This window comes from Enterobacter chuandaensis, from assembly GCF_003594915.1.
In the GTDB taxonomy this organism is placed as follows: Bacteria; Pseudomonadota; Gammaproteobacteria; order Enterobacterales; family Enterobacteriaceae; genus Enterobacter; species Enterobacter chuandaensis.
This window is the reverse complement of record NZ_QZCS01000012.1, coordinates 1-57,671: the sequence shown is the minus strand read 5'-3', so window position 1 is coordinate 57,671 and position 57,671 is coordinate 1. Positions and strand designations below refer to the sequence as shown.

Annotated in this window: 50 protein-coding genes and 5 tRNA genes (1 of these 55 running past the window's edge); 28 read left to right on the top strand and 27 right to left on the bottom strand. The window is 56.0% G+C overall.

The genetic code is table 11. From position 1 onward, the window contains the following. Both D5066_RS17210 and D5066_RS17205 read right to left on the bottom strand, forming a co-directional pair. Nucleotides 1-1,600, bottom strand: the 5' portion of a protein-coding gene (locus D5066_RS17210) for a glycoside hydrolase family 127 protein (protein ID WP_119916623.1). The gene continues 350 nt to the left of window position 1, outside the view; 1,600 of the gene's 1,950 nt are visible here — the first part of the coding sequence; it begins with the start codon at nt 1,598-1,600; its stop codon lies beyond the left edge, outside the window. Between the two features lie 10 nt (nt 1,601-1,610). Beyond that, the gene (locus D5066_RS17205) at nt 1,611-3,011 is read right to left on the bottom strand and encodes an MFS transporter (protein ID WP_119916622.1); all 1,401 of its coding nucleotides are present in this window, start codon (nt 3,009-3,011) and stop codon (nt 1,611-1,613) included. Between the two features lie 225 nt (nt 3,012-3,236). Between D5066_RS17205 and D5066_RS17200 the strand changes: the two genes are divergently transcribed. After that, nucleotides 3,237-4,055: a helix-turn-helix domain-containing protein gene (locus tag D5066_RS17200; RefSeq protein WP_119916620.1), complete on the top strand. Its 819-nt coding sequence runs from the start codon at nt 3,237-3,239 to the stop codon at nt 4,053-4,055. Here D5066_RS17200 and araD read toward each other — a convergent pair whose 3' ends face one another. Genes araD through yiaK form a run of 8 tightly spaced genes read right to left on the bottom strand, consistent with a single transcriptional unit; the run spans nt 4,056 to nt 11,611 of the window. Next, on the bottom strand, nt 4,056-4,751 hold the full coding sequence (gene araD, locus D5066_RS17195; RefSeq protein WP_080329868.1) for an L-ribulose-5-phosphate 4-epimerase: 696 nt from the start codon (nt 4,749-4,751) through the stop codon (nt 4,056-4,058). It lies immediately after the preceding gene. Beyond that, nucleotides 4,745-5,605 carry an L-ribulose-5-phosphate 3-epimerase gene (locus tag D5066_RS17190; RefSeq protein ID WP_119916619.1) on the bottom strand — a complete coding sequence of 287 codons (861 nt, stop codon included), beginning with the start codon at nt 5,603-5,605 and terminating at the stop codon, nt 4,745-4,747. Before D5066_RS17190 ends, araD begins: the two co-directional genes overlap by 7 nt. Before the next feature lie 2 nt (nt 5,606-5,607). After that, nucleotides 5,608-6,261 (bottom strand): 3-keto-L-gulonate-6-phosphate decarboxylase UlaD, encoded by a 654-nt coding sequence (gene ulaD, locus D5066_RS17185; protein ID WP_119916618.1) that lies wholly within the window; start codon nt 6,259-6,261, stop codon nt 5,608-5,610. Beyond that, nucleotides 6,258-7,763, bottom strand: a complete 1,506-nt coding sequence (locus tag D5066_RS17180) for an FGGY-family carbohydrate kinase (protein ID WP_119916617.1) — start codon at nt 7,761-7,763, stop codon at nt 6,258-6,260. Before D5066_RS17180 ends, ulaD begins: the two co-directional genes overlap by 4 nt. A 56-nt stretch (nt 7,764-7,819) precedes the next feature. Beyond that, a complete protein-coding gene (locus D5066_RS17175; RefSeq protein ID WP_080329872.1) occupies nt 7,820-9,139 on the bottom strand; it encodes an MFS transporter in 1,320 nt (439 codons plus the stop codon). A gap of 42 nt (nt 9,140-9,181) precedes the next feature. Continuing rightward, the gene (locus D5066_RS17170; protein ID WP_119916616.1) at nt 9,182-10,108 is read right to left on the bottom strand and encodes a DUF4862 family protein; all 927 of its coding nucleotides are present in this window, start codon (nt 10,106-10,108) and stop codon (nt 9,182-9,184) included. A gap of 26 nt (nt 10,109-10,134) precedes the next feature. Then, nucleotides 10,135-10,602: a YhcH/YjgK/YiaL family protein gene (locus D5066_RS17165; RefSeq protein ID WP_119916615.1), complete on the bottom strand. Its 468-nt coding sequence runs from the start codon at nt 10,600-10,602 to the stop codon at nt 10,135-10,137. A gap of 10 nt (nt 10,603-10,612) precedes the next feature. Beyond that, nucleotides 10,613-11,611 (bottom strand): 3-dehydro-L-gulonate 2-dehydrogenase, encoded by a 999-nt coding sequence (gene yiaK, locus D5066_RS17160; protein WP_080329875.1) that lies wholly within the window; start codon nt 11,609-11,611, stop codon nt 10,613-10,615. A 225-nt stretch (nt 11,612-11,836) separates the two neighbouring features. On the opposite strand from yiaK, the gene yiaJ reads away from it, so the two are divergent. Then, nucleotides 11,837-12,655, top strand: a complete 819-nt coding sequence (gene yiaJ / locus D5066_RS17155) for an IclR family transcriptional regulator YiaJ (RefSeq protein ID WP_119916614.1) — start codon at nt 11,837-11,839, stop codon at nt 12,653-12,655. 4 nt (nt 12,656-12,659) lie between these two features. Here the strand turns inward: yiaJ and avtA are convergent, their stop codons facing one another. Next, nucleotides 12,660-13,916 carry a valine--pyruvate transaminase gene (gene avtA, locus D5066_RS17150; RefSeq protein ID WP_119916613.1) on the bottom strand — a complete coding sequence of 419 codons (1,257 nt, stop codon included), beginning with the start codon at nt 13,914-13,916 and terminating at the stop codon, nt 12,660-12,662. Between the two features lie 203 nt (nt 13,917-14,119). After that, a complete protein-coding gene (locus tag D5066_RS17145) occupies nt 14,120-16,150 on the bottom strand; it encodes an alpha-amylase (RefSeq protein ID WP_119916612.1) in 2,031 nt (676 codons plus the stop codon). Nucleotides 16,151-16,463: 313 nt separating this feature from the next. Here D5066_RS17145 and D5066_RS17135 point away from each other — a divergent pair, with 313 nt between their 5' ends. Beyond that, nucleotides 16,464-17,288 carry a protein bax gene (locus D5066_RS17135; protein WP_119916611.1) on the top strand — a complete coding sequence of 275 codons (825 nt, stop codon included), beginning with the start codon at nt 16,464-16,466 and terminating at the stop codon, nt 17,286-17,288. Nucleotides 17,289-17,327: 39 nt separating this feature from the next. On the opposite strand, the gene xylR is transcribed toward D5066_RS17135, so the two are convergent. The 4 genes from xylR to xylF all read right to left on the bottom strand — a co-directional run bounded on the left by xylR (nt 17,328) and on the right by xylF (nt 22,305). Then, the gene (gene xylR / locus D5066_RS17130; RefSeq protein WP_028015065.1) at nt 17,328-18,506 is read right to left on the bottom strand and encodes a D-xylose utilization transcriptional activator XylR; all 1,179 of its coding nucleotides are present in this window, start codon (nt 18,504-18,506) and stop codon (nt 17,328-17,330) included. Between the two features lie 33 nt (nt 18,507-18,539). Further along, nucleotides 18,540-19,721: a xylose ABC transporter permease XylH gene (gene xylH / locus D5066_RS17125; RefSeq protein ID WP_080329880.1), complete on the bottom strand. Its 1,182-nt coding sequence runs from the start codon at nt 19,719-19,721 to the stop codon at nt 18,540-18,542. Beyond that, nucleotides 19,699-21,240, bottom strand: a complete 1,542-nt coding sequence (locus tag D5066_RS17120) for a xylose ABC transporter ATP-binding protein (RefSeq protein ID WP_119916610.1) — start codon at nt 21,238-21,240, stop codon at nt 19,699-19,701. The genes xylH and D5066_RS17120 overlap by 23 nt, the downstream gene beginning before the upstream one ends. 72 nt (nt 21,241-21,312) lie before the next feature. Next, complete coding sequence (gene xylF / locus D5066_RS17115; protein WP_028015068.1) at nt 21,313-22,305, bottom strand: D-xylose ABC transporter substrate-binding protein; 993 nt, start codon at nt 22,303-22,305, stop codon at nt 21,313-21,315. Between the two features lie 371 nt (nt 22,306-22,676). On the opposite strand from xylF, the gene xylA reads away from it, so the two are divergent. The 4 genes from xylA to D5066_RS17090 all read left to right on the top strand — a co-directional run bounded on the left by xylA (nt 22,677) and on the right by D5066_RS17090 (nt 27,078). Further along, nucleotides 22,677-23,999, top strand: a complete 1,323-nt coding sequence (xylA, locus tag D5066_RS17105; protein WP_119916682.1) for a xylose isomerase — start codon at nt 22,677-22,679, stop codon at nt 23,997-23,999. A gap of 61 nt (nt 24,000-24,060) precedes the next feature. After that, a complete protein-coding gene (gene xylB, locus D5066_RS17100) occupies nt 24,061-25,515 on the top strand; it encodes a xylulokinase (RefSeq protein WP_119916609.1) in 1,455 nt (484 codons plus the stop codon). Between the two features lie 103 nt (nt 25,516-25,618). Beyond that, complete coding sequence (locus tag D5066_RS17095; RefSeq protein WP_119916608.1) at nt 25,619-26,158, top strand: isochorismatase family protein; 540 nt, start codon at nt 25,619-25,621, stop codon at nt 26,156-26,158. After that, nucleotides 26,158-27,078: a GlxA family transcriptional regulator gene (locus D5066_RS17090; RefSeq protein ID WP_119916607.1), complete on the top strand. Its 921-nt coding sequence runs from the start codon at nt 26,158-26,160 to the stop codon at nt 27,076-27,078. The genes D5066_RS17095 and D5066_RS17090 overlap by 1 nt, the downstream gene beginning before the upstream one ends. Here D5066_RS17090 and D5066_RS17085 read toward each other — a convergent pair. Beyond that, nucleotides 27,071-28,066, bottom strand: a complete 996-nt coding sequence (locus D5066_RS17085) for an acyltransferase (protein WP_119916606.1) — start codon at nt 28,064-28,066, stop codon at nt 27,071-27,073. The two genes, D5066_RS17090 and D5066_RS17085, sit on opposite strands and share 8 nt — an antisense overlap. 183 nt (nt 28,067-28,249) lie before the next feature. On the opposite strand from D5066_RS17085, the gene D5066_RS17080 reads away from it, so the two are divergent. From D5066_RS17080 to D5066_RS17065, 4 genes are all read left to right on the top strand, one after another. Beyond that, nucleotides 28,250-28,555: a YsaB family lipoprotein gene (locus D5066_RS17080; RefSeq protein ID WP_119916605.1), complete on the top strand. Its 306-nt coding sequence runs from the start codon at nt 28,250-28,252 to the stop codon at nt 28,553-28,555. Nucleotides 28,556-28,715: 160 nt separating this feature from the next. Continuing rightward, nucleotides 28,716-29,627: a glycine--tRNA ligase subunit alpha gene (gene glyQ / locus D5066_RS17075; RefSeq protein ID WP_003860141.1), complete on the top strand. Its 912-nt coding sequence runs from the start codon at nt 28,716-28,718 to the stop codon at nt 29,625-29,627. 9 nt (nt 29,628-29,636) lie between these two features. Next, a complete protein-coding gene (gene glyS / locus D5066_RS17070) occupies nt 29,637-31,706 on the top strand; it encodes a glycine--tRNA ligase subunit beta (protein ID WP_119916604.1) in 2,070 nt (689 codons plus the stop codon). 229 nt (nt 31,707-31,935) lie between these two features. Continuing rightward, complete coding sequence (locus D5066_RS17065; RefSeq protein ID WP_119916603.1) at nt 31,936-33,555, top strand: ABC-F family ATP-binding cassette domain-containing protein; 1,620 nt, start codon at nt 31,936-31,938, stop codon at nt 33,553-33,555. A gap of 38 nt (nt 33,556-33,593) precedes the next feature. On the opposite strand, the gene D5066_RS17060 is transcribed toward D5066_RS17065, so the two are convergent. Then, nucleotides 33,594-33,881 carry an HTH-type transcriptional regulator gene (locus D5066_RS17060; protein ID WP_080329887.1) on the bottom strand — a complete coding sequence of 96 codons (288 nt, stop codon included), beginning with the start codon at nt 33,879-33,881 and terminating at the stop codon, nt 33,594-33,596. Nucleotides 33,882-34,212: 331 nt separating this feature from the next. Here D5066_RS17060 and D5066_RS17055 point away from each other — a divergent pair, with 331 nt between their 5' ends. Together D5066_RS17055 and cspE are read left to right on the top strand one after the other, a co-directional pair. Beyond that, nucleotides 34,213-34,923 (top strand): DUF3053 domain-containing protein, encoded by a 711-nt coding sequence (locus tag D5066_RS17055; RefSeq protein ID WP_119916602.1) that lies wholly within the window; start codon nt 34,213-34,215, stop codon nt 34,921-34,923. A 246-nt stretch (nt 34,924-35,169) separates the two neighbouring features. Then, complete coding sequence (gene cspE, locus D5066_RS17050) at nt 35,170-35,382, top strand: transcription antiterminator/RNA stability regulator CspE (protein ID WP_003860775.1); 213 nt, start codon at nt 35,170-35,172, stop codon at nt 35,380-35,382. Between the two features lie 58 nt (nt 35,383-35,440). On the opposite strand, the gene ghrB is transcribed toward cspE, so the two are convergent. From ghrB to D5066_RS17020, 6 genes are all read right to left on the bottom strand, one after another. After that, nucleotides 35,441-36,415, bottom strand: a complete 975-nt coding sequence (gene ghrB, locus D5066_RS17045) for a glyoxylate/hydroxypyruvate reductase GhrB (protein WP_119916601.1) — start codon at nt 36,413-36,415, stop codon at nt 35,441-35,443. Between the two features lie 26 nt (nt 36,416-36,441). Further along, nucleotides 36,442-37,722, bottom strand: a complete 1,281-nt coding sequence (locus tag D5066_RS17040; protein ID WP_080329889.1) for an MFS transporter — start codon at nt 37,720-37,722, stop codon at nt 36,442-36,444. A gap of 118 nt (nt 37,723-37,840) precedes the next feature. Next, complete coding sequence (locus D5066_RS17035; RefSeq protein ID WP_080329890.1) at nt 37,841-38,779, bottom strand: sugar kinase; 939 nt, start codon at nt 38,777-38,779, stop codon at nt 37,841-37,843. A gap of 3 nt (nt 38,780-38,782) precedes the next feature. Then, the gene (locus D5066_RS17030; protein ID WP_119916600.1) at nt 38,783-39,532 is read right to left on the bottom strand and encodes a sugar phosphate isomerase/epimerase family protein; all 750 of its coding nucleotides are present in this window, start codon (nt 39,530-39,532) and stop codon (nt 38,783-38,785) included. Between the two features lie 103 nt (nt 39,533-39,635). After that, nucleotides 39,636-40,652, bottom strand: coding sequence for a LacI family DNA-binding transcriptional regulator (locus D5066_RS17025; protein ID WP_119916599.1), 1,017 nt, complete (start codon nt 40,650-40,652; stop codon nt 39,636-39,638). 162 nt (nt 40,653-40,814) lie between these two features. Continuing rightward, entirely contained in the window at nt 40,815-41,477 is a 663-nt protein-coding gene (locus D5066_RS17020) for an OmpA family lipoprotein (RefSeq protein WP_041911604.1), read from the bottom strand. A gap of 212 nt (nt 41,478-41,689) precedes the next feature. Between D5066_RS17020 and D5066_RS17015 the strand changes: the two genes are divergently transcribed. Beyond that, nucleotides 41,690-43,969 (top strand): molybdopterin guanine dinucleotide-containing S/N-oxide reductase, encoded by a 2,280-nt coding sequence (locus D5066_RS17015; protein ID WP_244288150.1) that lies wholly within the window; start codon nt 41,690-41,692, stop codon nt 43,967-43,969. Here the strand turns inward: D5066_RS17015 and D5066_RS17010 are convergent. Both D5066_RS17010 and tag read right to left on the bottom strand, forming a co-directional pair. Beyond that, the gene (locus tag D5066_RS17010; RefSeq protein ID WP_080329892.1) at nt 43,932-44,378 is read right to left on the bottom strand and encodes an N-acetyltransferase; all 447 of its coding nucleotides are present in this window, start codon (nt 44,376-44,378) and stop codon (nt 43,932-43,934) included. The genes D5066_RS17015 and D5066_RS17010 overlap by 38 nt on opposite strands. Beyond that, complete coding sequence (tag, locus tag D5066_RS17005; RefSeq protein WP_119916597.1) at nt 44,356-44,937, bottom strand: DNA-3-methyladenine glycosylase I; 582 nt, start codon at nt 44,935-44,937, stop codon at nt 44,356-44,358. The genes D5066_RS17010 and tag overlap by 23 nt, the downstream gene beginning before the upstream one ends. A gap of 162 nt (nt 44,938-45,099) precedes the next feature. Between tag and D5066_RS17000 the strand changes: the two genes are divergently transcribed. The 9 genes from D5066_RS17000 (at nt 45,100) to dppF (ending at nt 55,665) form a co-directional block, all read left to right on the top strand. After that, nucleotides 45,100-45,798, top strand: a complete 699-nt coding sequence (locus D5066_RS17000) for an autotransporter domain-containing protein (protein ID WP_080329894.1) — start codon at nt 45,100-45,102, stop codon at nt 45,796-45,798. 238 nt (nt 45,799-46,036) lie between these two features. Continuing rightward, complete coding sequence (locus tag D5066_RS16995; protein WP_080329895.1) at nt 46,037-47,239, top strand: L-lactate MFS transporter; 1,203 nt, start codon at nt 46,037-46,039, stop codon at nt 47,237-47,239. A gap of 238 nt (nt 47,240-47,477) precedes the next feature. Further along, nucleotides 47,478-49,172 (top strand): kdo(2)-lipid A phosphoethanolamine 7''-transferase, encoded by a 1,695-nt coding sequence (eptB, locus tag D5066_RS16990; RefSeq protein WP_119916596.1) that lies wholly within the window; start codon nt 47,478-47,480, stop codon nt 49,170-49,172. A 91-nt stretch (nt 49,173-49,263) separates the two neighbouring features. Further along, nucleotides 49,264-49,340, top strand: a tRNA-Pro gene (locus D5066_RS16985). Between the two features lie 620 nt (nt 49,341-49,960). Beyond that, on the top strand, nt 49,961-51,568 hold the full coding sequence (gene dppA, locus D5066_RS16975; protein ID WP_080329898.1) for a dipeptide ABC transporter periplasmic-binding protein DppA: 1,608 nt from the start codon (nt 49,961-49,963) through the stop codon (nt 51,566-51,568). Between the two features lie 161 nt (nt 51,569-51,729). Next, on the top strand, nt 51,730-52,749 hold the full coding sequence (dppB, locus tag D5066_RS16970; RefSeq protein ID WP_063437292.1) for a dipeptide ABC transporter permease DppB: 1,020 nt from the start codon (nt 51,730-51,732) through the stop codon (nt 52,747-52,749). 9 nt (nt 52,750-52,758) lie between these two features. Continuing rightward, nucleotides 52,759-53,661, top strand: a complete 903-nt coding sequence (dppC, locus tag D5066_RS16965; protein ID WP_119916594.1) for a dipeptide ABC transporter permease DppC — start codon at nt 52,759-52,761, stop codon at nt 53,659-53,661. Nucleotides 53,662-53,671: 10 nt separating this feature from the next. Further along, nucleotides 53,672-54,655, top strand: coding sequence for a dipeptide ABC transporter ATP-binding protein (gene dppD / locus D5066_RS16960; RefSeq protein ID WP_080329900.1), 984 nt, complete (start codon nt 53,672-53,674; stop codon nt 54,653-54,655). Beyond that, entirely contained in the window at nt 54,652-55,665 is a 1,014-nt protein-coding gene (gene dppF / locus D5066_RS16955) for a dipeptide ABC transporter ATP-binding subunit DppF (protein WP_080329901.1), read from the top strand. Before dppD ends, dppF begins: the two co-directional genes overlap by 4 nt. Before the next feature lie 42 nt (nt 55,666-55,707). Here dppF and coaA read toward each other — a convergent pair whose 3' ends face one another. Then, the gene (coaA, locus tag D5066_RS16950) at nt 55,708-56,658 is read right to left on the bottom strand and encodes a type I pantothenate kinase (protein WP_080329902.1); all 951 of its coding nucleotides are present in this window, start codon (nt 56,656-56,658) and stop codon (nt 55,708-55,710) included. A 317-nt stretch (nt 56,659-56,975) separates the two neighbouring features. Between coaA and D5066_RS16945 the strand changes: the two genes are divergently transcribed. From D5066_RS16945 to D5066_RS16925, 5 genes are all read left to right on the top strand, one after another. Next, nucleotides 56,976-57,051: transfer RNA gene (locus D5066_RS16945), tRNA-Thr, on the top strand. An 8-nt stretch (nt 57,052-57,059) separates the two neighbouring features. Continuing rightward, nucleotides 57,060-57,144 (top strand) — tRNA-Tyr (locus D5066_RS16940). Between the two features lie 117 nt (nt 57,145-57,261). Further along, nucleotides 57,262-57,336 (top strand) — tRNA-Gly (locus D5066_RS16935). Between the two features lie 6 nt (nt 57,337-57,342). After that, nucleotides 57,343-57,418 (top strand) — tRNA-Thr (locus D5066_RS16930). Between the two features lie 118 nt (nt 57,419-57,536). Continuing rightward, nucleotides 57,537-57,671 (top strand): GTP-binding protein (locus D5066_RS16925; RefSeq protein ID WP_009484166.1); only part of this gene is annotated, 135 nt, incomplete at its 3' end.

Genomic DNA, 57,671 nt, shown 5'->3' with positions numbered 1-57,671 from the left:
CCGGCATCGGTAGCGTCAGGATCAGCGTATCGCCTTCATGCCAGCTGCGGGTGAGGTAGAGATATCCGCGTGACACCTCACCGGTAATGGCTTCGCCATTCAGCGAAACGACAGGTTTCGCGCACCAGTCCGGCAGCCTGAGTGCCAGCGTGTGGGTGACCGGAACAGGCGAGGTGATTTCGATCTTCACCTGCTCCTGCCACGGATAGTTACCGCTAATGCGCAGCTGTAGGGCGTTATCGCCAACCGGAATGGCGACGTCGTTCCCCACGTACAGATTGATCAACAGTGCATCCGGGCGAACGGTATAAATATAGTGCCCCAGCGAGGTCAGCACGCGGGCAATATTCGGCGGGCAGCAGGCGCAGCCGAACCAGCGCTGACGCACCGGCTTCACGTGGTCATAAATATGGTTAAAGGCCAGCGTTTTCGGATGCACTTCCAGCGGATTCACATAAAAGAAATGCTTACCGTCCAGCGCCATCCCGCCCAGCACCGTGTTGTACAGCGCGCGCTCCATCACGTCGGCATAGTGGCCGTCTGCCTCCATCTCCAGCATCCGGCGGGCAAACATCATCAGGCCGATTGAGGCGCAGCTTTCGGCGTATACCGTATCGTTGGGCAGGTCGTAATCGCTGCTGAACGCCTCCCCGCTGCTCTGCGAGCCAATCCCACCGGTAATGTACAGCTGGCGCTGCGCCATGTTGTTCCACAGCCGCAGACAGTCCTGCCGTTTACCTTCGTCGTTGCTCAGACGCGCCAGATGCGCCATGCCCGCCATCAGGTAGACGAAACGCACGGCGTGGCCGATGGCCGTTTGCTGTTCGGCAAGCGGCTGATGGGCCTGGCTGTAGGCTTTGTCCTTGACCATCCACGCCGGGCCATAGGTGTTCCAGTATGACGTTTTGCCGCGCTTCTCATATTCAATGTCGTAGAAGTGAGGCTGTGCGCCGCGTTCCTCAATAAAGTATTTCACCAGATTGAGGTAGCGCGGCACCTGCGTGACGTCATAGAGCCGCATCAGCGCCAGCTCGATTTCCGGGTGGCCCGGGTAACCGTGCAGCCGTGTTTCGCCCGGGCCAAACACGCTGTCGATATGGTCCGCCAGCCTGCACACCACGTCCAGCAGGCGGCGTTTTCCGGTCCCCTGGAAATATGCCACGCCCGCTTCAATCATATGCCCGGCGCAGTATAGCTCGTGGCATTCGGCCAGATTCGTCCAGCGTTCCTCGGGGGCTTTTACCGTAAAGTAGGTGTTGAGGTAGCCATCTTCACACTGCGCTGCCGCGATCAGCTCGATCACCTCGTCGGCGGTTTTTTCCAGTTCGACATCCGGCTTCTGGCACAGCGACCACGCCACGGCTTCGAGCCATTTCGCCACGTCGCTGTCCTGAAACACCATCCCGTAGAATTCCCCCTGTTCCTGACCGGCCGCAATGCGGAAGTTGGCGATGGCGTGGCTGGGTTCGGCCTCCGCCACGCGGTCGTTAAGCGCATCCCACTGGTAAGGGATCACCACGTCACGGACCAGCCGTTGATATTGCCCAAGAAACGGGTCGTTGATTTTCAGCTGATGCAGGTCGGGTTCCATTATGGACATAGCATTCTCCTCAGGACGTTACGTGACGCTGGCGCAGGTCGGTGGCAATGCGCGACATCATTGGGTTGTTAAGCCTGCACCAGCGGATAGCGACCGCCAGCAGCAGGTGGAAAAGGGCAGGCAGCAGCGTCTCCATGGCGGTGATGCCCTGCAGTGAGGCTGGCGTCTGGTTGTCCGCGCCTGGCTGATAGGCCACGGCAATAAACACCAGGCTGATGATCCCGGCGCTGGACGCCCACGCAAGCTTGATGAAAAACAGGTTGAAGGCGAAGTTCATGCCCGACGAACGCACGCCGGTTTTCCACTCGCCGTAGTCATCGGCAAAGGCCATTAGCGAGAAGTGCAGAGGCAGGGTGAATCCCAGGATCACGCCGTTGCTTAAAATGACGATCAGCCAGAGCGTCTGGTGCGCCGGGCCACCCGGCAGGAACCACATGCCCACCGCAAGTGCCGCGAGCACCAGGTTGGTGTAGTAGTAGAGTTTGACGGTATCAATTCGGCGCGACAGCGGGTTGACGATCACCGCACCCAGAATGGCGGCAAAGGTCACCATCGTGAAAAACAGCGAAGTGTACGCCGTGCTGCCCTGAAGCACGTAGGTGATGAAATACATGTACCCGCCGCCGCGAATGTTGAAAACGTTGATCAGCAGAAACGACATCACCAGCATCAGCAGCAGCTGATCGTTTTTACGCAGGCCCGCCAGATGCTCGCGCAGGGTGAATTTACCCATCAGCGCCAGCGGAACGCGCTCGCGCACCCAGAAGAAGCAGCAGAGGAACATCACCACGGCGATGGCGCACAGCACGCCGACGCCGAGCTGATAACCCCGGGCGGCATTGCCCTGGCCCAGCTCTGCCACCAGCCACGGCAGGCCAACGGAGACCAGAAAGCCCGCCACGCCGCACAGCACAAAGCGCCAGGACTGGCAGGAGATGACCTCGTTGTGGCGGGTAGTCATGGTGTTGATCAGCGCGCAGTAGGGCACGTTGATGGCCGTATAACCCACGGACAACAGCAAATAGGTGCCGAACGCCCAGGCGATTTTCACGCCCATGCTGGCTTCCGGAACGGTGAAGGTCATTACGCCGATAATGCCTATCGGGACGGCGACCCACAGCTGCCAGGGACGAAAACGCCCCCAGCGGCTCTGCGTGCGGTCAGCAATCACGCCCATCACCGGATCGGAAATCGCATCGAACACGCGAAGGGCAATAAACAGCGTGCCCACCAGCGCGGGGGTGAGGCCAAATACATCGGTATAGAAAAAGGTCAGAAAGTTCATGATGAGGCAGGTAATCACCGTGCCGCCCGCATCACCCAGGCCATAGCCAATTTTTTCGCGGACGGACAACCGGTCATCTGTCGCCCCTTGTGTCACGTCTGATTCTGTAATCGGTGTGGAAGTCATGAAGTAACTCCTCGGAGATCGAATTTATTATCGTATTTATGCAAGGTACCTCTTTATTCTGCATCGAAAGGGAAGGCCAACAAGGGAAGGGAAAAGTATAAAAAGGTGACGATTCCGACCTGATGATAAAAATGTGATTCCGATCGGACAGATATTCGAATATTGATTAATAATCAATATATAAGTCGAATATTAACGGCAATAAAAGCGGAATGGTGAATATCCATGCTCGAATTATCCATAGCGCTTCCGATTAAGGTTCAAAATGGCGGGCTATTTATCTCCCGCGGAGTGGGCCGCCATCCTGCGCGAAAATTAACGTCGTGGGAGATTATTTTTGTCGAAAAAGGGACATTAACGATCCAGGAAGAAAATCATGTTTTTGACGTTAATGCGGGAGAGAGTTTGTTGCTCTGGCCGCAGCGACGGCATGTGGGCGTGGAGGATTTCCCGCCGGATCTGCGTTTTTACTGGCTGCATTTTGAGGTGGAGCCGCAAGATTCTACGTTACCCAACGCGGCTCCTCTGGCAATAGAACAACACTGCCGCGTAAGGGATGCGGAATATGTGATTGCGCTCTTTCGGCAATTTCTCAGCGAGCAGGAGAAATTACAGCGCAGCCTGGCGCTGGAGATGATTTTATTATTGATTTTACAGCAGGTGTCGAACTCTTCAGGGTATGAAGACAGCGCAGATCAGGCCGGTGCGGCGATGGCGTGGAAGGCAAAACAGCTTATTCGCACGCAGTTTCATTTACCGTTATCCACCTCGCAGCTGGCAAAAGCGTTGCACTGTAATGCGGATTACCTCGGGCGCGTCTTTCGCCGGACATTCCATTTAACCCTGACGGAGGCGATACATCGCCAGCGCGTCAGGGCGGCGGAAAAACTCCTGCTCAACGACGCTGCGTCATTAACCGAGGTAGCCGCGCGCTGCGGCTTTAACGACGTGGGGTATTTCCGGCAGATATTCTCGAAGCACACCGGGTTAACCCCCGCCGTCTGGAAACGGCGGTACTGTAAGGAGCATATTAACTCCGGTTGATTATTGCCCGTAATAGGCATTCGCCCCGTGTTTGCGCAGATAATGCTTGTCCAGCAGCGCCTGCTGCATAGCCGGTAACTGTGGTGCGAGCTGGCGTGAGAACAGGCCCATATAGGCGCACTCTTCCAGCACGACGGCATTGTGGACCGCATCGGCAGCGTCTTTGCCCCAGGCGAACGGGCCATGGGAGTGAACCAGTACCGCCGGGATCTGCATTGGGCTGAGATCGCGCTCCTCGAAGGTTTTAATGATCACTTCGCCCGTCTGGTATTCGTATTCCCCTGCAATTTCTGCCGTGGTCATCAGCCGCGTGCAGGGGATCGCCCCATAGAAATAGTCTGCATGCGTCGTGCCCCAGGCGGGTAAATCCTGGCCCGCCTGAGACCAGATGGTGGCGTGGCGGGAATGGGTATGTACAATGCCGCCAATCTCCGGGTAACGGCGATACAGTGCCAGATGGGTGGGTGTGTCAGAGGAGGGTTTTTTACTGCCTTCGACTACCTGTCCTGTGGCGATGTTCACCACCACCATATCCTCCGCCGTCATCACGTCGTACTCCACGCCGGACGGCTTGATCACCATCATGCCGCTTTCGCGATCTATTGCACTGACGTTGCCCCAGGTAAAGGTCACCAGCTGGTGGGCGGGCAGCGCCAGGTTTGCCGCCAGCACCTCGGCTTTGAGTTGTTCTAACATGTCATGCCTCCTTCCTGCATACGGGCTTCAATCCAGCGGCGTGCCTGAATGATCTCCAGCACCGGCTCTTTGGCTTTTTCGGTCCACATTTCAATCAGAAACGCGCCGCGATAGTTCAACTGATTCAACGTGTTAAACACGCCGACAAAATCGACGCAGCCATCGCCAAACGGCACGTCGCGGAACTGTCCGGGGCTTTGTGCGGTCACGGGCTGGGTATCTTTCAGATGGATCGCCGCGATGCGGTCGATGCCCAGCGTCAGCTCGGCGGTAACGTCGTTACCCCACGCGCTCAGGTTGCCAACGTCCGGGTAAACGCTGAACCAGGGTGATGCGAGCATGTCATCCCACTTCTTCCACTTGCTGATGGAATTCATGAATGCGGTATCCATGATCTCGACAGCCAGCATCACCTGTGCGGCGGCGGCCTGCTCGACGGCCCAGGCCAGTCCTTCGGCAAAGCGCTGCTGCGTGCCTTCATCGTGCTCTTCGTAATAGACGTCATAACCCGCAAGCTGAATAGTGCGAATGCCTAAGTCGCGCGCCAGCCTGATGGCTTTGGTCATGATCTCACGGGCGCGCTGGCGCGTCGTTTCGTCGCGGCTGCCAAACGGGAAGCGACGGTGGGCGGACAAACACATTGACGGGATCGCCACGCCCGTTTCGAGCATGGCTTCGACCAGGGATGCACGCTGCGTGGTGCTCCATTCAAGGCGCGATAAACGCTCGTCGGTTTCATCAACCGACATCTCAACGAAATCGAATCCGCAGCTCTTCGCCAGAACCAGGCGCTCCGGCCAGGAGAGATCTTTCGGCAGCGCTTTTTCATAAATACCTAACGGATTTTGACGCATGGTTACGCTCCCCAGATATCGCGGATTTGCGAATGGAATGCCTGTGCCACCTGCGGCGGATTGGCAGCGCCTGCCAGCGCGCGCCCGGCGATAAACGCTTTGACGTTGATTTGCTTAAACAGGGGGAGATCGGCAGGCGTGATGCCGCCGGTAATCGAAAGCTGTAAACCGATATCTGAGAGGGCTTTCATTCTGGCGAGATCCGCCTCGCCCCACTGCTGACCGCTGGCCTGCGCGTCTCTTCCGCGGTGGTATATCGCCTGTTTTACGCCGATACGATGCCATGCGCGCGCGTCGTCCAGCGTCCAGTTACCAAAGAGCTCTATCTGGATTTCTCCCCCGCAGCGCAGTGCCACCTCGTGGCCTCGCTCAACGGTCGCCAGCGGGGCGGCGCAGATGATGGTCATCCAGTTCGCGCCCGCGCCAAACGCCTGCTCTGCCAGCGTCTCCCCGGCATCGGCGACTTTCCAGTCCGCCACGATAATTTTCTCCGGGCACTGTTTGCGCAGCGCGCGGACGGCGCTTAGCCCTTCGGTCAGGCATAAAATGGTACCGGCTTCGACGATATCGACGTGATCCACAAGCAGGGCAACATCGCGCTGCGCGGCCTGAAGTGAGGTGTGATCGAGCGCCAGCTGCAGTAATGGTCGGCTCATAGGTCGTGCTCCTTAACCTGGGCGTGATAGCCCTGTAATGCTGAAATCAGTAACTGGTAGCGGTGATATTTGCGTTGATAGGCCGCATGGGCGTTCATGTCGGGTTCAATCACCCGGATGTCATGTTTAAGCGCGCGTTGCGCCGTGTGGAAATCGGGATAGATGCCTGTACCGACCAGTGCGGCCAGCGCTGCGCCGGAACAGCCAGTCTCTTCTACCTGGGGTAGTTGAATTGTCAGACCGCTGACGTCCGCAAGCATCTGCATCCATACGTCCGAATGGGCCGGGCCACCCGTGACGCGCAGTGCCTGCACCTGGGTAAAGCGCTCAAGCATACGGTTAAGATGGGTCATGTGGCTGAACACCACGCCTTCGTAAACCGCCTGTAGCAGGTGCGCGCGAGTGTGCAGCGCCTGCATGCCGTAGAAACCGCTGGTCATCTCCAGCCCGGCGTTGCTGCCGTAGAGGAACGGCAGGAAGAACAGATCGCTTCCGGCTTTTGGCAGGCCAGCGACGGCATGGTTGATTTCATCGAATGACATATCGCCCCACTGCGCGGTGAGCCACTCAAGGTTGCCGGAGGAGGTGGGGCTGGCTTCGTGAACGATGTACTGTTGCGGATGGACGTAGCGGCCATAGACGTAGGGGAACGGCTCGCTGTCGCGGATGCCGTGCGCAATCCCGCTGGTGACGGCCCAGGTGCCCATCACGGCATTCAGCGTATGTTCGTCGTGCAGCCCGGCGCAGATCGCGGTGGAAACCACATCAAACAGTCCACCAACGACGGGCGTGCCCGCCGCGAGACCGGTCAGGGCGGCTGCCTGAGCGGTGATTTCCCCGCAAATTTCTGCTGAACCGACAATCGGCGGCAGGGCGCCGTCAATTTCGCTGATACCGAGCCAGCGCGTAAGCTGTGAGTCGTATTTCCCGGTATTCATGTTGTAGAGGTTGGACTCGGAGATATTGCTCTCCTCGCAGCTTTTCACGCCGGTCAGACACCAGCGCAGATAGTCGTGCGCCATCATTACGCTGCCAATCTGCTGGTACCGCTGCGGTTCGTTCTCTTTGACCCAGCGCAGAAGCGAGGCCGGGTGCCCGGTCCACAGCGTCTGGCGCGTATGCGGATAGAGCTTTTCGGGAATGCCGTCCTGTTGCCAGCGTTGCACAATCTCCAGCGCCCGGCGGTCAGAAGAGAGCATGGCGTTGCCCAGGGGTCGATCCTGTTTATCGAGAAGAAACAGTCCCTTGCCCTGAGCAGAAATGCCGACGCCTTTGATCTGCTCTCCGTCTACGCCTGAACGTTTGAGCAGCGTGGCGACGGTAGCGTGGCAGTGCTCCCACAGTGACGGCATATCCCGCTCCGCATAGCCTGCGCGCGGGCTGAGCGTGGCAACCGAGCGACGTTCAATACACACTTCCTTTCCCTGGCGGTTGTATAACCCGGCTTTCAGATAAGTACCGCCACAATCGATACCCAGCCAGAAGGGCTCTTTTTCACTCATCTTTGACTCTCTCGTCTTGCTCCCTCTCCGTGTGGGAGAGGGCTGGGGTGAGGGCATCAGGCCGCACGCTTATGCGGATTCACCGTGGGATTGGGTTCTGCTCCGGCATCACATTTCGCTGGTAATAGCAGGGCCAGCAGCGCGGCCAGCGCCAGAGAAATCGCCAGGCAGTAAACCCCCGCGTCTTTGCTGTAAAGCGTAATCAGTACGCCTACCGCATAAGGGCCGCAGAATCCGCCAAGGTTGCCAAGCGCATTGATCACACCGCGCGCACCGCCTGCCATTTCGGCGCTGAACAGACGTGCAGGAATCGTCCAGAACACCCCAGCGGCGGACTGCAGGAAGAATCCGCAACCGACCAGCGCGGCATAGGCCAGCCAGGTGTTTGCTTTCAGCGCCACGGAGAGGAACATGCAAAGTGCGAAGCCAATCAGCGGCAGGGAGACAAACAGCTTGCGCTTGCCGGTGCGGTCAGAAAGCGTAGAGAACAGGAACATCCCCGCAATGGCACCGATGTAAGGCAGAATGGCGAGCATCCCGACCTGGCCGATGCTGGTGTGCGTCAGTTCTTTCAGAATGGTGGGCAGCCAAAGGGTGTAACCGTAAATCCCGGTCTGGTAGAAGAAGTTCAGGGCGATTAATTGCCACATGGTTTTGTCTGACAGTACCGCGCTGAGAGAGGCATTTCTCACCTCTTTTCCGGCAATGGCCTGCTGTTCAGCGGCCAGCGTTTGCACCAGATAGTTTTTCTCGGCCTCTGAGATCCAGCGGGCTTCCTGCGGACGGTCGTAAACGGTGAACGCCCAAAGCACCAGCACAACGATGGACATCAGCCCTTCAATGATGAACAGCCAGCGCCAGTCGAGCGCAGTGATGATCCAGCCAGAAAGCGGCGCGGTGATGATCCCGGCAATCGGTACGAACATGATCACAATCGCGTTGGCGCGGCCACGTTCGGCATCGGGGAACCAGTTACTTATCATCGTTAACACAACGGGCAGCATCCCGCCTTCCGCCACACCGAGCAGGAATCGCAATACCAGCAACTGATACTGGTTGGTGACAATACCGGTCAGGACTGAGATGACTGCCCAGGCGACCAGGGACCAACCGATAAACTTCTTGCCGCTACCATGAACAGCAATCTTGCCACCCGGAACCTGCAGGAACAGATAGCCGATAAAGAAGATCCCGCCTGCCAGGCCTGCCATGGTGGCGGAAATACCCAGTTCTTCATCCATGCCACCGGGCATCGCAAACGCGATATTCACGCGGTCCATGTACGAAATAATGCAGGCGATAAGAATAGGTGGAATGATTCTTAGCCAGCGCTGGCGCGGAATATCCGCATGTAGAGCATTCGTTGAAATATTCATAGTTAATGTCTCAGTGAATGTAATCGGAATACGTTTTTATTTTTATTGTGTCGCTTTATTCATAGCGCTAATGCCGTCACGCAAAATGGCGATGCGATGGCTGACATCAGCATTAGCATTTATTTCCAGTAATTTAATACCGGAGAATTTCAATGTTGCGGCGCTCGCCGCAGTAAAGAGTGATGTAGCCTGTTCAGTCGTCATTAAACTGTCGGCACAGAACGAAGAAAACGGCGCGTGCAGATCCTGCCACTCACCGTATTCGCCGCGGATGGTGGTGCCGGAGAACATCAGCGCGCCCAATTTTCCGGCTTTACATGCGGCCTGAACGTGTTCAAGCGGAACGGTGGAATTACGCCCTTCAATGGCTGACCGTGCCCAGTTGATGCAGACGCTGATGTCGGTGTCTTTCACCACCTCCAGCACCTGCTCTAAGGGCAGGAAACCCTTGCGCGGTGCCGGGCCGTTCATGGCATCGCAGTGTTCCAGCACCAGATCGCAACCCCAGTCCCAGCCCGCGATTTCCCGAATCGAGCGGGAAAACGCTTCGGTAGCCTGTTCGACGGATGCATTCCCGGCCTGCGGCGCCGCCTGCATTTCCAGAGCTATGACTTTTCCTGGAAAACGTGCATTTACAGCGTTAATTTTCTGCTGCAGATGCCGGTAAAAGTCTACACATGCTTTACGCTGCGCTTCGTCGGCTGACGCCAGACCAAATGCGCCGTTCGTGCCGCGGCGGCGCATGGTTTCCATCACCGCCGTGACGACGATTTGCCACTCGCCCGGCGTATGACGGAACAGCCACTCGTCACCAAAAGGATGAAGGTTTTCCAGGCAAGGTTGTTCCAGCCCGCGTATGTACGGTGTGTCGGAAAGTTCCCGCCAGAAGGATTGTTCTTCTTGTTCCCCTTTCTGGTGAAACGAGGGTGCGCAGGGGTACGCACCAATAATAAAACCGGTGTTGGTCATTTCGCGTTCCTGTATTTGTCAGAAAATTACACTAATTCGCTGATTGCCACTTTCACCACAATTTTACGAATTACCGTTTCCTTGTTTTTAATACAGGCAGGACGATGCACATCCTGCGGGAAAAATATGGCATAACTGCCGGGTATCATTTCGATAAACGACTCATTTTCGCTGTCGTGATAAAAAATAATATCCCGTTGTTCCAGTAATGATTCGCTTATTTTGTTATTGCCGGTATCAATAGCGATACCGATTTTCTCTTCACCCCAGGCCAGAAACTGAATATCCAGATAGCGGCGGTGCACTTCAGGACGGTTTTCGTGTTGTTCCTTTGTGGTGAGGTCGAGAACCTGGGCAAAAATAGTGCGGCCTTCAATTTCCACCACGCCTGGCGCCAGGGTGGTGAAATCCGTAGTGCGCAGAAAATGAAGCGCTTTTTCAATCGCCAGCGGCAGGCGACACGGATTGGGCTGGGAAATATGTCCGAATATCATGGTCCACTCCTTACAGAGACTGGATTTTCGCCCATACGCTGTCGTCAATGGTGATGCCGTTGCGACGGTTCTCTTCCTGCAGACGCGTGAATTCATGTCCCGGCAGACGAACGGCAACATTTTCATCAGCGCGTTCGGCGGTAGTGATGAAGTCCATGATGCGTTGTAGTTTTGCATCGCGGGTTGGCCCGTCGATCAGGCGATCCACTTCAATGGCGATAAAGATCTGCGATACGCCATATTCGTCGCTGTTGTCCTGGGTCACTTCTGCGACGGAAGATCCGTTCGAGAGCAGGGTGGCGATCATGTCGAGCACGATGGATAAGCCTGAACCTTTCCAGTAGCCCATCGGCAGAATACGGCGGTTTTTCTCAATCACGCCCGGCTCTCGGGTGAGATTGCCCTCGTCGTCAAAGCCGCCATCTACAGGCAATTCGCGCCCGGCCAGACGATTCACTTCCAGCATGCCGTAGGAGAACATCGACATCGACATATCGACCATGGTGATGGGATTCGACGGGATAGCAACGATCAGTGGGTTTGTGCCGATGCAGCATTCTTTTGATCCCCATGCGGGCATAACGGCAATGGAGTTGGTCCAGCAAATTCCAATATAACCTTTCTCAGCCGCCTGCCAGCCGTAGCTGCCGCCGCGCATCCAGTGGTTGGCGTTACGCAGCGCCACCAGGCCGATACCGTGGTCGGAAGCCAGTTCGGTGGCGCGATCCATCATCTTTTTCGCCGTCAGGTTGCCAATGGAGCGTCGGGCATCCCACTGTTCGATGGCGCCTAATGAGGTCACCCGTTGTGGCTGGGCGTCAGGAATGATGTCGCCAGCATCCAGTTGCTGAATAAAACGCGGGAAGCGGTTTACGCCATGCGAGTAGACACCGGATTCGGTGGTGCGGGCAAACATCTCTGCGCAGGCATCGGCAGTCTCCACTTTTACGCCGCGATCGAGCAGAACCCGATTGAACGCCGCTTTCAACTCTTCGAAGGTCACTTTCATCCCTGTTCTCCTGTTTTTTTAGGGGCAAATGCGAATGCTTTTTTATCGCTAAATTTCACTATACGAAATATGATTTCAAATATATCGATCAAATTTTGTCAGATCAACGATATTCATGTTTTTCAAAAACCATTAAAATCAACTGGTTGTGTTTTTTCTGTTGAGATCGTGAACTAAACCACACTTTGCGCTACCATCAAGAGCGCGATAAAAAGGAGCGATTTGATGAGCATGAAAGAGAGCGAAATAACGCAGGAAAAAGAGAGGCCAGCAGGCAGCCAGAGCCTGTTTCGCGGCCTGATGCTGATTGAGATCCTCAGCAACTACCCGAACGGGTGCCCGCTTGCGCATTTATCGGAACTGGCAGGTTTGAATAAGAGCACCGTCCACCGGTTACTCCAGGGATTGCAGTCGTGCGGATACGTTACCCCGGCACCGGCGGCGGGTAGCTATCGTCTGACCACTAAATTCATTGCCGTCGGGCAGAAGGCGCTGTCATCGCTCAACATTATTCACGTGGCGGCCCCGCATCTTGAGGCGCTGAACATTGCCACTGGCGAAACGGTGAACTTTTCCAGTCGGGAAGATGACCACGCGATCCTGATTTATAAGCTCGAGCCGACAACCGGCATGCTGCGTACGCGTGCTTACATCGGCCAGCATATGCCGCTCTATTGTTCTGCAATGGGCAAGATCTATATGGCCTTTGGTCATCAGGATTACGTGGCGAGCTACTGGCAAAGCCATCAGGAACAGATCCAGCCGTTGACGCGCAATACCATCACTGAACTGAGTGCTATGTATGATGAGCTGGCGGAAATTCGCGAGCGCAGCATGGCAATGGATAAAGAAGAGAACGAGCTGGGTGTCTCCTGTATCGCCGTGCCGGTGTTTGATATTCATGGTCGCGTGCCGTATGCGATCTCCATTTCGCTGTCGACGTCCCGCATGAAGCAGATTGGCGAGAAAAACCTGCTCAAGCCTCTGCGCGAAACGGCAGAGGCGATATCAAAAGAGCTGGGTTTTAACGTGCGTGAGGGGTAGCGTGTTACTGGCCGCCTTCGTGCCACGCTTTTTCAATTTCTTCAGCGAGAATTTTGACGCCCGCTTCGATTTTTTCCGGATCGGGCACGTAGTTCATGCGCATGCACTGGTGCGTATGCGGCCACGGCTTATCAAGACCCGGGAAGAAGTAATCTCCCGGCACCATCAGCACGCCGCGCTTTTTCAGGCGCTGGTAGAGCAATTCTGTGGTGATCGGCAAATCCTTAAACCACAGCCACAGGAAAATCGCGCCTTCAGGTTTGTGGATCAGACAGCGTTCTTCCGGTAAGTAGCGGCGAAGCGTCGCAATCGTCTCCTGAACGCGCTGGTAATAGAACGGTTTGATGACGTCATTAGACAGACGCAGCAGGTCGTTGCGCTTGATCATTTCGCACATCATCGCCGGGCCGATACCGCCCGGTGAAAGGCTGATAATGCCGTTCATATTGGTAATGGCGGTGATGATTTTCTCGTTGGCGATGATGATGCCGCAGCGGCTGCCCGGCAAACCCAGCTTGGAGAGGCTCATGCACAGGACAATGTTCGGGTTCCACAGCGGACGTGCTTCGCTGAAGATAATGCCCGGGAACGGCACGCCGTAGGCATTATCGATGACCAGCGGGATGCCGTGCTGGTTCGCCAGTACATCCAGCTTCATCAGTTCGTCGTCGGTAATCACGTTGCCCGTTGGGTTCGTCGGGCGCGATACGCAGATCATCCCCGTCTCTTCACCAATGTGCAGGTGTTCAAAATCGACGTGATATTTGAACTGGCCTTCCGGCAGCAGCTCAATGTTCGGGCGCGCGGAGACGAACAGATCCTCTTCCAGGCCGGAATCAGCATAGCCGATATACTCCGGAGCCAGCGGGAACAGCACCTTTTTGGTGGTTCCGTCGGCACGACGTCCTGCGAAGAGGTTAAACAAGTAGAAAAACGCGCTCTGGCTGCCGTTTGTTAGTGCAATATTCTGTGGTTCGATATCCCAGCCCAGCTCTTCACGCAGCATTTTGGCAAGGAGAGACAGCAGCTCGGTTTTACCCTGCGGACCGTCGTAGTTGCAAAGCGCATCGGTTGCTTTGCCGTTTTCCAGCATCTGCGTCAGCAGCGTCTGGAAATAGGTCGTCATCTCCGGAATTTGCGCCGGGTTTCCGCCGCCGAGCATGATGGCACCCGGTGTGCGCAGCCCGTCGTTGAGGTCCTCCATCAGGCGAGTAATGCCTGAATGGCGGGTGAATTTGTCGCCGAAAAGTGAAAACGTCATAGCAGGTGTTCTATCGAGCTTATTTTGAAAGTGGGTAACCATAACGCTAGCACCGTGTTGGTGCAAATCGGGGGATGTGGTCGGATTTGTTGTTTTGTATGGCGGAGTTGGATTTGGGGAGTGAATAGTTCTGGTGGGTTTTCCACCCCTCACCTTAACCCTCTCCCCAAAGGGGAGAGGGTTAAGGTGAGGGGTGGGGGAAATTATTGATTACCCGCCCATACCACCATCACCTTATCGCCATTATGCTCACGCACAAAGCCGTACCCCTCTTTTAGCGACAGCGTGGTTTGCTTGCCTTCACCGATCGCCGGATGGCGGGCGCGGAACTGGCCCAGCGTTTGCCAGTGGGCGACGGTTGAGGCCTGCTTGCCCGTGACGTCCTGCCAGTTCATATCCGAACGGGTACCCTGCAGCGGGTCGGACCCCGTTGGGCCGAACGGACGCTCTGATTCATCCCCGTAATAGATTTGTACGCTGCCCGGCGCGAGCAGGAGCAGCTCGGCTGCGCGCTGGCCTCCTTCGCGGAACAGGCGGGTATCGTGTGAGGAGAGATAGCTCAGCACGTTGAAGCTTTGCAGCTTTTCCGCCATCTGCTGCCAGGTAAGATCCATGTCGGCCAGGCAATCCACCGCTTTTGCTGCCTGCTCCTGATAATCAAAGTTGATCATCGCGTCGAAACCGTGGCGGTAGTAGTCGCTTTGCATCACCCCGTGGCCCCAGGACTCGCCGGTCATCCAGAAGGGCGCGTTATCGAGCTTTTTGTCCGGGTTGGCCCCTTTCCACGCGGCCAGCGCCTGGCTTGCCTGATCCTTTAACTGTTGCCATGCCGCAAGCTCAACGTGCTTCGCGGTGTCCACCCGGAAACCGTCGATGCCGTAGTCGCGTACCCACTGGCTGAGCCAGTGGGTGAGGTAGTCGCGCGGGGTATATCCCGGGATGGCCTTCGCGTGGGTATCGGAATTGTGCTGATAAAAGTTGGGTAATCCGGAAGGGACGGTGGATTCCGTTTTCAGATCCGGGAGAAACGCCAGCGACATGGTCAAATCGTCGAAGCCGGGGTTGTCGTAATCACCGATGTCGGTGCGGATCCATTTCTTGCCCCACCATTTTTCCCATGCGGCTTTGTCGCTAAAGTTAATGTAATCGTTGAAGCTATGCCAGCTTTGGCCCGCGCCCGGCTTCCAGTCTGTCCAGCGTTCGCCCAGGGTTTTTTTTAGCTCATCACCCTGCAGATACAGCGCGCCAAACTGGTACGCCTGCATGTCCGCAAGCGTCGCGTAGCCCGCGTGGTTCATGACGATATCGAACAGGACGCGAATGCCGCGGCTGTGCGCTTCATCAATAAGATGGCGCAGGTCATCCTCGGTGCCCATGTTGGCGTCGAGCTTCGTCCAGTCCTGGGTGTAGTAGCCGTGATAGGCGTAGTGCGGGAAGTCTCCTTTGGTGCCGCCGCCTACCCAGCCGTGGATCTGCTCAAGCGGCGAGCTTATCCAGAGCGCGTTCACCCCCAGCTGTTGTAAATAGTCGAGCCTGCTGGCGAGCCCTTTGAGATCGCCACCGTGAAAGGTGCCAATCTCCTGCATGCCGTCTTTGTGGCGGCCATAGCTATTGTCGTTGCCCGGGTCGCCATTCACAAAGCGGTCGGTCAGCACAAAATAGACGGTGGCGTTCTGCCAGCTAAACGGCGCAGGTTTGTCGGTTTCGGCGCGCTCAAGGAGCAGCAGGCCATTACTGCCCGCGGCGGGCTGCAGGGTTATATTTCCATTCTGTACCGTCGCGGTCTGTTTGCTGTAGAAGTCACGCACCACGGTGCCTTCCGGGAAGGTATGGCTGACGTCCAGCGTCAGCGGTTTACCGTCCCACTTCGGGCACTGGCGGATAACGCTTGCAACCGGCTGTTCTGTAGTACTCTGAATTGTCAGCAACAGGGTGGGCGTGCCGGATCGGGTATCAATCCGCATCTGATATTCACCGTCGCGGAAAAGGCGCCACGGCGGCGGAGACCCGTCGCAGGGCTTGAGCGACAGCATCTCATTGAGTTTTATCGCGTCAGCAGGCTGCCAGCACGTCTTGTCAAAACTCAGCGTCAGAGGACGCGTACCCTTCGCAAGCTTTGCCTGGCTGGTAAAAACTCCGGTGCCTTCGGCGTTAAATGCGTCAAACCCCGGCGATGACCAGTCAGCATGTGCCAGAGCGGGTAACATCAGAAAAGCTAATGCGGTGCGTTTCATTCCATTTTCCTGTCGCGGCATTTTTGACCAGTGTGCCATCAGGTGGAGGGTAAAAACTCATCCCCCATCGCTTTCTGCCAGGAGGACGCGTGAGGATGAGTGATCCCGCGCAAAATGAGGCAGTTATCTGCGATAGCGCACACATTTTTTCAGCAATGATGTTTTTATGAGCAAGTTTCAGGTGACATAGTTTCGGATTTGGACTATTTCTATACGTGCTCTTGAAGTCTATTTTTGATATGATTTGAGATTCCGCTCTCAAATTTGTGAAAAAATAAGGTGTTGGGATGATTACATCCGACCAGGAGACCTAATGATATCGACTCCCATTCGACGATATGGGGCTGCGATACTCATGTTACTCACCACGGCATTTTCGGGTGAGGTGCTTGCGAAGACGCACACGGATACAACGAGTAAGAAAGCCCACGTAATAAAGACGACAAGTAGTAAGGTTAGCAGTAAACAAGAGTATTCTCGCAATAGTGCAAAGAGTAGTTCACTTCCTGATTTGCGAAAATACCCTTCCGGAACACCAAGAAAAAAAGCGTTTCTCCGGACGGTAATGCCTTACATCACAAGTCAAAATGCCGCGATTACGGCAGATCGAAACTGGTTGATTTCCAAACAGTACGATAGCCGCTGGTCGCCGTCTGAACGCGCACGTCTGAAAGACATCACGAAGCGCTACAAGCTGAGCTGGAACGGTAACACGCGCCGCGTGCCGTGGAATGCGCTTCTTGAGCGTGTGGACATTATCCCGGGCAGCATGGTTGCGACCATGGCAGCAGCCGAAAGCGGCTGGGGAACGTCTAAGCTGGCGCGTAACAACAACAACCTGTTCGGCATGAAGTGTGCGAAAGGGCGTTGTAATAATGCGCCCGGCAAGGTGAAGGGCTATTCTCAGTTCGAATCAGTTAAAGATTCCGTGAATGCTTACGCGGTGAATCTTAATACGCACCCGGCCTACTCATCGTTCCGTAAATCACGCGCTCAGTTGCGTAAAGCGGATCAGGAAGTGACGGCCAGTACGATGATTCACAAGCTGAAAGGGTATTCCACTAAAGGACAGAGCTATAACAACTATCTGTTCGCGATGTACCAGGATAACCAGCGCTTAATTGCCGCCCATATGTAATCTCAAAACAACGCCTTCCACTGGAAGGCGTTTTCTTTTCTAGATCAGCACTTCGCTGTGGCGATCCCGATACTCTTTCGGCGTGGTGTCATACTCTTTGCGAAACACTGAATAGAAATACTGCAGCGACGGGTAGCCGCACATCTGCGAGATTTCGTTGATCGACAGTGACGTGGAGACGAGCAGGCTGCGGGCCTTCTCCAGCTTCTCCGCATGAATGACGGCATGGATGGTTTCGCCCACTTCTTCTTTGAAACGCTTCTCCAGATTCGAGCGGGAAATGCCCACCGAATCCAGCACCTGATCGACCTTAATCCCTTTGCAGGCGTGGTTGCGAATATAGTGCATGGCCTGAATGACGGCCGGGTCGCTTAAGGAGCGATAATCGGTTGAGCGGCGCTCAACGACGCGGACGGGTGGCACCAGCAGTCGCTGAAGCGGTAGAGCCTCTTTATCCAGCAGACGGTGCAACAGCTTCGCCGCCTGATAGCCCATCTGACGTGTGCCCTGGGCAACGGAGGAGAGCGCCACGCGAGACAGATAACGGGTCAGTTCTTCATTATCAATGCCAATCACGCACAGTTTTTCGGGCACCGGGATGTGCAAATGTTCGCAGACCTGCAGCACGTGGCGGGCGCGGGCGTCCGTCACGGCAATAATCCCGGTCTGCGGCGGCAGCGTTTGCAGCCAGTCCGCCAGGCGGTTTTGCGCGTGCTGCCAGTTTTCCGGCGCGGTCTCCAGCCCCTGATAGACCACGCCGCGGTACTTCTCCTGCGCGACCAGCTGGCAAAACGCGTGCTCGCGCTCGACGGCCCAGCGTTTGCCGCTGGTGGCGGGTAACCCATAAAATGCGAAGCGATGGACACCTTTCTCCTTTAAATGGAGAAAGGCGGCTTCGACCAGGGCATGGTTATCGGTGGCGATGTAGTGGACCGGCGGGTAGTGTTCGGGTGAATGATACGAGCCGCCGACGCCCACAATCGGCACGTCGACGTCGGTCAGCAGTTGTTCGATGACGGGATCGTCATAGTCAGCAATGACGCCATCACCCAGCCAGTCTTTGATGTTCTCCAGACGGGTGCGAAAATCTTCTTCAATAAAAATATCCCATTCGGATTGCGACGCCTGCAAATATTCACCCACGCCTTCAACCACCTGACGGTCGTAGGCTTTGTTGGCATTGAATAACAACGTAATGCGGTGACGCTTTTCAAACATGGCTCGCTTCCCAATTAAGTCACAATGCGGTTATCAGGCTCGTCGCTTGGTGGCAGAGTCCATCCAGACTGCCAGTAAAAGAATGGCCCCCTTGACGATATACTGCCAAAACGTCGGGACGTCCATCATACTCATCCCGTTATCCAACGACGCCATGATAAATGCCCCCATGACCGCACCCGCCACGCTACCGATACCGCCTGCGAGGCTGGTACCACCGATGACGCAGGCGGCGATAGCATCCAGCTCGGCGATGTTACCGGCGGAGGGAGAGCCTGCCCCCAGACGCGAACTGAGGATCAACCCGGCGATAGCGACCATCAGGCCGTTAATGGCGAAAACCGCCAGCTTGGTGCGTTCGACGTTAATACCCGACAGGCGAGCGGCTTCAAGATTGCCGCCGATGGCATAAATACGACGGCCAAACGCGGTGCGCGTCGCCATAAACATGCCGCCGAGCAGCAACAGCGCCAGCAGCAGTACCGGCGTCGGAACGCCGCGATAGTCGTTAAGAAGCCAGATGGCGCCCAGCACAATAACCGCCGTCAGCGCCTGACGTCCCACCACCGACGTTGATGCAGGCGACGCCAGACCCATCGCCTGACGGCGCATGCGTCCCCGCCACTGCCACGCGACAAACGCCAGCAGCCCCACCACGCCGATCGTAAAGCCTATGCTGTCGGAGAGGTAACTCTGGCCAATTTGCGACATCGCCGCGCTGGTCGGGGAGACAGTCGTACCGTTGGTAATACCGATCAAGATCCCACGGAAGGCCAGCATTCCCGCCAGGGTAACAATGAACGATGGCACTTTACGATAGGCAACCCACCAGCCATTCCAGGCCCCTAAAACCAGCCCCAGCACCAGCGTGACAGCCACGGTCAGCGGCAGCGGCCAGCCGAGCCAGACGTCAAAAATAGCCGCCACGCCGCCGAGAAGACCCATCATCGACCCGACCGACAGGTCGATTTCCGCAGAGATGATCACGAACACCATGCCCACGGCCAGGATGCCGGTGATGGCGGTCTGGCGGAGCAGGTTTGAGACGTTACGCGCGCTTAAGTACGAGCCATCCGTCATCCACGTGAAGAACAGCATGATGACGATAATCGCCGCGATCATCACGAAAACCTGCAGGTTCAGTGCTTTTAGCCCCGCGAACGCGCCGGGCGTCGGAACAGCGACTTTGATATCAGACGGATTGCTTTTCGACATGACGTTCGCTCCTTAAAGCGGCTTCCATCACCTGCTCCTGCGTCAGGTTTTGGTTAATCAGGTTGGCTTTCAGTTTTCCCTCGTGCATGACCAGCACGCGGTCGCTCAGGCCGAGCACTTCGGGTAACTCAGACGAGATGACAATGACGGCAATCCCTTGCTGTACAAGCTGATTAATCAGTTTGTAGATTTCGTATTTGGCACCGATATCAATCCCGCGCGTCGGCTCATCAAGGATTAATATGCGTGGATTGAGGAGCAGGCAGCGCGCCAGAATCGCCTTCTGCTGGTTACCGCCGATCAGGCGGCCGATCGCCAGTTCCGGCGAGGAGGTTTTGACCTTCAGCCGGGCAAGTGACTGAAGGATGCACTGCTGCTCGGCGGCATCATCCAGGCTGCTCAGCGCGCCGGAGAACCGATCGAGCGCTGCAAGGGTGATGTTTTTACCCACCGCCATCACCGGCACGATGCCGTCTTTTTTGCGGTCTTCCGGCACCATGGCGATGCCGCGGGCAATCGCCTGCTGGCAGTTGTCGATTTTCACCGGCTGACCGTCGATATAAATCGAGCCCTCCCAGCGCCCCGGCCACACGCCAAACAGGCACTGCACGGCTTCGGTGCGCCCGGCACCGACGAGCCCAGCAATCCCAAGAATTTCGCCGCTGTGAAGGGAAAACGAGACGTTATTTACACGCTTGATGTGGCGGTTAACGGGGTGCCACGCGGTCAGGTTTTCCACGCGCAGCACTTCATCGCCCTGAGTGTGGGGCTCATTCGGGTAGAGTGCGGTCAGCTCGCGGCCCACCATCATGGTGATGATGTCATCTTCACTCATGCCCGCGGCTTCACGCGTGCCGATGTGTTGCCCGTCGCGGATCACGCAGATGGTGTCCGAAATGGCTTTTACCTCGTTCAGCTTGTGCGAAATGTAGATGCAGGCGATACCGTGGTTTTGCAGATCGCGGATGATATTGAGCAGAACCGCAGTTTCCTGTTCGGTGAGAGACGCCGTTGGCTCATCGAGGATCAGCAGCCTGACCTGTTTATTCAGCGCCTTCGCAATTTCGACCAGCTGCTGTTGCCCGAGGCCCAGATCCCCCACGCGGGTATCCGGTGAAATGTTGAGGCTCACCTGCGCCAGCAGCTTTTCACAGCGGAGCGTCATGGTGTCGTAATCCAGCACGCCGTGGCGGGAAATCTCGGCTCCGAGGAAGATGTTCTCCAGCACGGTGAGATGCTTCACCAGCGCCAGCTCCTGGTGGATGATGGCGATGCCTTTACGTTCGGTGTCGCGAATGTGCGTCGCCTGGATGACTTCACCGGCAAAGACAATTTCGCCTTCGTAACTGCCGTGCGGGTAGATCCCACACAGGACTTTCATCAGCGTTGATTTGCCCGAACCGTTCTCGCCACACAGCGAAACCACTTCGCCGGGGTTCAACCGGAGACTGACGTTGTCGACGGCTTTCACCGCGCCGAAGCGCTTGGTGATGCTTTTCATTTCAAGTAAATAAGGCATAACTGCTCCACATAACCCGAGGGAAGAACAGTACAACGTGATGCGCCCCCGCAGAGCAGGGGCAGCGCCGGATTACAGTTCGCTCTTCTTGTGGAAACCGTCTTTAATCACGGTGGCGTCAATGTTCTCTTTATTGACTTCAATTGGCGTGAGCAGGCGAGCCGGAACGTCTTTCAGGCCGTTATTCAGCGTCGCGTCTGCTTTAGGTTGCTTACCGTTCCCCAGCTCAACGGCAATTTCCGCCGCCGTATTGGCAAGCTCGGTAATCGGTTTGTAGACCGTCATGGTCTGAGTCCCTGCGATAATGCGTTTTACGCCCGCCAGGTCGGCATCCTGACCAGAAATCGCGACTTTACCGGCCAGCCCCTGGGCACTCAGAGCCTGAATAGCCCCGCCTGCTGTGGCATCGTTGGAGGCCACGACAGCATCAATTTTGTTGTTATTGGCCGTCAGCGCATTTTCCATAATCTTCAGGGCGTTTTCTGGCAACCATCCGTCGGCCCACTGATCGCCAACCACCTTAATTTTCCCGCTGTCGATGTACGGCTTAAGAACCTTCATTTGCCCTTCGCGGAACAGTTTGGCGTTGTTATCCACCGGCGAACCGCCCATCAGGAAATAATTGCCCTGAGGCACTTTGTCGATCAGGCTTTGCGCCTGTAATTCGCCCACTTTTTCATTGTCGAAAGAAATATAATAATCAATATCCGCATTATTAATCATGCGGTCATAAGCGAGAACTTTTATGCCTTCCTGCTTCGCTTCTTTCACCACGTTACTTAATACCTGGCCGTTATAAGGGATAATGACCAGAACATCGACACCGCGGTTGATCATATTCTCGATCTGCGACATTTGCGTTTCTTCATTACCGTTAGCCGACTGAACAAACACATTCGCACCGAGTGATTCCGCTTTTTTCACAAAAATATCGCGATCTTTTTGCCAGCGCTCCAGACGCAGGTCATCAATCGCCATACCAATTTTGACCTCCTTGGCATGCCCTGCAAAGCTTGCAAGGAGGAGCGTAGTGCAGAGCGTTAGGGTCAGGTTCTTTATCTTCATAATTATTAGGCCTTTTTGTAGGGGTATGTGTTGCTGAGATAAAAGAAACATTCACTGCTGGGTCGCAGCAAATTTTTAACGCGGAAAGGCGGGCTGGCAATTACAGATTTTTATCTTCTCATTACGATATTTGGTTTATTTCTGAATTTATGACCGCGATCGGATTTTAAAATTCGTAACGCCTTAATTACATTTGATTCTGGAATGTGCGCCGAAAAATAGTTTGTCTGCGCATTATTTTGCGAGCCAGCGCACAGTTGTGCATTCTCTCAATAGCAGTGTGAAATAACGTAATTGAGCAACCCAAAATGTCTATTCACTATTACTCCTGTATCAACGACTCGCCGCATACCCTGATTATGGAGCTCAATATGCAAGCTTATTTCGACCAACTCGATCGCGTTCGTTACGAAGGCCCAAAAACGACCAATCCTTTAGCATTTCGTCACTACAATCCGGATGAGCTGGTGCTGGGTAAGCGCATGGAAGATCATCTGCGCTTTGCCGCCTGTTACTGGCATACCTTCTGCTGGAACGGCGCCGATATGTTCGGCGTGGGTTCCTTTGACCGCCCGTGGCAGCAGCCGGGTGAGGCGCTTGAGCTGGCGAAACGCAAAGCCGACGTGGCGTTTGAGTTCTTCCACAAGCTGAATGTACCGTACTACTGCTTCCATGACGTGGACGTGTCGCCGGAAGGCGCGTCGCTGAAAGAGTACCTGAACAATTTTGCGCAGATGGTGGACGTGCTGGCAGAAAAACAGCAGCAAAGCGGCGTGAAGCTGCTCTGGGGCACGGCAAACTGCTTTACGAACCCACGCTACGGTGCGGGTGCGGCCACCAACCCGGATCCGGAAGTGTTTAGCTGGGCGGCTACGCAGGTGGTGACGGCAATGAACGCCACGCATCAGCTGGGCGGCGAAAACTATGTCCTGTGGGGCGGCCGTGAAGGCTATGAAACCCTGCTCAACACCGATCTGCGCCAGGAGCGCGAGCAGATTGGCCGCTTTATGCAGATGGTTGTCGACCATAAGCACAAAATCGGCTTCCGCGGCACGCTGCTGATCGAGCCGAAGCCGCAGGAACCGACGAAGCACCAGTATGACTACGACGTGGCGACGGTGTATGGCTTCCTGAAGCAGTTCGGTCTGGAAAAAGAGATTAAAGTGAACATTGAGGCCAACCACGCCACGCTGGCGGGCCACTCTTTCCATCACGAAATCGCGTCTGCGATTGCGCTGGGTATCTTTGGCTCTGTCGATGCTAACCGTGGCGATCCACAGCTGGGCTGGGATACCGATCAGTTCCCGAACAGCGTGGAAGAGAATGCGCTGGTGATGTACGAGATCGTCAAAGCGGGCGGCTTCACCACCGGCGGCCTGAACTTTGACGCCAAGGTGCGTCGCCAGAGCACCGACAAATACGATCTGTTCTACGGCCACATTGGCGCGATGGACACCATGGCGCTGGCGCTGAAAGTGGCGGCCCGTATGATTGAAGACGGCGAGCTGGATAAACGCGTGGCGAAGCGTTACAGCGGCTGGAACAGTGAGCTGGGCCAGCAAATTTTGAAAGGCCAGTTATCGCTTGCGGACATCGCGAAGTACGCTGAACAACAGCAGCTGGCGCCGCAGCATCAGAGCGGGCATCAGGAACTGCTGGAAAACCTGGTTAATCACTACCTCTTCGATAAATAACAGCCTGCAGGCCCGGTAAGCGGAAGCTCTACCGGGCATTTCTGTCAAAGGAGTCACCACAATGTATATCGGCATCGATCTTGGCACATCGGGTGTGAAAGCCATCCTGTTGAGCGAGCAGGGCGAGGTGTTAGCCACTCAAACGGAAAAGCTGCAGGTTTCACGTCCGCATCCGCTGTGGTCGGAGCAGGATCCGGAGCAGTGGTGGCAGGCGACGGATCGCGCGATTAAGGCGTTAGGCGAGCAGCACAGCCTGCGCGAGGTGAAAGCGCTGGGGATTGCCGGCCAAATGCACGGCGCTACGCTGCTGGATAGCCAGCATCGCGTGCTGCGTCCTGCGATCCTCTGGAACGATGGCCGCTGTGCGGAAGAGTGTGCGCTTCTTGAGGAACGCGTACCCGCTTCCCGCGAGATCACCGGTAACCTGATGATGCCGGGCTTCACCGCACCAAAACTCTTGTGGGTACAGCGCCACGAGCCGGAGATTTTCCGTCAGGTGGCGAAAGTTCTGCTGCCAAAAGACTATCTGCGTTTTCGCATGACGGGCGATTTCGCCAGCGACATGTCCGATGCCGCGGGCACCATGTGGCTCGACGTGGCGAAACGCGACTGGAGCGAGGCGATGCTGGATGCCTGCCATCTAACCCGTGAACATATGCCCGCGCTGTTCGAAGGTAGCGAGGTGACAGGCACGCTGCTGCCGGACGTTGCCGAACGCTGGAACATGCCTGCCGTACCGGTGGTAGCTGGCGGTGGCGATAACGCCGCGGGCGCTGTCGGCGTTGGGATGGTTGAAGCGGGGCAGGCGATGCTTTCGCTGGGAACCTCCGGCGTCTATTTTGCCGTTAGCGACGGGTATCGCAGCAACCCTGAAAGCGCCGTACACAGCTTCTGCCACGCCCTGCCTGGGAAATGGCATTTGATGTCGGTGATGCTCAGTGCGGCGTCCTGCCTGGACTGGGCCGCAAAACTCACCGGCATGGCCGACGTTCCGGCGCTCATCTCCGCGGCGCAGCAGGCGGATGACGCAGCGGGTACGGTCTGGTTTTTACCGTATCTTTCCGGCGAGCGTACGCCGCACAACAACCCGGAAGCAAAAGGGGTGTTCTTTGGTTTAACCCATCAGCACGGCCCGGCAGAACTGGCGCGTGCGGTGCTGGAAGGCGTGGGGTATGCACTGGCCGACGGAATGGACGTGGTGCACGACTGCGGCCTGAAGCCGACGAGCGTCACCCTGATTGGCGGCGGCGCGCGAAGCCCTTACTGGCGACAGATGCTGGCGGATATCAGCGGCTTGCAGCTGGATTTCCGCACCGGCGGGGATGTTGGGCCCGCGCTCGGTGCCGCGCGTCTGGCGCAGATCGCCATGAACCCGGAAAAACCGCTTTCGCAGCTGTTACCGCAGCTTACGCTTGAGCAGACGCATCTCCCGGACGCGGCACGCCATGCGCGTTACGCGGAAAGGCGCAGTGTGTTCCGCAAAATCTATCAGCAGCTGCTGCCGCTAATGTCGTAAATACGGTTGTCTGGCAGAGGCACGAGGATGTCCTTTTTTGGTCTGTTCGTGCCTTCGTTTTCTCGTCAGGATAAGGTCATACCCACCGACGAGGAGTTCCATTATGTCCCGCATCGCATTAATCAACATCGATACTCAGCAGTCATTCCATCACCGCAATTACTGGCAGGAAAGCGAGATCCCTGCCTTTCAGCAGGCAATGCTGGGGCTGATTGAAGGCTGCCAGGCGCGCAATATTCCGGTCGTTGATATTTTTCATGTGGATGAAGACGGCCCCTTCACCCTGGAAAGCGGCTATGTCAAACCGATGGCCTTTTTGCGTCATCAACCGGATGTGGTATTCCAGAAACACGTCCATAATGCCTTCACGGATACCGGGCTTGACCGCTGGCTGCGCGAGCGTGATATCAACCAGCTGATTATCTGCGGCATTCGCACAGAACAATGCTGTGAAACTACGGCCCGGGTGGCATCCGATCTGGGTTATGCTGTGACTTTTGTGAGTGAGGCAACGCTGACGTTTCCCATGACGTACAAGGGCATTACCCTTAGCGCAGCGGAGATTCGCCATCGTACCGAGACGGTGCTGGCCGGGCGTTTTGCCGAGATTAAAACGGTAGCGGAGACGCTGGAGTCACTATAATGCGCATCGACGTCTGGTTTGTGATGTTGCCCGGAGTGCTGTCATTAGACATGACCGGCCCGGCAGAAACCTTTGTTCTGGCAGGCGATGCGTTTCGCCTGCATTACATAGGCCCGCAGCCTGATGTTCAGACGTCGATTGGCCTGTCGATGAGCGGCATTCAGCCGCTGCCGGAAAGCCTGCCTTCAGGCAGCCTGCTGGTATTGCCGGGTGTGAGCGACTCCCGATTTCAGTTCTCAACCCCACAGGCGCAGCAGATCCAGCACTGGCTGATGCGGCTGCAGCCGCAAATACAGTGCCAGGAAATCACCGTGATGTGCGTCTGTTCAGGGGCGCTGCTGGCGGCGAAGTCGGGCCTGCTGAACAACCGACAGTGCACAACCCATCATGATGTCATTAGCCGTTTACGCTCCGCGGCCCCTACGGCGACGATTAAAGAGAACCGGATATTTGTGCAGGATGAAAATATCTGGACCAGCGCAGGGATTACCTCCGGTATCGATCTGGCGCTGCACACGATCAACCGCCTGTGCGGCCCCGAAAAGGCGCTGGCCGTGGCGCGTGAGATGGTGGTCTGGTTCCGCCGTTCCGGTGACGATCCCCAGCTTTCTCCGTGGCTACGCTACCGCAACCATCTTCACCCGGCGATTCATCGGGCGCAGGATGCCCTCATCGCCGAGCCGCAAAAAACGTGGAGCTTGCCTGATATCGCCGCGCTGGCGCACGTCAGCCCGCGCCACCTTACCCGGCTTTTCCAGTCATATTTAGGGATTAGCGTTCGCGATTATCTGGAGCAGCTGCGTCTGGCGGTGGCGGAGCAGTGGCTGATGCAGGGACGCGGCGTGGAGCAGGCCTCACTGGCGGCAGGGTTTTCCTCCCCGCGCCAGTACCATCGCGCCCGGCAGCGAAGCATTAGCTGACGAAGCGGCGAACGTCTATTTTTTGCAGCAGCATCGACAGCAGCAGGCTGACAGCCAGCGTGGCGGCAAAAATCCAGATGATATCCAGCACCGGCCAGCTTTTTAGCTCAACGCCCCGCGTTCGCAGCGCGTGGATCACCAGCGCGTGAAAACCGTAAATCCCGAGAGAGTGCCGCGAGATAACGTTCAGCACGGGGAGAGGGCGTGCATTCAGAGTGTTTTTAACCAGCGTGAGCAGCGAAACGGCACAGATAAATACCATCGGCCCGCAATACAGATACCAGGTATCGGCAAAATTGCCGCGCCACTGCAGCTCATGCAGCGTCCCGCGTGAAATCACCGCCACGCCAGCGATAAACAGCGCCCCGCAGAGCCAGTTCAGACCGCGTTTTTGCGTGTCCATCATCCCGATGGCGCGCCCGAGCATGCCGTAAAGCACGTAGTAGAAGGTATCGCCATTGATATAGAGGTTCACCGGCAACCATTCGAAACCGTCGATTTTCTGCGAGATCGTATTCGGGTTGGCGAGGATGCCAATCACCACCATCAGAGCCAGGAGCATTTTTCCGCTGACGTTTTTCACCTGAATAAGCGGCGAGACCAGATAGATCACGATAATGGCGAAGAAGAACCACAGGTGATAGAAAACCGGCTTTTGCAGCAAATATTTGAGGGATAACTCAGCATTAATGGAGGTGAACAGGGTGATATAGAGCAAGGCAACGGCGCTGTAGAAACCCAGACAGGCCGCGATGCGGATAAAGTGCCTCGGTTGCGCGCTACGCTCGCCAAAAAAGAGAAAACCGGAAATCATAAAGAACAGCGGCACGCTGACGCGCGACGCGGAGTTGAGGATATTGGCAATATCCCAGTTAACGGGGCTGACGCTGTGGGCATTCGTGACGTACCAGGTCGTCGTGTGGATCATGACCACCATCAGACACGCTATTCCCCGCAGGTTATCAATCCAGTTAATTTTTGACGGCATCAGTTCCTCTGTATTCCCTGTAAAGTGAATGTGACTCCCATTGTCCAAAAGTCTTCGTTTGGAAAATTCTGAGTTTTATGCGCAGGCTTGCCGGGAGACCGTGAGATTCGCAGAATGGAAGACCTTAATCTATAAAAGTGTTGATACTAAAAATAACAGCCGCTGACCAGGACGGTAATAAAAATGATGATGAAGCGTGGGATATCACTCTTTCTGCTGCTTTTGTTGGCAGGATGCAGTGCTTCTCAGGAAGCACCTGCGCAAAAAGCGCAGCAGGGAAAAATAAGCCCGGAGCGTTCACTGAATATGGAAGCGCTCTGTAAAGATCGGGCCGCCCGCCGCTATAACTCGGACGTTCAGAAAATTAACGTCATCGGATTCGAGCGCTTTCAGGGTAGCTATGAGCTTAGAGGATATACTGCGCGTAAAGAGGGCTTTGTCTGCTCGTTTGATACGGACGGTCAGTTTTTACACCTCTCCATGCGCTAACCTGCTTGCATAATCAACAGCCAGACGCCGTAAGCCTTCTGGCTGGAAAGCTTATTTCCCAATTTTCCCTAAACAACCCCGTTTCGTACTGTATATCTTGCAGCCAGCGGGTATACTGGTCCCTTCCATTTAAAACCACACGTATCCAGCACGAAATACTATGCAAAAGTTTGATACCAAGACCTTCCAGGGCCTGATCCTGACCTTACAGGATTACTGGGCTCGTCAGGGCTGTACCATTGTTCAACCTTTGGACATGGAAGTCGGCGCCGGCACTTCACACCCGATGACCAGCCTGCGCGCGTTGGGGCCAGAGCCAATGGCGACCGCGTATGTGCAGCCTTCCCGTCGTCCGACCGATGGTCGTTACGGTGAGAACCCGAACCGTCTGCAGCATTACTATCAGTTCCAGGTGGTGATTAAGCCATCACCCGATAATATTCAGGAACTGTACCTCGGGTCGCTGAAAGAGCTGGGTATGGATCCAACCATCCACGACATTCGTTTCGTGGAAGACAACTGGGAAAACCCAACGCTGGGTGCCTGGGGTCTGGGCTGGGAAGTGTGGCTGAACGGTATGGAAGTGACCCAGTTCACTTACTTCCAGCAGGTTGGCGGTCTGGAATGTAAGCCGATCACCGGTGAAATCACCTACGGTCTGGAACGTCTGGCGATGTACATTCAGGGCGTAGACAGCGTTTACGACCTGGTCTGGAGCGACGGCCCGCTGGGTAAAACCACTTACGGCGACGTGTTCCATCAGAACGAAGTGGAGCAATCCACCTATAACTTCGAATATGCGGACGTGGACTTCCTGTTCACCTGCTTCGAGCAGTACGAGAAAGAAGCGCAGCAGCTGCTGGCGCTGGAGACTCCGCTGCCGCTGCCTGCCTACGAGCGTATTCTGAAGGCCGCCCACAGCTTCAACCTGCTGGACGCCCGCAAAGCCATCTCCGTGACTGAACGTCAGCGCTACATTCTGCGTATTCGTACCCTGACCAAAGCCGTTGCAGAAGCTTACTACGCGTCCCGTGAAGCCCTTGGCTTCCCGATGTGCAACCGAAACAAATAAGAGGCGGCCATGTCTGAGAAAACTTTCCTGGTGGAAATCGGCACCGAAGAGCTGCCACCAAAAGCCCTGCGCAGCCTGGCTGAATCTTTCGCTGCGAACGTGACCGCCGAGCTGGATAACGCTGGCCTGGCGCACGGTAAAATTGAGTGGTTTGCTGCACCGCGTCGTCTGGCGCTGAAAGTGGCAAATCTGGCGGCGTCTCAGCCGGATCGTGAAGTCGAAAAACGTGGCCCGGCGATTGCCCAGGCGTTCGACGCGGAAGGCAAGCCGAGCAAAGCGGCAGAAGGCTGGGCGCGCGGCTGCGGCATCACCGTTGATCAGGCCGAGCGTCTGACTACGGACAAAGGCGAATGGCTGCTGTATCGCGCGCATGTGAAAGGCGAAAGTGCGGAAGCGCTGCTGCCGGACATGATCGCCACTTCTCTGGCGAAGCTGCCGATTCCTAAGCTGATGCGCTGGGGCGCGTCCGACGTGCACTTCGTGCGCCCGGTGCACACCGTGACCCTGCTGCTGGGCGATACCGTTATTCCGGCGACCATTCTGGGCGTGGCGTCCGATCGCGTGATCCGCGGCCACCGCTTTATGGGTGAGCCTGAGTTCACCATCGACAATGCCGACCAGTACCCGCAAATCCTGCTGGAGCGCGGTAAGGTCATTGCCGACTACGAGCAGCGTAAAGCCAAAATTAAGGCGGACGCAGAAGAAGCGGCGCGCAAGATTGGCGGTAACGCTGACCTGAGCGAAAGCCTGCTGGAAGAAGTGACCTCTCTGGTCGAGTGGCCAGTTGTGCTGACCGCGAAGTTCGAAGAGAAATTCCTGGCCGTTCCGGCTGAAGCGCTGGTATACACCATGAAGGGTGACCAGAAGTACTTCCCGGTCTACGCCAACGACGGCAAGCTGCTGCCAAACTTCATCTTCGTGGCGAATATCGAATCGAAAGATCCGAGCCAGATCATCTCCGGTAACGAGAAAGTGGTGCGTCCGCGTCTGGCAGATGCTGAGTTCTTCTTCAATACCGACCGTAAAAAGCGTCTGGAAGATAACCTGCCGCGCCTGCAGACCGTGCTGTTCCAGCAGCAGCTGGGCACGCTGCGCGACAAGACTGACCGCATTGCGGAGCTGTCCGGCTGGATCGCCCGTGAAATCGGTGCCGACGTCAACCACGCGACGCGTGCTGGCCTGCTCTCTAAATGCGACCTGATGACCAACATGGTGTTCGAATTCACCGACACTCAGGGCGTGATGGGCATGCACTACGCGCGTCACGATGGTGAAGCGGAAGACGTGGCCGTGGCCCTGAACGAGCAGTATCAGCCGCGCTTTGCGGGTGACGATCTGCCGTCCAACCCGGTTGCCTGCGCCGTGGCGATTGCCGATAAGATGGACACCCTGGCAGGTATCTTCGGTATCGGTCAGCATCCGAAAGGTGACAAAGACCCGTTCGCGCTGCGTCGTGCCGCGCTGGGCGTGCTGCGTATCATCGTAGAGAAAAACCTGAACCTCGATCTGCAAACGCTGACCGAAGAAGCGGTGCGTCTGTACGGCGACAAGCTGACTAACGCGAAGGTTGTGGATGATGTTATCGACTTTATGCTCGGTCGTTTCCGCGCGTGGTATCAGGACGAAGGTTATACTGTTGACACCATTCAGGCGGTGCTGGCGCGTCGTCCGACCCGCCCGGCTGATTTCGATGCGCGCATGAAGGCGGTTTCCCACTTCCGTACGCTGGAAGCGGCATCCGCGCTGGCTGCGGCTAACAAGCGTGTGTCCAACATCCTGGCGAAATCCGACGAGACGCTGAACGAGCGCGTGAACGCCGCGACCCTGAAAGAGCCGGAAGAGATCGCCCTGGCGATGCAGGTTGTGGTGCTGCGCGACAAGCTCGAACCGTACTTCGCTGAAGGCCGCTATCAGGAAGCGCTGGTGGAGCTGGCCGAACTGCGCGATGTTATCGATGCCTTCTTCGAGAAAGTAATGGTCAACGTAGAAGATAAAGATCTGCGTATTAACCGCCTCTCCATGCTCGAAAAACTGCGTGAGCTGTTCCTGCGCGTGGCGGATATTTCGCTGCTGCAGTAATGTGCCCGTCGTTACAAATGCTAAAAACCCGCTTCGGCGGGTTTTTTAATACCGTGTCGCCCAAAATTTAACCTTGAAATGGTCAACACATTACCGCTATTCTTATCACCGTTAAATTTCTCGCGCTGGAGCGCCCCCCAAAAATGAACAAACACGACTGATGAATTTCGATCCTTGCTAAACGCTACCGCGTCGGCAGGGGATGTTTTGATTTCATTCAGGAGTGCTTATGGCTCATTTTGCGCAGTCCCCTTCTTTTATTTTGCATCAGGTCACCTGTCAGTTTGCGACGGGCGATACCCTTTTTGGTCCACTGAGTTTTTCGCTGGAACCGTCTCCGTGCGCGCTGGTTGGCCGCAACGGCAGCGGGAAAACGCGTCTGCTGCGTCTGCTGGCGGGGCTTGATGAGCCTGCAAGTGGGCATATCGAACGTACCGGAACACATGTCTATGTGGCTCAGCAGCAGGACATTTTGCCGCACACGACGCTTGCTGAGCTGCTCGGGTACGAGGCTATCTTCGCGGCGCGAGCGCGCATCGACAGTGGCGATTACCAGCCTGACGATCTGGAAACGCTTGATGGATTCTGGGATTTAGCTGAACGTCTGGGCGAGGCGTTTGCCCGGGCGAAGCTCCCGCCGTTTGACCCGAATAACCCTGCCGGTGAACTCAGCGGCGGCGAGCGCATTCGCGCCCTGCTGTGCGGGGCATTTGCGGCGGACGCGGACTTTCTTCTGCTGGACGAGCCCACAAACCACCTGGACCGACAAGGCCGGGCGTGGTTCAACGACCAGCTTAGTCGTTACCAGGGCGGCGTGCTCGTCGCCTCCCATGACCGTGAGCTGCTGGCGCAGGTGCCGCGTATTCTTGAGCTGAGCAGCGGCGGCCTGCGCAGCTACGGCGGGAATTATGCGGATTATCAAACTCAGCGCAACGCCGAACAGCAGGCGGCTCGCGCGGCGCTGGAGCATGCTGCGACGGAGCGCAAACGCACTCGGGCGCGAATGCAGAAAGAGCATGATGACAGCCAGCGGCGTTCGGCAAAAACATTGCGCACCGTCGATACCCTCAATATCGCGTCGTTCGAGCGGGTCAAATATAAAGGCGCGGCGAAGGAGCGGATCGGCTCCTGGAAAAAACAGCATAGCGAGCAAAATGAAGCCCTGAACGCCGCGGTGAATAAGGCGCGTGAGCGGGTTGAAGAAGATAACCCGGTGATGTTCACCCTGCCGGGGAGTCAGATCCCGGAAGGCAAACAGGTGCTGGTGCTGGAAGATCTGGTGCTGCCGCATGTGCCTGTTCCTCCACTCAACTGGCGGATAGACGGACCAATGCGCGTGGCGCTAAAAGGACCGAACGGCTGCGGAAAATCGACGCTGTTAAAAACTATCCTCGGCGAGATTGTCCCCCGTTCGGGTACCTGTAAGGTTTCAGTCAGCTGCGCTTATCTCGATCAGCATCTGTCCCGGCTCGATCTCTCGCAGTCGGTCATGACGCACCTCAACCTGAGCAATACGCCCCTGGAAGAGGGCGTATTACGAACCCGTTTAGCCCAGCTTCAGCTGGGGGCCGACAAAGTCACGCTCCCGCTGGCGGAACTGAGCGGCGGTGAGCGTATTAAGGCTGCGCTGGCCTGCGTGCTTTGGCGCGTGGAGGCCACGCAGCTCCTGTTGCTGGATGAACCGACCAACCATCTGGATCTGGCCTCGGTCCAGGCGATTGAAGCGGCACTGGCCGGTTTCCCCGGCGCACTGCTGGTAGTGTCACACGATGAGGCATTTTTAAGAGGATTAACGTTGACGCACGAGATGGTGTGGGAGGAGACGGGCTGGCGTTGCGAGAGCCTTTAAACACAAGCCCCCGCAGAGGCGGGGGCGTTCAAACTTCACTACGCAATCTGTTTGCTGAGTGCAGGGTTGGCCTGAATCAGGCGCATCAGCTTTAACTCGGTTGGGGTGGGTTTCTCTCGTTTTGACTCCCACTCCAGCACCATAGCCACGCTGACACCCATCGCTCTGGCGAATTCTTCAGTTTTCAGTCCTGTCCCTTTGCGCAATTGCTCATATTCTGTAAAGGGATTGGATTTTTGTTGCAGGGTAATGGTCTGCGGTACATCTTTAAAAACGATCTGTTCCAGACTGCTCAGCAGCTCAAACTCAGGATCTTTATATTCCATTGAGAACTCCTCTTAAATCTCACATCGTGATCAAGAACATCAGAGAGCCAATTAAGAATAGTCCCTAATACAAACCGAGGATCGTCACGGTTGTGATTAATTGTGCGGTAACGATCGCTTTACGCGATTCAGCCATATGGATAGTTATGCTAATTCCCTGATTAACCATATGTCGGCTTCGCCAGGTATTTTTTTGTAAATGGTAAGAAATAAATCGGCAATAGCCGTTTTACATGAAAAGAGTATCTTGCAAGGCTGACCTGGACTATCCTTGTCAGCGTCGGGCACGCGTGTGCCGGTGTGCGCTTTTTTGGGTGAAAGGAGTAATAAAATGGCGACAGGAAAGTCCTGCTCTCGCTGGTTTGCGCCTATTGCGGCGTTGTTGATGGTTGTTAGCCTGAGTGGGTGTTTTGATAAAGAAGGCGATCAGCGCAAAGCGTTTATCGATTTTCTGCAGAATACAGTGATGCGCAGCGGCGAGCGTTTGCCGACGCTGACTGCGGATCAGAAAAAACAGTTTGGCCCCTTCGTGTCCGATTACGCCATTCTTTATGGTTATTCACAGCAGGTGAGCCAGGCGATGGATTCCGGTATCCGCCCGGTAGTGGATAGCGTGAACGCCATCCGTGTTCCCCAGGATTATATGACTCAGCGCGAGCCGCTGCGCCAGTCCAACGGCGCGCTCGGCGTGCTGAGCCAGCAGCTGCAGAATGCGAAAATGCAGGCTGACGCGTCACGTTCTTCGTTGAAGCAGGGCGAAGATCTCAAACCGGTCTTCGATAAAGTGTATGAGAAAGTGGTGACGAAACCGTCTGAAGCGATACAACCGCTGATTCCGGCCGCGCAAGTCTTCACTCAGCAGCTGGTTCAGGTAGGGGACTTCATCTCGCAGCAGGGCACTCAGGTGAGCTTTGTTGCCAACGGCATTCAGTTCCCAACCTCGCAGCAGGCAAGTCAGTACAATACGCTGATTGGGCCGCTGGCCGCCCAGCACCAGGCCTTTAGCCAGGCGTGGGGCGCAGCTGTTGCTGCCACAGAATAACCCGAAAAACCCCGCCTGAGGCGGGGTTTTTTTATGCCTGCAGAAAATAACGCTTGTTATTCTTCTACCACATCGGTATAACTATCCCCGTCGGTTTGTTACACAGACCTAAAGCAGTTTAGTAAAGCAGTCCAGATTGTTATCCATAGATACCCTTCGTAGTGACCCTTCCTTCATCGCTTAAAAATCTGTAACGCAATCCATCAAGCCGGAAGGCACAATATATTTGTTAATAAGGTAATTTCTATGTCTGCTAAAATGACTGGTCTGGTTAAATGGTTCAACGCTGATAAAGGTTTCGGCTTCATCACTCCTGACGATGGCTCTAAAGACGTGTTCGTACACTTCTCTGCTATCCAGAACGATGGCTACAAATCACTGGACGAAGGTCAGAAAGTTTCCTTCACCATCGAAAGCGGCGCTAAAGGCCCAGCAGCTGGTAACGTTGTAAGCCTGTAAGCTTCCAACCCAGTAGCACAAAATTCAAAAACCCGCCTTCTGGCGGGTTTTTTCGTTTCTACTGTTGGATCTGCGGGTTAACGCAGTTCTTATCCACTTTTCCGGCAAGCGCGGCAATCAGGTTGTCTACCGCCGTCGCCGCCATGTTGTAGCGCGTTTCGTGGGTAGCAGAGCCGATGTGGGGAAGGGCAACGACGTTTGGCATGCTCAGCAGCGGGGAATCCACCGGCAGCGGCTCCTGTTCAAACACGTCCAGACCGGCGGCGTGGATCTCACCGTTTTGCAGCGCTTCAATCAGCGCCTGCTCATCCACCACCGGGCCACGACCCGCGTTGATGAAAATGGCGGATTTCTTCATTTTCTCAAACGCGGATTTGCCAATCAGATGACGCGTTTCATCCGTCAGCGGCAGGATCAGGCAGACGAAATCGGCTTCCTGCAACAGCGTATCCAGCTCGCAGTAACGCGCGTTGAAGCGTTCTTCAGCTTCACTGTGATGACGGCGCGCGTTATACAGAATCGGCATGTTGAAGCCGAAATGCGCGCGCTGCGCCAGCGCCAGCCCGATACGCCCCATACCCACGATGCCCAGCGTTTTGCCATGCACATCCACGCCGAACCAGTCCGGCCCAATGCTTTTCGTCCATTCGCCTGCTTTCACACGCTCGGCCACTTCCACCACGCGGCGGGCCGTGCTGAGCACCAGCGCCATCAGCGTGTCCGCCACGGTTTCCGTCAGGGCATGCGGCGTGTGCATCAGCAGGATTTTACGGGCGTTCAGGGCATCCACGTCGAAATTGTCATAACCCACGGAAACGGTAGAGGTAGCACGAAGCTTCGGCATTTTCTCCAGCAGGGTGATATCCACTTTTTCGCTTGAACCCAGCAGGCCTTCGGCGCTGGCGAACGCATCGGCGTGCTGCGCCACGGTTTCCGGACTCAGGTTCTTCACCTGCGTAACGGTGAAGTGGTCTTCCAGGCGTTTCTGCAGATCTTCCGGCAGAGCTTTATACAAAATGACGGACGGCTTCATGCTAATCTCCGTTGATTTTTAAGGATTCAGGCGTGGCGTGCGCCGACGGGGTGCTGTTGATTATTAGCAGGCTTAACAATCAGAGTAAGCCACACGGAAGCGAAAAGCGCCACCCCCATAAAGATGTACGACGCGGACGGGCTGCCGGTGGCACCGTTCAGGTAGCCGACAAACCAGGAGCCGCAGAACGACCCCAGCGCGCCCATACTGTTAATTAACGCCATCGCACCACCCGCGACGTTACGCGGCAGCATTTCCGGGATGATGGCAAAGAACGGACCGTACGGAGCGTACATGGCGGCACCGGCAATCACCAACAGGGTATAAGAGGCCCAGAAGTGATTTGCGCCCACGGCCCACGAACCGATGAAGGCGAAAGCAGCAATCAGCAGCAGCGGCCAGACGAACAGCTTGCGGTTTTGCAGCTTGTCCGACGCCCAGGAGACGATAATCATGGCGATGGTCGCGGCCAGATACGGTACGGAAGAGAGCCAGCCCACTTCCACCATGCCGAGGTTTTCGCCGCCGCTGCGGATAATCGACGGCAGCCACAGCACAAACCCGTACACGCCGATACTCCAGGCAAAGTACTGCGCGCAGAGCAGGATAACGTTGCGGGAGCGGAACGCTTCACCGTAGTTACGTACCGCCTTCAGCCCCTGCTGTTCTTTATCCAGCTGTGCCTGCAGCGCGGCTTTTTCATCTTCGGAAAGCCACTTCGCCTGAGCAGGCTTATCTTTTACCAGCACCCACCAGCAGAATGCCCAGATAATTGCCGGTACCCCTTCGATGATAAACATCTCGCGCCAGCCGAAGGACTGTATCAGGTAGCCGGAGACTACCGACATCCACAGCACGGTGACCGGGTTACCGAGGATCAGGAAGGTATTCGCGCGGGAACGTTCAGACTTAGTAAACCAGTTGCTGATGTAAATCAGCATCGCCGGCATAACAGCCGCCTCAACGACGCCGAGGATAAAGCGAATGGCGGCCAGGGCAGGAATATTGTTCACCACGCCGGTCAGTGACGCGCAGGCGCCCCACAGGATCAGGCAGATGAAGATCAGCTTACGCACGCTGCGGCGTTCCGCGTAAATCGCACCGGGGATCTGGAAGAAGAAGTAGCCCAGGAAGAAAAGGGCGCCCAGCAGGGATGAAATACCTTTGGTGATCCCGAGGTCTTCGGTGATCCCCGCCGCGGACGCGAAGCTGAAGTTGGCACGGTCGAGGTACGCCAGGCTGTACGTGATAAACACGATTGGCATGATGTACCACCAGCGTTTTACTGCATTGGTCGAACTGTTCATAGGCTTGCCTCTGTTGTTGAGGTTGTTACCACCCGTTGTCTGTAGGGTACACGGTGGCTTAATTATTTGGTGCGGCTTGCTGCCCTCACCCTGACCCTCTCCCTGTGGGAGAGGGAATTTAAACGCCGAGCTCTGCTCGCGTTGGCAATCCTTCGCTGTCTCCCTGCACCTGAATGGCCAGTGAGCCAATCTTGTTACCCCGCGCGATGGCCTGCTGCAGCGGTTTGCCTTCCAGCAGCGCGCTAATGACGCCCACGGCAAAGCCATCGCCCGCGCCGACGGTGTCGACCACGTTCTCAACCTTCACCGCCGCGACCGCGCCCTCTTCGCCGTCGGCCGTTTTGAACCATGCGCCATCGGCTCCGGTCTTCAGCACGACCGCTTTTACCCCTTTGTTCAGGTAGAAATCAGCAATGCCTTCCGGCGTATTTTCACCCGTCAGGATCATCCCCTCTTTCAGGCCCGGCAGAACCCAGTCCGCCTGGAACGCCAGTCGGTTCAGCTTCTCGACCATTTCCGCTTCGCTTTTCCACAGCACCGGGCGCAAATTCGGATCGAAAGAGATCGTTTTGCCCTGTGACTTCATGGTCGTTGCCGCATGGTCCAGCAGTTCATAGGAACTGTCAGAGAGCGCTGCCGCCACGCCGCTGAGGTGCAGATGGCGAGCGGAGGCAAAATAGTCGGCGTGATAGTCTTCCACTGAAAGATGGCTTGCCGCCGATCCCTTACGGAAATACTCCACAATGGGATCGGTTCCATTTTCGACTTTTGATTTAAGCTGAAAGCCGGTCGGGAAGCGTCCGTCGAGGGTGACGCCGGCGGCATCAATACCCTCTTTTTTCAGCGAGTCGAGAACGAAATGGCCAAAGCTGTCATCCCCCACGCGGCTGACCCAGCCGACGTTCAGGCCGAGACGCGCAAGTCCCGTCGCGACGTTCAGCTCTGCGCCCGCCACGCGTTTGATAAAGTGCTCTACCGCGCTCAGCTCGCCCGTTTCGGTGGCGACAAACATCGCCATGGCTTCGCCAATGGTGATGACATCCAGCGTCTTGTGCATGGTTTACTCCTCGCGCAGCAGGTTGACGTAATGGCGGGTAACGGCGGTCAAATCCGCCCCTTCCAGCGGGAACTCGATACCGCGCGGGGCATCGGCGGGCAGCTGGCCGAGCAGATCCAGCCAGCGCGCATCGGCACGATCTGGTGCCACGGCGCAGAAGTTATCTTTATGCGGCACGGCAGCTTTAACGTGGATATAGCTCACCGCAGGGGCCAGGTGACGCGCGGCCTCTTCGGGAGAATCGCCGACCCATAGCCAGTTGCCCATGTCGAAGGTCAGCGTGACGGGCAAGGCCAGTTCCCGGCAGGCGGTCTGGAAGCGTCGCATGGGCGCGAGCTGCCCGCAGTCGGTCTGATCGTTCTCCACGACCAGCGCCATACCGCTGGCATTCAGCAGGGCGCGCAGGGCGTCGAGAGGCTGCGCGTCGCGGAAATGGCCGAGGGAAACCTTCAGCCACAGGGCGTTAAGGGTGTTAGCCTCAGAGAGATAGCGGGGCAGGTCGGGGTTGAGAGTGCCGTCGGACATAAACAGGGCGGCGGGTGCGGAGTAGCACGCCAGCAGCCCCATCAGCTCAATGGATTCGCCCAACGCAGGTAGCGCCAGCAACTCTTCGCTGTTGAACAGCTCGCGGCGGATCTCCACGCCGTCGGCGCCTGCGCCTGCAATAACGGGCAGCATCGCCCGCTGACCGCCTGCCTGTCGCACCTGTTCCGCGCCATACGCGGCGGTGACCACCATGATTTTCCTGCCCATCTTCGGACTCCATCGCAACATATCAATACTATTACGCTAGATGGAACCGGTTCCAAAGAAAAGATCAGGATGTCGAATTTATGATCGGTATCACAAGGGGAAATTAACGGGCGGTGGAGCCGCGGACGATCAGTTCACCGGAGAAGACCTGCTCGCGTACGGCATCGCGGGTGCCTTCTATACGACGAACCACTTGTTCGACAGCGGCATAGCCAATCTGCCAGGTGGGTTGTTTGAGAGTCGTAATGCCAACGCCTGCCAGCTCCGCCCACTCCAGCTCATCAAAGCCCAGCAGACCGATATCGCTGCCCCAGTGCAGGCCAATGCGCTTGAGCGAGCGGGCGACCTGAAGCGTCAGCGCCCCGTTGGCTGAGATAACGGCTTTGCGCATCCCGCGATGGCGGGTATGGAACTGGCGCAGGGTGTTGTCAATCTGGTCGGCTTCGTGAAGCGGCGTTTCGGCATTTTCGGCGATCGCGCCGGGATAATGGGCAAGCGTGGCGCGAAATGCCGCCAGGCGATCGCGTCGGGTATTTACCATGCCCAGCGGTTCGCTCAGGAAAAGAATCGCTTCGAAGCCCTGTTCGATCAGGTGCTCGGTCGCGGTTGTGGCCGCCTGGGTGTTATCCAGCCCAACCACATCGCAGGCGAATTCCGGGATTTTACGGTCGATGAGGACCATGGGTAGGGAGGATTGCTGCAGGCGGTTCAGCCCCTCTTCACGCATACCTACCGCGTTGACCACAATTCCTTCCACCTGGTAGCTGCGCAGCAGATCGAGGTAGTGCAGCTCTTGGTCAACCTCGTTATTGGTATTACAGACCAGCGGCGTGAAACCCTTCTCGCGGCAGGCGGCTTCAATACCGCTGAGGACGTTGACGGAGTATGGGTTGGTGATATCGGCGATGATAAGGCCAATCAGTCGGGTGCGGCCGCGTTTGAGCCCGCGCGCCATCAGGCTGGGGCGGTAGTCGAGATCGGCGATAGCCTGTTCAATACGCGCCAGCAATGCGTCGGACAGCAGATGTTTCTCGCCGTTAAGGTAGCGCGAAATGCTGGTTTTACCGGTTTTGGCGGCTTTCGCCACGTCGCTGATGGTGGCCCGGGCTGGTTTGCTCATCGCTGATTTCCCTGAATTTAGTGAGAATACCTTAGCGGGAAAATCAACGATGGCAAGTGGTTCATTATGGAAGGTGCTGCTTGATGCCCTCCCCCCAACCCTCTCCCACGGGAGAGGGCGCAAACACTAAAAACGGCAACGGGGTTGCCGTTTTGCTTTTACCTACTGCACAGGACTCAACGTAATCTCTACGCGACGGTTCTGCGCTTTGCCTTCCGCCGTGCTGTTGCTGGCGATAGGGTTGGCAGGGCCCATGCCGCTGGTGCGGATGCGGTTTGCTTCAACGCCCTGGGTAATCAGGGAGCTGGCCACGGAATCGGCGCGCTGCTGAGAAAGACGCATGTTCAGATCCTGGCTGCCGGTGCTGTCGGTGTAGCCAATCACGTTCACGGCGGTCTTGTTGTACTCTTTCAGCACCATCGCCACGCCGGTCAGGGTGTTCGCGCCCGCAGGTTTCAGCGTGGCGCTGCTGCTGTCAAAGGTCACGTTGTTCGGCATGTTCAGGATAATGTTGTCGCCGCTGCGGGTGACGCTCACGCCGGTTCCCTTCATTTTGTCACGCAGTTTTGCTTCCTGCACGTCCATGTAATAACCGACGCCGCCGCCCAGCGCTGCGCCTGCTGCTGCGCCAATCAGCGCACCTTTGCCGCGGTCTTTCTTGGAGGAGGAGAGCGCCCCAACGCCTGCGCCGACCAGCGAGCCGATGCCTGCGCCGATGCCGGATTTACCCGCTTCGCGTTCGCCGGTGTAAGGGTTGGTTGTGCAGCCAGAAACAGCCAGTGCACCGCTCACCAGAGCGGCAATAACGAGTACGCGTTTTTTCATCTTCTTTCCTTAATCCTTTTTATTCTTTGCCACGGCGAGCGTGGCAGTTGATTATGACGTCCAGATACGGAGAAAATTCCGGGTATAACTCTGAAATTTGTGACAAACCATAAACGGTCTCAACGAGAAGACCGTAAAACCTGCACGCAACCAGGAGCGCACGCTTGAGCACCTCAACAAAAACCATTCTGACCGCCGCCCACTGGGGGCCGATGCTGGTCGAAACCGATGGCGAAAATGTTCTGTCGTCCCGCGGGGCACTGCCAACCCAACACCCCAACTCGTTACAGACCGTCGTTCGCGATCAGGTGCATAGCAAAACGCGTGTGCGCTGGCCGATGGTGCGTAAAGGTTTTCTGGCCTCTCCGGATAAACCGCAGGGGATCCGTGGTCAGGATGAGTTTGTTCGCGTGAGCTGGGATGACGCGCTGGCGCTGATCCACGCCCAGCATAAGCGAATTCGCGACAGCTATGGTCCATCGCCCATTTTTGCCGGCTCTTACGGCTGGCGTTCGAACGGTGTGCTGCATAAGGCCTCGACGCTGCTGCAGCGCTACATGAGCCTGGCGGGAGGCTATACCGGTCATCTGGGCGACTATTCGACCGGCGCGACGCAGGCGATAATGCCGTACGTCGTGGGGGGAAATGAGGTTTACCAGCAGCAGACCAGCTGGCCGCTGGTGCTCGAGCACACCGACGTGGTGGTGCTGTGGAGCGCCAATCCGCTGAATACGTTGAAAATTGCCTGGAATGCCAGCGACGAGCAGGGAATCGGGTATTTCGACGCGCTGCGCAAAAGCGGCAAGCGCATCATCTGCATTGACCCGATGCGCTCTGAAACCATGGACTTCCTCGGTGACAGCGCCGAGTGGGTTGCCCCGCATATGGGCACCGACGTGGCGATGATGCTGGGTATCGCCCATACGCTGGTGGAGAACGGCTGGCACGACCGCGATTTCCTCGCCCGCTGCACCTCCGGCTTCGACAAATTCGCCGACTACCTGACGGGCCAATCCGATGGGGTAGTGAAAACGGCAGAGTGGGCCGCGGAAATTTGTGGCGTCCCTGCCGCTAAAATCCGCGAACTGGCGGGGCTTTTCCATAAAAACACCACGATGCTCATGTCCGGCTGGGGAATGCAGCGCCAGCAGTTTGGCGAGCAGAAACACTGGATGCTGGTGACCCTTGCCGCAATGCTCGGACAGATCGGTACGCCGGGCGGCGGTTTTGGTCTTTCCTATCATTTTGCGAACGGCGGTAACCCAACGCGTAAAGCGGCGGTGCTGGCGTCCCTCCAGGGCTCGGTGCAGGGCGGTGTGGATGCTGTGGATAAAATCCCGGTGGCGCGTATTGTTGAAGCCCTGGAAAACCCCGGCGGTTTTTATCAGCATAACGGTCTGGACCGCCACTTCCCGGACATTAAGTTTGTCTGGTGGGCGGGCGGGTCGAACTTCACGCACCATCAGGATACCAATCGCCTGATCCGCGCCTGGCAGAAGCCGGAGCTGGTGGTGATTTCCGAGTGCTTCTGGACCGGCTCGGCTAAACATGCCGATATCGTGCTGCCGGCGACCACGTCGTTTGAGCGTAACGATCTCACCATGACCGGCGACTACAGCAACCAGCACATGGTGCCGATGAAGCGCGTGGTAGCCCCGCGCGATGAGGCGCGTGATGATTTTGACGTGTTTGCCGAACTGAGCGAACTGTGGGAAGCGGGCGGCCGCGCGCGTTTTACCGAAGGGAAAAATGACCTGCAGTGGCTGGAGAGTTTCTACCAGATCGCCGGTCAGCGCGGTGCGGCGCAGGGCGTAACGCTGCCTCCTTTCGCCGAATTCTGGGAAGCGAACCAGATTTTTGAGATGCCGGAGAGCGAACAGAACGCGCAGTTTGTCCGTTTCGCCGATTTTCGCCGCGACCCGGAGAACCATCCGCTGAAAACCGAGAGCGGCAAGATTGTGATCTACAGCGAGCGCATCGCCAGCTTTGCCTATGCCGACTGCCCGCCACACCCTATGTGGCTTGAGCCGGACGAGTGGCACGGCAACGCTCAGCCGGAGCAGCTCCAGGTGTTGTCAGCGCATCCCGCGCACCGTCTGCATAGCCAGCTCAACTACACCTCTCTGCGCGAGCAGTATGCAGTCGCCGGGCGAGAGCCGATTACGCTGAACACCCTTGACGCCAAAGCGCGTGGGATTGCGGACGGTGACGTGGTGCGCGTCTGGAACCAGCGTGGGCAGGTGCTGGCAGGGGCGGTGGTGAGCGACGGGATTAAGCCTGGCGTTATCTGTATACACCAGGGAGCATGGCCCGACCTTGAGCCTGCCGAAGGTGGGATCTGTAAAAACGGGGCGGTTAACGTGCTGACCAAAGATCTCCCCAGCTCGAAGCTGGGGAATGGTTGTGCGGGGAACACGGCGCTGGCCTGGGTTGAGAAATATCAGGGGCCGGAACTTACGTTGACGGCGTTTGATCCGCCTGCCAGCTCATAATCCACGTCGGGTGCTGGGTATCATCCTGCCAGGCGCTGTCTTCGATGCGAAAGCCCTGAGCGTGGTAGAAATTCACCGCCCGGACATTTTTCTGGTACACCTCCAGGCTTAAGTGCGGGAAGCGCTGTTGAACATGATTCAGCAGCGCGCGCCCGATGCCTTTTCCGATATACGCAGGCGTAACGAACAGCGCCCCCACAAACTGCGACTGTATCACGCTGATAAACCCGCGCGGCGTGCCGTCCTCTTCCCACACCCAGGTTTCCGCCGCGGGCAGGTAGACTTCCCGCACCATGGCTTCGTTCTCTTTCCAGTAGCTTGCGCTAATAAACGGGTGCGCCTCGGTGGTGCTTTCAAGCCACAGGCTCAGGAGCGGGTCAGCATTTTCACTTTGCCATTTGCGGATCATGTTGCCTCCCCGGATGACAGAAGCAGCCGGTAACATGGTCATTGACCAGGCCACAGGCCTGCATAAAGGCGTAGCAGATGGTGGAGCCGACGAACTTGAAGCCGCGTTTTTTCAGCGCCTTCGAGAGCGCGTCCGACGCGGGTGTGGACGCCGGGATCTCCGCCAGCGTGGCGGCCTGCGTGATTTGCGGATCGTTATCCACAAACGACCAGACAAACTCTGAGAACGACTCGCCGTTTTGCTCCATCGCCAGCCAGGCGTGGGCGTTGCCGATGATGGCCTGGATCTTACCGCGATGGCGGATGATCCCGGCATCCAGTACCAGCCGCTCTACGTCATCTTCGGTCATGGCGGCGACGGCAACAGGATCGAACTGGTGGAAGGCGTTGCGGTAGTTTTCGCGTTTCTTCAGCACCGTAATCCATGACAACCCCGCCTGCTGGCCCTCCAGGCAGATCATCTCAAAGAGTTTTTTGCCATCCGTCTCCGGCACGCCCCATTCCCGATCGTGATAGTCGATATAAAGCTGATCCTGGCTTACCCAACCACAACGTTCCATCCGACATCTCCCTTATTGATACTGATTTCGAAAAAATTTCATTCCGTCTGTCTTGACGTGCCTGGTATAAAGACAATAGTTAATACAGGGCCATATGCTCTCTAAAGTCTTCCTGAATAACGACAAATATCGCCGAATTCGGCTCTCTCTGGGGTCGCTTTGATGATGATAAAAACAATCAGTGGTCGCCATGCTGTTTCTGGCCTGGTGGGGATTTCAGCCTGCCTGTTATTGTGTAATACAGCGTTTGCCTGGCAACAGGAATATATCGTTTCAGACGCCCAAAATAATACGGCGGAACGCTATACATGGGACGCGGATCACCAACCGCGTTATGAGGATATTCTTGCTGAGCGTATTCAGTCTTCCCAAAATTCGCCTGGGCTGGCGCTGGCTGTGCCCTCTGGCGCCAAAACGGAAGCGTCGATGAGCGTAGGCTGGAATTTTCCGGTTTCAGCGCGGGTAACCACCGGTCCGGTGATGGCCTGGCGGTACGACGGCTCGACGCCGATGATGGTCAATGAGTTTGGTGACAGCGCGACGACGCAGGGACTTGCCGACCCGCTCTGGCATGCCAGCGTCAGTACGCTTGGCTGGCGCGTGAATACCCGGTACGGCGATCTTCGTCCCTGGGCGCAGATCAGCTACAACCAGCAGTTTGGTGAAAACCAGTGGAAATCGCAGTTTGGCATGCCGCAGACCCCAACTCCGGCACAAAACGGTAACTGGATGGATGTCACCGTGGGAACCGATATTCCGTTTAACACCCACATGGCGGCGTATGCGTCGCTGGCTCAGGGGGAACGTACCACCACCGGTGAGGAGTTTCTCTATACTCTGGGCGTAAGTGCGAATTTCTGAAGTTGTTACTTTTTTAAACGTTGCGATAACATCTCGAATACAATAATCACAGGCTTTACAGCGATAGCAGGCACTAACTCGCTATCGCTTTATTCTCAGTCCAGGCTATTCATTCCCGATTCCAGGCATTTCATTCCGTTCCGCCTGCATTTCATGCCGTTTTACCCCAGGCATATTAAGGATTTGTTTATCGTTGTCCTCAGCGAACTTCCTTAATTTTTGTTGCAGGACAACGGCCATGAACACATCAACCTATAACCGTACGCGCTGGCTCACGCTTTTTGGCACCATCGTTACCCAGTTTGCACTGGGTTCGGTCTATACCTGGAGCCTGTTTAACAGCGCGCTTTCTGACAAACTCGACGCGCCGGTCAGCCAGGTGGCGTTCTCCTTTGGCCTGCTGAGCCTGGGTCTGGCCATTTCGTCTTCCGTTGCGGGCAAACTGCAGGAACGTTTTGGCGTGAAGCGTGTGACCATGGCCTCCGGCATTCTGCTGGGCGTGGGCTTTTTCCTGACGGCGCATTCCAGCAACCTGATGATGCTGTGGCTGAGCGCCGGGGTGCTGGTGGGGCTGGCAGACGGTGCGGGTTACCTGCTGACGCTGTCGAACTGCGTAAAGTGGTTCCCGGAGCGTAAAGGCTTGATTTCCGCGTTTGCTATCGGCTCCTATGGCCTGGGCAGCCTCGGTTTTAAATTTATCGACGCCCACCTGCTGGCGTCCGTTGGCCTGGAAAAAACCTTCATGATTTGGGGCGCTATCGTTCTGGTGATGATTCTGTTCGGCGCCACGCTGATGAAAGATGCGCCGCAGCAGGAAGTGAAATCCGTTAACGGTGTGGTGGAGAACGACTTTACCCTCGCGCAGTCCATGCGTAAGCCACAGTACTGGATGCTGGCGGTGATGTTCCTGACGGCCTGCATGAGCGGTCTGTATGTCATCGGCGTGGCAAAAGATATCGCGCAGGGGATGGTAAAACTGGATGCCGCGACGGCGGCGAATGCGGTAACCGTGATCTCCATTGCCAACCTCTCCGGTCGCCTGGTCCTCGGCATTCTGTCTGACAAAATTGCCCGCATCCGCGTGATTACGATTGGACAGGTGGTTTCGCTGGTGGGTATGGCGGCGCTGCTGTTCGCACCGCTGAATGAAGCGACCTTCTTTGCCGCGATTGCCTGCGTGGCCTTTAACTTCGGCGGCACCATTACCGTCTTCCCGTCGCTGGTGAGCGAGTTTTTCGGCCTGAACAACCTGGCGAAAAACTACGGCGTGATTTATCTCGGCTTCGGCATCGGCAGTATCTGCGGCTCGCTGATTGCTTCCCTGTTCGGCGGGTTCTATGTGACCTTCTGCGTAATCTTTGCCCTGCTGATTATTTCGCTGGCGCTGTCCACCACGATTCGTCAGCCGCAGCGTGAAGTGTATAAAGAAGCGCATGCATGATTTGATAAAAAAGAGGCCGCAGAGCCTCTTTTTTTATCTCCGCATCGCCGCCTGGCCTGTTATTTTGTAAAAATCTTCATCGATCACATTCTCTGCTGCCACTTTTTTTCCCCGCTGTGGTCTACTTATCGCGCTTGTAGACGTTTCTGATAACGGTTTCTCTCGCACCTACTTACTCTGTCTGCTTTCTCAATGAGATTCGGCGGGTCTTTATACCCCTTCCCCCAGGGTTGTTTGCATGAAATATATTAGGTCTCTTACCCAGCAAAGATTGTGTCTGATGCTGGCTGTCTATATCGGTTTGTTTCTGAATGGCGCGGTGCTGTTCAGAAGAGTGGAAGGTTATTTAGAACACCTCACCGTAAGAAATGGGATTTTCGCCGCGATTGAAGTGTTTGGCTCTGTTCTGGCTACTTTCTTCCTGTTACGTCTGCTCTCTCTCTTTGGCCGCCGTACCTGGCAAATTCTGGCCTCGCTGGTGGTGATTATTTCCGCCGCCGCAAGCTATTACATGACATTCATGAACGTGGTGATTGGCTACGGTATCGTTGCCTCGGTGATGACCACAGATATCGACCTCTCGAAAGAGGTGGTAGGTAAAGGCTTTATCGTCTGGACGATTTTAACCTGCCTGATACCGCTCTTCTTTATCTGGAGTAATACCTGCCGCTATACCTTATTACGCCAGCTGCGTACGCGTGGGCAGCGGATCCGTAATATCGTCGTCGTCCTGCTGGCCGGCCTGCTGGTGTGGGCGCCTATTCGCCTGATGGAAACACAGCAAAAACGCATTGAAAAAGCGACGGGCGTGGATATGCCAAGCTATGGCGGCGTAGTGGCGAACTCCTATTTGCCGTCTAACTGGCTGTCAGCGTTAGGTCTGTATGCCTGGGCACAGGCGGACGAATCCAGTGATGTGAAGTCGCTGATCAATCCACTGAAAAAATTCAAATACGAACCGCCGGCGGACGGACTGGATGATACGTACGTGGTCTTTGTCATCGGCGAAACGACGCGCTGGGATCATATGGGTATTCTCGGTTATGACCGTGATACCACGCCAAAACTGGCGCAGGAAAAGAACCTGGTGGCTTATCGGGGTTACTCCTGCGATACCGCAACGAAGCTTTCGCTGCGCTGTATGTTTGTGCGTGAAGGTGGGGCAAGCGATAACCCACAACGTACGCTGAAAGAGCAAAACGTCTTTGCCGTGCTGAAGCAGCTTGGATTTAGCGCTGACCTGTTCGCCATGCAGAGCGAGATGTGGTTCTACACCAACACGCTGGCAGATAACATCGCGTACCGCGAGCAGATTGGCGCCGAACCGCGTAACCGCGGCAAAAACGTCGACGACATGCTGCTGCTTGAGGAGATGTCCCAGTCTCTGAAGAATCACCCGCAGGGTAAGCATCTCGTCATTCTGCATACCAAAGGGTCGCACTACAGCTATTACCAGCGCTACACGCGTGATTTCGCGAAGTGGCAACCTGAGTGCGTTGGCATTAATAAAGACTGCAGCAAGCAGGAGCTGATCAACGCCTACGATAACTCGGTGCTGTACGTGGACACCTTCCTTAGCCGCGTGATCGACCAGCTGCGTGATAAAAAAGCGATTGTTATCTACGCCGCAGACCACGGTGAGTCGATCAACGAGAAAGAGCACCTGCACGGTACGCCGCGTAAGCTGGCACCGCCGGAGCAGTTCCGCGTGCCGATGATCATGTGGATGTCCGATAAGTACCTGGAAAACCCTGACAAAGCCAAAATGTTTGCCCATCTGAAACAGCAGGCTGAGATCAAAGTGCCGCGCCGCCACGTTGAACTGTACGACACCATTATGGGTTGTCTCGGCTATACCTCACCGAACGGTGGGATTAACGAAAACAACAACTGGTGTAAGCTCCCTGATAACACCACAAAAGCCGCGCAGTAGCTGCTCTGGCGAGAATATCGCCAGTTGAATGGCTTTTTGAAAATAAGGGATTGACGGGGGCGCACCTCAGCAGTAAGATGCGCTCCGCATTCGGCGAGTAGCGCAGCTTGGTAGCGCAACTGGTTTGGGACCAGTGGGTCGGAGGTTCGAATCCTCTCTCGCCGACCACATTCTGAAAAGGGCTAACCGCAAGGTTAGCCCTTTTTGCATTAACGGCTTACTCCTCCTGATTCAGTAAAATGCCCCTTATCCCCGCTTCTTCCTGCCTGTTAACGATTTTGTGACATAATCCATTGTATTTTTTTATATATAGATTGATCTTTTTTCGCGTTGCTTATGGATAACCTCAGCATTTTTCGCTGTGCGTTTTAACGTTCGCGGTATTTAGTGCTCAGATAATCACCATTCTGCAAGAAAATTTATCCATTCTGAATAAAAGTTAATCACTGATTGTTGCGAAATATGAAGATATTTGTGCTGCAACATGGCGAGTAGCATAAATTTCCCTGCTGAAAACTGGCGTTGAGGGTTTTTTTAATCTTTGTTTGCGGTTTCTCACACTCAGCGCAAATCCCCGTCACCTGTATTGACGTTTTCACATTCTGTTGACAGATTGTAGGGCATGAGGGGCATTTCAGGGACGATCTGCGCTGCAACTCAAACGCTCTTCTGAAAGGATTCTCCATCCCTTTAACGCCTTCGGGCACCTCCGACCGGACCGGGTAAAAAATAAATAAAGGTCTGGCGGCGTAACACAACAAAGCAAAACATCACATTGGAGCAGAATAATGAGTATTTCCTTGAAGAAGTCAGGGATGCTGAAGCTTGGTCTGAGCCTGGTGGCTATGACCGTGGCAGCAAGCGTACAGGCAAAAACCCTGGTTTATTGTTCTGAAGGCTCGCCGGAAGGCTTTAACCCACAGCTCTTTACCTCTGGTACGACTTACGACGCAAGCTCTGTACCGATCTATAACCGTCTGGTTGAATTCAAAACCGGCACCACGGAAGTGATCCCGGGTCTGGCCGAGAAGTGGGACATCAGCGAAGACGGTAAAACTTATACCTTCCACCTGCGCCAGGGCGTGAAGTGGCAGGACAGCAAAGAATTCAAACCAACGCGCGACTTTAACGCCGACGACGTTGTGTTTTCCTTCGACCGTCAGAAAAACGCCCAGAACCCGTACCATAAAGTGTCTGGCGGCAGCTACGAATACTTCGAAGGGATGGGTCTGCCGGACCTGATCGCCGAAGTGAAAAAAGTGGACGATAAAACCGTTCAGTTCGTACTGACCCGTCCGGAAGCGCCATTCCTGGCTGACCTGGCCATGGACTTCGCCTCTATTCTCTCTAAAGAGTACGCGGACAACATGCTGAAAGCCGGCACGCCGGAAAAAGTGGACCTGAACCCAATCGGTACCGGCCCGTTCCAGCTGCTGCAGTACCAGAAAGACTCCCGCATTCTGTATAAAGCGTTCCCGGGCTACTGGGGCACCAAGCCGCAGATCGACCGTCTGGTCTTCTCCATCACGCCTGATGCGTCCGTGCGTTATGCAAAACTGCAGAAAAACGAATGTCAGGTTATGCCGTACCCGAACCCGGCTGACATCGCGCGCATGAAGCAGGATAAAAACATCAACCTGCTGGAGCAGGCGGGCCTGAACGTGGGCTATCTCTCCTTCAATACCGAGAAGAAACCGTTTGATGACGTGAAAGTACGTCAGGCGCTGACCTACGCGGTGAATAAAGAAGCGATCATCAAAGCCGTTTACCAGGGCGCGGGCGTTGCGGCTAAAAACCTGATCCCACCAACCATGTGGGGCTATAACGACGATGTTAAAGACTACAGCTACGATCCTGAAAAAGCGAAAGCGCTGCTGAAAGAAGCGGGTCAGGATAAAGGCTTTACCGTTGAGCTGTGGGCGATGCCTGTTCAGCGTCCGTACAACCCGAACGCACGCCGTATGGCGGAAATGGTTCAGGCTGACTGGGCGAAGATCGGCGTTCAGGCCAAGATTGTGACCTACGAGTGGGGCGAATATCTGAAGCGCGCCAAAGCGGGTGAGCACCAGGCGGTAATGATGGGCTGGACCGGTGACAACGGGGATCCAGACAACTTCTTCGCCACCCTGTTCAGCTGCGCGGCCGCGAAAGACGGCTCTAACTACTCTCGCTGGTGCTACAAGCCGTTTGAAGACCTGATCCAGCCGGCGCGTGCGACCGACGATCACAACAAACGTATTGAACTGTACAAGCAGGCTCAGGTTGTTATGCACGATCAGGCTCCGGCTCTGATTGTTGCTCATTCCACCGTGTACGAGCCAGTGCGTAAAGAAGTGAAGGGCTACGTGGTTGATCCACTGGGCAAACACCACTTCGAAAACGTATCGGTTGAATAATAAGTAGGGTGTTCTCCCTCTCCCTGTGGGAGAGGGCAGGGGTGAGGGTCGTGCATGCATCCCCTCACCCTAACCCTCTCCCACAGGGAGAGGGAATTTACATTTGTGAGCAATACAGACGTCACGCCACTGGTCGTGCGTCATCAGAGAGAATCCGGGTTATGTTGCAGTTCATCCTCCGACGTCTGGGACTTGTTATCCCGACGTTTATCGGTATCACCCTTCTCACTTTTGCCTTCGTCCATATGATCCCCGGCGACCCGGTAATGATTATGGCGGGCGAGCGTGGTATCTCCCCTGAACGTCATGCGCAGCTGCTGGCTGAACTCGGCCTCGATAAGCCGATGTGGCAGCAGTACCTCCACTATATCTGGGGGGTGATGCACGGCGACTTAGGGATTTCGTTAAAAAGCCGTCTTCCGGTGTGGGACGAGTTCGTGCCGCGTTTTAAAGCGACGCTGGAGCTCGGGGTCTGCGCCATGATTTTCGCCACTGCGGTGGGTATTCCTGTCGGAGTACTGGCTGCCGTTAAGCGTGGCTCTATTTTCGACCATACCGCCGTCGGCCTGGCGCTGACCGGCTACTCCATGCCTATCTTCTGGTGGGGCATGATGCTGATCATGCTGGTCTCGGTGCAATTGAACCTGACGCCGGTCTCCGGGCGCGTCAGCGATATGGTCTTCCTTGATGACACCAATCCGTTAACCGGCTTTATGCTGATCGACACGGCCATCTGGGGCGAGGAGGGCAACTTCATTGATGCCGTCGCGCACATGATCCTGCCTGCCATGGTGCTGGGCACCATTCCTCTGGCGGTGATCGTGCGTATGACCCGTTCCTCCATGCTGGAAGTACTGGGCGAAGATTACATCCGTACCGCGCGCGCCAAAGGGTTAACCCGGATGCGCGTCATCATCGTCCACGCGCTGCGTAACGCCATGCTGCCAGTGGTGACCGTTATCGGTCTGCAGGTAGGTACGCTGCTGGCGGGGGCGATCCTGACCGAAACCATCTTCTCCTGGCCGGGCCTCGGACGCTGGCTGATTGATGCGCTGCAACGCCGTGACTATCCGGTGGTGCAGGGCGGGGTACTGCTGGTCGCGACGATGATTATTCTCGTCAACCTGCTGGTCGATTTGCTGTACGGCGTGGTGAACCCGCGTATTCGTCATAAGAAGTAAGGGGCCATCATGTCACAGGTTTCTGAAAACAAAGTTGTTGCTGCACCGGTTCCGATGACGCCGCTGCAGGAATTCTGGCACTACTTCAAGCGCAATAAAGGCGCGGTAGTCGGGCTGGTGTATGTCGTTATTATGATTTTGATCGCGGTGTTTGCTAACGTCCTGGCACCGTATAACCCGGCGGATCAGTTCCGTGATGCGCTGCTGGCACCTCCTGCGTGGCAGGACGGCGGTAGCCTGGCGCACCTGTTAGGTACTGATGACGTGGGCCGCGATGTGCTGTCGCGTCTGATGTACGGCGCGCGTCTGTCGCTGCTGGTCGGCTGCCTGGTGGTGGTGCTTTCCCTGATTATGGGGATCATCCTCGGCCTGGTTGCCGGTTACTTTGGCGGCATCGTTGATAACATCATCATGCGCGTTGTCGACATTATGCTGGCGCTGCCAAGCCTGCTGCTGGCGCTGGTGCTGGTGGCGATCTTCGGTCCGTCGATCGGTAACGCTGCGCTGGCGTTGACCTTCGTGGCGCTTCCTCACTACGTGCGTTTAACCCGTGCGGCGGTGCTGGTGGAAGTGAACCGCGACTACGTCACAGCGTCTCGCGTGGCGGGTGCCGGTGCGATGCGCCAGATGTTCGTTAATATCTTCCCTAACTGCCTTGCGCCGCTGATCGTTCAGGCGTCGCTCGGCTTCTCTAACGCCATTCTTGATATGGCCGCTCTTGGCTTCCTGGGCATGGGTGCGCAGCCGCCAACACCGGAGTGGGGCACCATGCTCTCCGACGTGTTGCAGTTCGCACAGAGCGCCTGGTGGGTTGTCACCTTCCCGGGTCTGGCAATCCTGCTGACGGTGCTGGCATTTAACCTGATGGGTGATGGTCTGCGTGATGCGCTTGATCCCAAACTGAAGCAGTAAGAGGCACGAGATGGCGTTATTAAATGTAGATAAATTATCGGTGCACTTCGGCGACGAAGGCACCCCGTTTCGCGCCGTGGACCGCATCAGCTACAGCGTAAATCAGGGCGAAGTGGTTGGTATTGTCGGCGAGTCCGGTTCCGGTAAGTCAGTGAGTTCACTGGCGATCATGGGGCTGATTGATTATCCGGGCCGCGTGATGGCGGAAAATTTGCAGTTCAACGGTCAGGACCTGAAGCGCATTTCTGAGAAGCAGCGCCGCCAGCTGGTAGGCGCGGAAGTGGCGATGATTTTCCAGGACCCGATGACCAGCCTGAACCCCTGCTACACCGTCGGCTTCCAGATTATGGAAGCGATTAAAGTGCATCAGGGCGGGAATAAGAAAACCCGTCGTCAGCGCGCGATCGATCTGCTGAACCAGGTGGGTATTCCTGACCCGGCATCGCGCCTGGACGTGTATCCGCATCAGCTCTCCGGTGGGATGAGCCAGCGCGTGATGATCGCGATGGCGATAGCCTGTCGGCCAAAACTGCTGATTGCGGATGAACCGACGACGGCGCTGGACGTCACCATCCAGGCGCAAATCATTGAGCTGCTGCTGGAGCTGCAGCAGAAAGAGAACATGGCGCTGGTGCTGATTACACACGACCTGGCGCTGGTGGCCGAAGCGGCGCATAAAATCATTGTGATGTATGCAGGCCAGGTGGTCGAGACCGGGGATTCGCACGATATCTTCCGCGCACCGCGTCACCCGTATACGCAGGCTCTGCTGCGTGCGCTGCCGGAGTTTGCTCAGGACAAAGCGCGTCTGGCATCGCTGCCGGGCGTGGTTCCGGGTAAATATGACCGTCCGCAGGGCTGTCTGCTGAATCCTCGCTGTCCGTATGCGACGGATAAGTGCCGGGCGGAAGAGCCAGAGCTGAACCAGCTTGCTGACGGTCGTCAGTCGAAATGCCACTACCCACTCGATGATGCCGGGAGGCCAACACTATGAGTACGCAACAGGCCACCACGCAACAACCGCTGTTGCAGGCCATCGAACTGAAAAAATACTACCCGGTGAAGAAGGGGCTGTTTGCCCCTGAACGCCTGGTGAAAGCGCTGGACGGCGTCTCTTTTAACCTCGAACGCGGTAAAACGCTGGCGGTGGTGGGGGAGTCAGGGTGCGGTAAGTCTACCCTGGGCCGCCTGCTGACGATGATTGAAGTGCCGACCGGCGGTGAGCTCTACTATCAGGGGCAGGATCTTCTCAAGCACGATCCGCAGGCGCAGAAGCTGCGTCGCCAGAAAATCCAGATTGTGTTCCAGAACCCGTATGGTTCTTTGAACCCGCGTAAAAAAGTGGGGCAGATTCTGGAAGAGCCGCTGCTGATTAACAGCAATCTGAGCAAAGAACAGCGCCGTGAAAAAGCGCTGGCAATGATGGCGAAGGTCGGCCTCAAAACCGAGCATTACGACCGCTACCCGCATATGTTCTCCGGCGGCCAGCGTCAGCGTATCGCCATCGCCCGCGGGCTGATGCTCGATCCGGACGTGGTAATTGCCGATGAACCGGTTTCGGCGCTCGATGTTTCCGTCCGTGCGCAGGTGCTAAACCTGATGATGGATCTTCAGCAGGAGCTGGGGCTCTCTTACGTGTTCATCTCCCATGACCTGTCGGTGGTGGAGCACATTGCTGATGAAGTGATGGTGATGTACCTGGGGCGCTGCGTGGAGAAGGGGAGTAAAGACCAGATCTTTAATAATCCTCGTCATCCGTACACCCAGGCGCTGCTGTCTGCGACGCCGCGCCTGAACCCGGACGATCGTCGCGAGCGTATTAAGCTGACGGGCGAACTGCCAAGCCCGCTGAATCCGCCACCGGGGTGTGCCTTCAACGCGCGCTGCAGTCGCCGCTTTGGTCCTTGCACCCAGCTGCAGCCGCAGCTGAAGGATTATGGCGGTCAGCTGGTCGCCTGCTTCGCGGTCGATCAGGATGAAAATGGCGAGAAGCCACACGCATAACGAAAAAACCGGCGTTAAGCCGGTTTTTTTATGTCTGCCTGGCTATTTCCGCAGGCGAATCTGGTCGACGGCGTGCTTCTCGCTCTTGGTGAGGATCAGGCTCGCGCGCTCGCGCGTCGGAAGGATGTTCTCTTTGAGGTTCACGTAGTTGATCTCATTCCACAGCCCTCTGGCCACATTAATCGCCTCTTCTTCAGAAAGCTGGGCGTAGTGGTGGAAATAGGAGTCCGGGTCGGTGAATGCCCCTTCACGGAACTTCAGGAAGCGGTTGATATACCAGTTCTGCAGCAGATCTTCCGGCGCATCAACATAGATAGAGAAATCGACGAAATCCGAAACAAATACATGATGCGGGTCATGAGGATAATCCATGCCGCTTTGCAGGACGTTTAACCCTTCGAGAATCAGGATGTCCGGTTGTACAACCGTTTTATCCCCATCCGGGATGCGGTCGTAAATCAGGTGCGAGTAAACCGGCGCAGTGACGTTTGGGACACCGGACTTAAGGTCGGAAACGAATTTTACCAGACGGTGCATATCATAAGAGAGCGGGAAGCCCTTCTTCTTCATCAGCCCGCGTTCTTTCAAGACCTCGTTCGGGTGCAGGAAGCCGTCAGTCGTGATCAACTCAACGCTGCGGTGTTCCGGCCAGCGGCTCAGCAGCGCCTGCAGCACACGCGCGGTGGTACTTTTACCCACGGCCACGCTGCCTGCAATACTAATGATATAAGGAATGCGCTGGCCATTGGTTCCGAGGAACTGCTCCAGCACCGCCTGACGGCGCAGGTTGGAGCTGATATAGAAGTTAAGCAAGCGAGAGAGGGGGAGATAAATTTCTGCCACCTCTTCCAGGGACAGATCTTCGTTTATCCCTTTTAACCGTGCGATTTCACCTTCCGTCAGCGTCATAGGGACGGAATCACGCAGGGCAGCCCACTGGCTGCGGTTAAAGTGAAGATAAGGCGTCATTAACGTTTGCTCTTTTTTGCTCATAAGCATGCTTCAGTGAGCCAGCGCTATGCTGCCGGGACGTGGCTCATCACACAGTTAATTTTGGACAATGGGCAGGAGGTTAACACCAGATGGCGGGAATAATAAGAAAAAAGATGGAAAGCGCTGCGTAACGCGGAAGCCGTCACGCTACGGTGTATGCGGTGTAAATCACGTATGTATGTTGATTATTTGACCCGTAATGGCTACTTTTACAGCGCTTAGCGCTGCGTTCGCATAAAATGTGAGCGAAAGAACGTTTTATGCAAATTTTTAGTTGCATGACCGCGCAGGTATCCATAGAATGCGCGCTACTTGATGCCGACTTAGCTCAGTAGGTAGAGCAACTGACTTGTAATCAGTAGGTCACCAGTTCGATTCCGGTAGTCGGCACCATCAAGTCCGGTGGGGTTCCCGAGCGGCCAAAGGGAGCAGACTGTAAATCTGCCGTCACAGACTTCGAAGGTTCGAATCCTTCCCCCACCACCACTTTCTGGCAGCGTAAATGCCGCCGGAGCTGGTTGGAAAAATTAGCCAGCTCAAACTGAAAAAGAGAGAAATCTCTTTTTTTGTTACAGAAAGAACTGGGTAGCCGAGTTTCAGGATGCGGGCATCGTATAATGGCTATTACCTCAGCCTTCCAAGCTGATGATGCGGGTTCGATTCCCGCTGCCCGCTCCAATACGTGCTGATATGGCTCAGTTGGTAGAGCGCACCCTTGGTAAGGGTGAGGTCCCCAGTTCGACTCTGGGTATCAGCACCACTTCACTTCTCCTTCCCGTTTCTCTCTGTTTCAATTTTACTGTATTCAACAATTCAGGCATTTCGCCTGGTTGATGTGGTGATATCACCGATTTATCCGTGTCTTAGAGGGACAATCGATGTCTAAAGAAAAGTTTGAACGTACAAAACCGCACGTTAACGTCGGTACTATCGGCCACGTTGACCATGGTAAAACAACGCTGACCGCTGCAATCACTACCGTTCTGGCAAAAACCTACGGTGGTTCTGCTCGC

Coding starts and splice junctions, on each gene's coding strand:
- D5066_RS17205 (WP_119916622.1), bottom strand. CDS start 3,011: ATGACTTCCACACCGATTACAGAATCAGACGTGACACAAGGGGCGACA.
- D5066_RS17200 (WP_119916620.1), top strand. CDS start 3,237: ATGCTCGAATTATCCATAGCGCTTCCGATTAAGGTTCAAAATGGCGGG.
- araD (WP_080329868.1), bottom strand. CDS start 4,751: ATGTTAGAACAACTCAAAGCCGAGGTGCTGGCGGCAAACCTGGCGCTG.
- D5066_RS17190 (WP_119916619.1), bottom strand. CDS start 5,605: ATGCGTCAAAATCCGTTAGGTATTTATGAAAAAGCGCTGCCGAAAGAT.
- ulaD (WP_119916618.1), bottom strand. CDS start 6,261: ATGAGCCGACCATTACTGCAGCTGGCGCTCGATCACACCTCACTTCAG.
- D5066_RS17180 (WP_119916617.1), bottom strand. CDS start 7,763: ATGAGTGAAAAAGAGCCCTTCTGGCTGGGTATCGATTGTGGCGGTACT.
- D5066_RS17175 (WP_080329872.1), bottom strand. CDS start 9,139: ATGAATATTTCAACGAATGCTCTACATGCGGATATTCCGCGCCAGCGC.
- D5066_RS17170 (WP_119916616.1), bottom strand. CDS start 10,108: ATGACCAACACCGGTTTTATTATTGGTGCGTACCCCTGCGCACCCTCG.
- D5066_RS17165 (WP_119916615.1), bottom strand. CDS start 10,602: ATGATATTCGGACATATTTCCCAGCCCAATCCGTGTCGCCTGCCGCTG.
- yiaK (WP_080329875.1), bottom strand. CDS start 11,611: ATGAAAGTGACCTTCGAAGAGTTGAAAGCGGCGTTCAATCGGGTTCTG.
- yiaJ (WP_119916614.1), top strand. CDS start 11,837: ATGAGCATGAAAGAGAGCGAAATAACGCAGGAAAAAGAGAGGCCAGCA.
- avtA (WP_119916613.1), bottom strand. CDS start 13,916: ATGACGTTTTCACTTTTCGGCGACAAATTCACCCGCCATTCAGGCATT.
- D5066_RS17145 (WP_119916612.1), bottom strand. CDS start 16,150: ATGAAACGCACCGCATTAGCTTTTCTGATGTTACCCGCTCTGGCACAT.
- D5066_RS17135 (WP_119916611.1), top strand. CDS start 16,464: ATGATATCGACTCCCATTCGACGATATGGGGCTGCGATACTCATGTTA.
- xylR (WP_028015065.1), bottom strand. CDS start 18,506: ATGTTTGAAAAGCGTCACCGCATTACGTTGTTATTCAATGCCAACAAA.
- xylH (WP_080329880.1), bottom strand. CDS start 19,721: ATGTCGAAAAGCAATCCGTCTGATATCAAAGTCGCTGTTCCGACGCCC.
- D5066_RS17120 (WP_119916610.1), bottom strand. CDS start 21,240: ATGCCTTATTTACTTGAAATGAAAAGCATCACCAAGCGCTTCGGCGCG.
- xylF (WP_028015068.1), bottom strand. CDS start 22,305: ATGAAGATAAAGAACCTGACCCTAACGCTCTGCACTACGCTCCTCCTT.
- xylA (WP_119916682.1), top strand. CDS start 22,677: ATGCAAGCTTATTTCGACCAACTCGATCGCGTTCGTTACGAAGGCCCA.
- xylB (WP_119916609.1), top strand. CDS start 24,061: ATGTATATCGGCATCGATCTTGGCACATCGGGTGTGAAAGCCATCCTG.
- D5066_RS17095 (WP_119916608.1), top strand. CDS start 25,619: ATGTCCCGCATCGCATTAATCAACATCGATACTCAGCAGTCATTCCAT.
- D5066_RS17090 (WP_119916607.1), top strand. CDS start 26,158: ATGCGCATCGACGTCTGGTTTGTGATGTTGCCCGGAGTGCTGTCATTA.
- D5066_RS17085 (WP_119916606.1), bottom strand. CDS start 28,066: ATGCCGTCAAAAATTAACTGGATTGATAACCTGCGGGGAATAGCGTGT.
- D5066_RS17080 (WP_119916605.1), top strand. CDS start 28,250: ATGATGATGAAGCGTGGGATATCACTCTTTCTGCTGCTTTTGTTGGCA.
- glyQ (WP_003860141.1), top strand. CDS start 28,716: ATGCAAAAGTTTGATACCAAGACCTTCCAGGGCCTGATCCTGACCTTA.
- glyS (WP_119916604.1), top strand. CDS start 29,637: ATGTCTGAGAAAACTTTCCTGGTGGAAATCGGCACCGAAGAGCTGCCA.
- D5066_RS17065 (WP_119916603.1), top strand. CDS start 31,936: ATGGCTCATTTTGCGCAGTCCCCTTCTTTTATTTTGCATCAGGTCACC.
- D5066_RS17060 (WP_080329887.1), bottom strand. CDS start 33,881: ATGGAATATAAAGATCCTGAGTTTGAGCTGCTGAGCAGTCTGGAACAG.
- D5066_RS17055 (WP_119916602.1), top strand. CDS start 34,213: ATGGCGACAGGAAAGTCCTGCTCTCGCTGGTTTGCGCCTATTGCGGCG.
- cspE (WP_003860775.1), top strand. CDS start 35,170: ATGTCTGCTAAAATGACTGGTCTGGTTAAATGGTTCAACGCTGATAAA.
- ghrB (WP_119916601.1), bottom strand. CDS start 36,415: ATGAAGCCGTCCGTCATTTTGTATAAAGCTCTGCCGGAAGATCTGCAG.
- D5066_RS17040 (WP_080329889.1), bottom strand. CDS start 37,722: ATGAACAGTTCGACCAATGCAGTAAAACGCTGGTGGTACATCATGCCA.
- D5066_RS17035 (WP_080329890.1), bottom strand. CDS start 38,779: ATGCACAAGACGCTGGATGTCATCACCATTGGCGAAGCCATGGCGATG.
- D5066_RS17030 (WP_119916600.1), bottom strand. CDS start 39,532: ATGGGCAGGAAAATCATGGTGGTCACCGCCGCGTATGGCGCGGAACAG.
- D5066_RS17025 (WP_119916599.1), bottom strand. CDS start 40,652: ATGAGCAAACCAGCCCGGGCCACCATCAGCGACGTGGCGAAAGCCGCC.
- D5066_RS17020 (WP_041911604.1), bottom strand. CDS start 41,477: ATGAAAAAACGCGTACTCGTTATTGCCGCTCTGGTGAGCGGTGCACTG.
- D5066_RS17015 (WP_244288150.1), top strand. CDS start 41,690: ATGCTGGTCGAAACCGATGGCGAAAATGTTCTGTCGTCCCGCGGGGCA.
- D5066_RS17010 (WP_080329892.1), bottom strand. CDS start 44,378: ATGATCCGCAAATGGCAAAGTGAAAATGCTGACCCGCTCCTGAGCCTG.
- tag (WP_119916597.1), bottom strand. CDS start 44,937: ATGGAACGTTGTGGTTGGGTAAGCCAGGATCAGCTTTATATCGACTAT.
- D5066_RS17000 (WP_080329894.1), top strand. CDS start 45,100: ATGATGATAAAAACAATCAGTGGTCGCCATGCTGTTTCTGGCCTGGTG.
- D5066_RS16995 (WP_080329895.1), top strand. CDS start 46,037: ATGAACACATCAACCTATAACCGTACGCGCTGGCTCACGCTTTTTGGC.
- eptB (WP_119916596.1), top strand. CDS start 47,478: ATGAAATATATTAGGTCTCTTACCCAGCAAAGATTGTGTCTGATGCTG.
- dppA (WP_080329898.1), top strand. CDS start 49,961: ATGAGTATTTCCTTGAAGAAGTCAGGGATGCTGAAGCTTGGTCTGAGC.
- dppB (WP_063437292.1), top strand. CDS start 51,730: ATGTTGCAGTTCATCCTCCGACGTCTGGGACTTGTTATCCCGACGTTT.
- dppC (WP_119916594.1), top strand. CDS start 52,759: ATGTCACAGGTTTCTGAAAACAAAGTTGTTGCTGCACCGGTTCCGATG.
- dppD (WP_080329900.1), top strand. CDS start 53,672: ATGGCGTTATTAAATGTAGATAAATTATCGGTGCACTTCGGCGACGAA.
- dppF (WP_080329901.1), top strand. CDS start 54,652: ATGAGTACGCAACAGGCCACCACGCAACAACCGCTGTTGCAGGCCATC.
- coaA (WP_080329902.1), bottom strand. CDS start 56,658: ATGAGCAAAAAAGAGCAAACGTTAATGACGCCTTATCTTCACTTTAAC.